The sequence below is a fragment of the Ruegeria arenilitoris genome (assembly GCF_013035425.1).
Lineage (GTDB): Bacteria > Pseudomonadota > Alphaproteobacteria > Rhodobacterales > Rhodobacteraceae > Ruegeria > Ruegeria arenilitoris_A.
Map to the genome: position 1 here is coordinate 1 of NZ_WQHX01000005.1, position 57,671 is coordinate 57,671.

Annotated in this window: 53 protein-coding genes, 1 other RNA gene, 1 pseudogene and 1 riboswitch (1 of these 56 running past the window's edge); of the genes and pseudogenes, 18 read left to right on the plus strand and 37 right to left on the minus strand. The window is 53.9% G+C overall.

The annotated features are described in order from the left end of the window. Positions 1–114: 114 nt before the first annotated feature. Genes fusA through rpsL form a run of 3 tightly spaced genes read right to left on the minus strand, consistent with a single transcriptional unit; the run spans position 115 to position 3,108 of the window. A complete protein-coding gene (fusA, locus tag GOV45_RS14450) occupies positions 115–2,232 on the minus strand; it encodes an elongation factor G (protein WP_170479057.1) in 2,118 nt (705 codons plus the stop codon). Between the two features lie 18 nt (positions 2,233–2,250). Beyond that, a complete protein-coding gene (gene rpsG / locus GOV45_RS14455; protein ID WP_010441203.1) occupies positions 2,251–2,721 on the minus strand; it encodes a 30S ribosomal protein S7 in 471 nt (156 codons plus the stop codon). Positions 2,722–2,736: 15 nt separating this feature from the next. Continuing rightward, entirely contained in the window at positions 2,737–3,108 is a 372-nt protein-coding gene (rpsL, locus tag GOV45_RS14460; protein WP_005621086.1) for a 30S ribosomal protein S12, read from the minus strand. Between the two features lie 329 nt (positions 3,109–3,437). Here rpsL and GOV45_RS14465 point away from each other — a divergent pair, with 329 nt between their 5' ends. Next, positions 3,438–3,827, plus strand: coding sequence for a glycosyltransferase (locus GOV45_RS14465; RefSeq protein ID WP_170479059.1), 390 nt, complete (start codon positions 3,438–3,440; stop codon positions 3,825–3,827). Here the strand turns inward: GOV45_RS14465 and GOV45_RS14470 are convergent. From GOV45_RS14470 to GOV45_RS14555, 17 genes and pseudogenes are all read right to left on the minus strand, one after another. Further along, positions 3,824–4,693 carry a DMT family transporter gene (locus GOV45_RS14470; RefSeq protein WP_170479061.1) on the minus strand — a complete coding sequence of 290 codons (870 nt, stop codon included), beginning with the start codon at positions 4,691–4,693 and terminating at the stop codon, positions 3,824–3,826. The genes GOV45_RS14465 and GOV45_RS14470 overlap by 4 nt on opposite strands. A 140-nt stretch (positions 4,694–4,833) precedes the next feature. After that, positions 4,834–5,379, minus strand: a pseudogene (locus tag GOV45_RS23350) (NAD(P)H-dependent oxidoreductase). Between the two features lie 274 nt (positions 5,380–5,653). Next, positions 5,654–9,895, minus strand: a complete 4,242-nt coding sequence (gene rpoC, locus GOV45_RS14485; RefSeq protein WP_170479067.1) for a DNA-directed RNA polymerase subunit beta' — start codon at positions 9,893–9,895, stop codon at positions 5,654–5,656. A gap of 50 nt (positions 9,896–9,945) precedes the next feature. Beyond that, entirely contained in the window at positions 9,946–14,082 is a 4,137-nt protein-coding gene (gene rpoB / locus GOV45_RS14490; protein ID WP_170479069.1) for a DNA-directed RNA polymerase subunit beta, read from the minus strand. Positions 14,083–14,331: 249 nt separating this feature from the next. Beyond that, positions 14,332–14,709, minus strand: coding sequence for a 50S ribosomal protein L7/L12 (rplL, locus tag GOV45_RS14495; RefSeq protein WP_093964343.1), 378 nt, complete (start codon positions 14,707–14,709; stop codon positions 14,332–14,334). Positions 14,710–14,789: 80 nt separating this feature from the next. Then, positions 14,790–15,308 carry a 50S ribosomal protein L10 gene (gene rplJ, locus GOV45_RS14500; protein ID WP_170479071.1) on the minus strand — a complete coding sequence of 173 codons (519 nt, stop codon included), beginning with the start codon at positions 15,306–15,308 and terminating at the stop codon, positions 14,790–14,792. A 379-nt stretch (positions 15,309–15,687) separates the two neighbouring features. Next, positions 15,688–16,875, minus strand: a complete 1,188-nt coding sequence (locus GOV45_RS14505) for a glycosyltransferase (protein ID WP_170479072.1) — start codon at positions 16,873–16,875, stop codon at positions 15,688–15,690. Between the two features lie 223 nt (positions 16,876–17,098). Further along, positions 17,099–17,797 (minus strand): 50S ribosomal protein L1, encoded by a 699-nt coding sequence (rplA, locus tag GOV45_RS14510; RefSeq protein WP_170479074.1) that lies wholly within the window; start codon positions 17,795–17,797, stop codon positions 17,099–17,101. 1 nt (position 17,798) lies between these two features. Then, entirely contained in the window at positions 17,799–18,248 is a 450-nt protein-coding gene (gene rplK, locus GOV45_RS14515; RefSeq protein WP_010440985.1) for a 50S ribosomal protein L11, read from the minus strand. A gap of 176 nt (positions 18,249–18,424) precedes the next feature. After that, a complete protein-coding gene (locus GOV45_RS14520) occupies positions 18,425–19,618 on the minus strand; it encodes a glycosyltransferase family 4 protein (protein WP_170479075.1) in 1,194 nt (397 codons plus the stop codon). A 91-nt stretch (positions 19,619–19,709) separates the two neighbouring features. Beyond that, a complete protein-coding gene (gene nusG / locus GOV45_RS14525) occupies positions 19,710–20,243 on the minus strand; it encodes a transcription termination/antitermination protein NusG (protein ID WP_170479666.1) in 534 nt (177 codons plus the stop codon). Positions 20,244–20,444: 201 nt separating this feature from the next. Continuing rightward, positions 20,445–20,642 carry a preprotein translocase subunit SecE gene (secE, locus tag GOV45_RS14530; RefSeq protein WP_170460241.1) on the minus strand — a complete coding sequence of 66 codons (198 nt, stop codon included), beginning with the start codon at positions 20,640–20,642 and terminating at the stop codon, positions 20,445–20,447. A gap of 80 nt (positions 20,643–20,722) precedes the next feature. Continuing rightward, positions 20,723–20,881 carry a cbb3-type cytochrome oxidase assembly protein CcoS gene (ccoS, locus tag GOV45_RS14535; RefSeq protein WP_170479077.1) on the minus strand — a complete coding sequence of 53 codons (159 nt, stop codon included), beginning with the start codon at positions 20,879–20,881 and terminating at the stop codon, positions 20,723–20,725. Positions 20,882–20,886: 5 nt separating this feature from the next. Then, positions 20,887–23,064: a heavy metal translocating P-type ATPase gene (locus tag GOV45_RS14540; protein WP_170479079.1), complete on the minus strand. Its 2,178-nt coding sequence runs from the start codon at positions 23,062–23,064 to the stop codon at positions 20,887–20,889. Between the two features lie 4 nt (positions 23,065–23,068). Then, positions 23,069–23,527, minus strand: a complete 459-nt coding sequence (locus tag GOV45_RS14545) for a FixH family protein (RefSeq protein WP_170479081.1) — start codon at positions 23,525–23,527, stop codon at positions 23,069–23,071. A gap of 2 nt (positions 23,528–23,529) precedes the next feature. Then, on the minus strand, positions 23,530–24,957 hold the full coding sequence (ccoG, locus tag GOV45_RS14550) for a cytochrome c oxidase accessory protein CcoG (RefSeq protein WP_170479083.1): 1,428 nt from the start codon (positions 24,955–24,957) through the stop codon (positions 23,530–23,532). A 99-nt stretch (positions 24,958–25,056) separates the two neighbouring features. Further along, positions 25,057–25,932 (minus strand): LysR family transcriptional regulator, encoded by an 876-nt coding sequence (locus GOV45_RS14555; protein ID WP_170479085.1) that lies wholly within the window; start codon positions 25,930–25,932, stop codon positions 25,057–25,059. Positions 25,933–26,033: 101 nt separating this feature from the next. On the opposite strand from GOV45_RS14555, the gene GOV45_RS14560 reads away from it, so the two are divergent. Beyond that, positions 26,034–26,192 carry a hypothetical protein gene (locus tag GOV45_RS14560; protein ID WP_170479087.1) on the plus strand — a complete coding sequence of 53 codons (159 nt, stop codon included), beginning with the start codon at positions 26,034–26,036 and terminating at the stop codon, positions 26,190–26,192. Positions 26,193–26,342: 150 nt separating this feature from the next. Here GOV45_RS14560 and ccoP read toward each other — a convergent pair whose 3' ends face one another. The 4 genes from ccoP to ccoN are packed head-to-tail and all read right to left on the minus strand — an operon-like array spanning position 26,343 to position 29,749. Beyond that, complete coding sequence (ccoP, locus tag GOV45_RS14565) at positions 26,343–27,206, minus strand: cytochrome-c oxidase, cbb3-type subunit III (protein ID WP_170479089.1); 864 nt, start codon at positions 27,204–27,206, stop codon at positions 26,343–26,345. Further along, positions 27,203–27,388 (minus strand): cbb3-type cytochrome oxidase subunit 3, encoded by a 186-nt coding sequence (locus GOV45_RS14570; RefSeq protein WP_170479091.1) that lies wholly within the window; start codon positions 27,386–27,388, stop codon positions 27,203–27,205. The genes ccoP and GOV45_RS14570 overlap by 4 nt, the downstream gene beginning before the upstream one ends. Before the next feature lie 10 nt (positions 27,389–27,398). Next, positions 27,399–28,127, minus strand: coding sequence for a cytochrome-c oxidase, cbb3-type subunit II (gene ccoO, locus GOV45_RS14575; protein WP_170479092.1), 729 nt, complete (start codon positions 28,125–28,127; stop codon positions 27,399–27,401). 14 nt (positions 28,128–28,141) lie between these two features. Then, positions 28,142–29,749 (minus strand): cytochrome-c oxidase, cbb3-type subunit I, encoded by a 1,608-nt coding sequence (ccoN, locus tag GOV45_RS14580; RefSeq protein ID WP_170479094.1) that lies wholly within the window; start codon positions 29,747–29,749, stop codon positions 28,142–28,144. 196 nt (positions 29,750–29,945) lie between these two features. Here ccoN and GOV45_RS14585 point away from each other — a divergent pair, with 196 nt between their 5' ends. After that, complete coding sequence (locus GOV45_RS14585; protein ID WP_170479096.1) at positions 29,946–30,785, plus strand: universal stress protein; 840 nt, start codon at positions 29,946–29,948, stop codon at positions 30,783–30,785. Positions 30,786–30,837: 52 nt separating this feature from the next. Here the strand turns inward: GOV45_RS14585 and GOV45_RS14590 are convergent, their stop codons facing one another. Continuing rightward, positions 30,838–31,092 (minus strand): GlsB/YeaQ/YmgE family stress response membrane protein, encoded by a 255-nt coding sequence (locus GOV45_RS14590; protein WP_170479098.1) that lies wholly within the window; start codon positions 31,090–31,092, stop codon positions 30,838–30,840. A gap of 46 nt (positions 31,093–31,138) precedes the next feature. Then, positions 31,139–31,882, minus strand: coding sequence for a transcriptional regulator FnrL (gene fnrL, locus GOV45_RS14595; protein WP_170479100.1), 744 nt, complete (start codon positions 31,880–31,882; stop codon positions 31,139–31,141). Positions 31,883–31,943: 61 nt separating this feature from the next. On the opposite strand from fnrL, the gene hemN reads away from it, so the two are divergent. Together hemN and GOV45_RS14605 are read left to right on the plus strand one after the other, a co-directional pair. After that, complete coding sequence (hemN, locus tag GOV45_RS14600; protein WP_170479102.1) at positions 31,944–33,299, plus strand: oxygen-independent coproporphyrinogen III oxidase; 1,356 nt, start codon at positions 31,944–31,946, stop codon at positions 33,297–33,299. Between the two features lie 187 nt (positions 33,300–33,486). Further along, entirely contained in the window at positions 33,487–35,418 is a 1,932-nt protein-coding gene (locus tag GOV45_RS14605) for an elongation factor G (protein WP_170479104.1), read from the plus strand. A gap of 21 nt (positions 35,419–35,439) precedes the next feature. Here GOV45_RS14605 and GOV45_RS14610 read toward each other — a convergent pair whose 3' ends face one another. From GOV45_RS14610 to GOV45_RS14630, 5 genes are all read right to left on the minus strand, one after another. Next, a complete protein-coding gene (locus GOV45_RS14610) occupies positions 35,440–37,017 on the minus strand; it encodes an ABC transporter ATP-binding protein (protein ID WP_170479106.1) in 1,578 nt (525 codons plus the stop codon). Next, on the minus strand, positions 37,014–38,120 hold the full coding sequence (locus GOV45_RS14615) for an ABC transporter permease (protein WP_170479108.1): 1,107 nt from the start codon (positions 38,118–38,120) through the stop codon (positions 37,014–37,016). Before GOV45_RS14615 ends, GOV45_RS14610 begins: the two co-directional genes overlap by 4 nt. Then, entirely contained in the window at positions 38,121–39,215 is a 1,095-nt protein-coding gene (locus GOV45_RS14620) for a microcin C ABC transporter permease YejB (RefSeq protein WP_170479109.1), read from the minus strand. A gap of 1 nt (position 39,216) precedes the next feature. After that, the gene (locus tag GOV45_RS14625; protein ID WP_170479111.1) at positions 39,217–41,121 is read right to left on the minus strand and encodes an extracellular solute-binding protein; all 1,905 of its coding nucleotides are present in this window, start codon (positions 41,119–41,121) and stop codon (positions 39,217–39,219) included. Positions 41,122–41,294: 173 nt separating this feature from the next. Then, on the minus strand, positions 41,295–41,804 hold the full coding sequence (locus GOV45_RS14630; RefSeq protein ID WP_170479668.1) for a c-type cytochrome: 510 nt from the start codon (positions 41,802–41,804) through the stop codon (positions 41,295–41,297). A gap of 119 nt (positions 41,805–41,923) precedes the next feature. Between GOV45_RS14630 and GOV45_RS14635 the strand changes: the two genes are divergently transcribed. Next, positions 41,924–42,757 (plus strand): prephenate dehydratase, encoded by an 834-nt coding sequence (locus GOV45_RS14635; RefSeq protein WP_170479113.1) that lies wholly within the window; start codon positions 41,924–41,926, stop codon positions 42,755–42,757. A 139-nt stretch (positions 42,758–42,896) separates the two neighbouring features. On the opposite strand, the gene GOV45_RS14640 is transcribed toward GOV45_RS14635, so the two are convergent. Beyond that, positions 42,897–43,364, minus strand: coding sequence for an SRPBCC family protein (locus GOV45_RS14640; protein WP_170479114.1), 468 nt, complete (start codon positions 43,362–43,364; stop codon positions 42,897–42,899). 38 nt (positions 43,365–43,402) lie between these two features. Next, complete coding sequence (gene nudC / locus GOV45_RS14645; protein ID WP_170479116.1) at positions 43,403–44,386, minus strand: NAD(+) diphosphatase; 984 nt, start codon at positions 44,384–44,386, stop codon at positions 43,403–43,405. Positions 44,387–44,563: 177 nt separating this feature from the next. Between nudC and GOV45_RS14650 the strand changes: the two genes are divergently transcribed. The 4 genes from GOV45_RS14650 (at position 44,564) to GOV45_RS14665 (ending at position 48,753) form a co-directional block, all read left to right on the plus strand. Then, positions 44,564–46,450 carry a bifunctional 2',3'-cyclic-nucleotide 2'-phosphodiesterase/3'-nucleotidase gene (locus GOV45_RS14650; RefSeq protein ID WP_254448014.1) on the plus strand — a complete coding sequence of 629 codons (1,887 nt, stop codon included), beginning with the start codon at positions 44,564–44,566 and terminating at the stop codon, positions 46,448–46,450. A gap of 39 nt (positions 46,451–46,489) precedes the next feature. Further along, positions 46,490–46,588, plus strand: an RNA gene (gene ffs, locus GOV45_RS14655) — signal recognition particle sRNA small type. 176 nt (positions 46,589–46,764) lie between these two features. Beyond that, positions 46,765–47,793, plus strand: coding sequence for a ribosome small subunit-dependent GTPase A (gene rsgA, locus GOV45_RS14660; protein ID WP_170479118.1), 1,029 nt, complete (start codon positions 46,765–46,767; stop codon positions 47,791–47,793). Positions 47,794–48,035: 242 nt separating this feature from the next. Further along, a riboswitch (cobalamin riboswitch) is annotated at positions 48,036–48,255 on the plus strand. A 90-nt stretch (positions 48,256–48,345) separates the two neighbouring features. After that, positions 48,346–48,753 carry a hypothetical protein gene (locus GOV45_RS14665; RefSeq protein WP_170479120.1) on the plus strand — a complete coding sequence of 136 codons (408 nt, stop codon included), beginning with the start codon at positions 48,346–48,348 and terminating at the stop codon, positions 48,751–48,753. 2 nt (positions 48,754–48,755) lie between these two features. Here the strand turns inward: GOV45_RS14665 and GOV45_RS14670 are convergent, their stop codons facing one another. Continuing rightward, the gene (locus tag GOV45_RS14670) at positions 48,756–49,259 is read right to left on the minus strand and encodes a protein-tyrosine phosphatase family protein (RefSeq protein ID WP_170479122.1); all 504 of its coding nucleotides are present in this window, start codon (positions 49,257–49,259) and stop codon (positions 48,756–48,758) included. 170 nt (positions 49,260–49,429) lie between these two features. Here GOV45_RS14670 and GOV45_RS14675 point away from each other — a divergent pair, with 170 nt between their 5' ends. The 6 genes from GOV45_RS14675 (at position 49,430) to GOV45_RS14700 (ending at position 54,445) form a co-directional block, all read left to right on the plus strand. After that, a complete protein-coding gene (locus GOV45_RS14675) occupies positions 49,430–51,187 on the plus strand; it encodes a DNA polymerase III subunit gamma/tau (RefSeq protein WP_170479124.1) in 1,758 nt (585 codons plus the stop codon). 75 nt (positions 51,188–51,262) lie between these two features. After that, positions 51,263–52,132, plus strand: coding sequence for a TauD/TfdA dioxygenase family protein (locus GOV45_RS14680; RefSeq protein WP_170479126.1), 870 nt, complete (start codon positions 51,263–51,265; stop codon positions 52,130–52,132). 140 nt (positions 52,133–52,272) lie between these two features. Next, entirely contained in the window at positions 52,273–52,617 is a 345-nt protein-coding gene (locus tag GOV45_RS14685) for a YbaB/EbfC family nucleoid-associated protein (RefSeq protein ID WP_170479128.1), read from the plus strand. A gap of 55 nt (positions 52,618–52,672) precedes the next feature. Then, positions 52,673–53,266, plus strand: coding sequence for a recombination mediator RecR (recR, locus tag GOV45_RS14690; protein WP_170479130.1), 594 nt, complete (start codon positions 52,673–52,675; stop codon positions 53,264–53,266). Positions 53,267–53,500: 234 nt separating this feature from the next. Next, positions 53,501–53,896 carry a DUF805 domain-containing protein gene (locus GOV45_RS14695; RefSeq protein ID WP_170479672.1) on the plus strand — a complete coding sequence of 132 codons (396 nt, stop codon included), beginning with the start codon at positions 53,501–53,503 and terminating at the stop codon, positions 53,894–53,896. Positions 53,897–53,956: 60 nt separating this feature from the next. Continuing rightward, the gene (locus tag GOV45_RS14700; RefSeq protein ID WP_170479132.1) at positions 53,957–54,445 is read left to right on the plus strand and encodes a hypothetical protein; all 489 of its coding nucleotides are present in this window, start codon (positions 53,957–53,959) and stop codon (positions 54,443–54,445) included. Here the strand turns inward: GOV45_RS14700 and GOV45_RS14705 are convergent. Continuing rightward, the gene (locus tag GOV45_RS14705; RefSeq protein ID WP_170479134.1) at positions 54,442–55,071 is read right to left on the minus strand and encodes a ribonuclease T2 family protein; all 630 of its coding nucleotides are present in this window, start codon (positions 55,069–55,071) and stop codon (positions 54,442–54,444) included. The genes GOV45_RS14700 and GOV45_RS14705 overlap by 4 nt on opposite strands. Before the next feature lie 130 nt (positions 55,072–55,201). Here GOV45_RS14705 and GOV45_RS14710 point away from each other — a divergent pair, with 130 nt between their 5' ends. Both GOV45_RS14710 and GOV45_RS14715 read left to right on the plus strand, forming a co-directional pair. Then, on the plus strand, positions 55,202–55,963 hold the full coding sequence (locus tag GOV45_RS14710; protein WP_170479136.1) for a DUF1013 domain-containing protein: 762 nt from the start codon (positions 55,202–55,204) through the stop codon (positions 55,961–55,963). A 52-nt stretch (positions 55,964–56,015) separates the two neighbouring features. Beyond that, on the plus strand, positions 56,016–56,405 hold the full coding sequence (locus tag GOV45_RS14715) for a hypothetical protein (protein ID WP_170479138.1): 390 nt from the start codon (positions 56,016–56,018) through the stop codon (positions 56,403–56,405). A gap of 38 nt (positions 56,406–56,443) precedes the next feature. Here GOV45_RS14715 and GOV45_RS14720 read toward each other — a convergent pair whose 3' ends face one another. Continuing rightward, entirely contained in the window at positions 56,444–57,475 is a 1,032-nt protein-coding gene (locus tag GOV45_RS14720) for a permease (protein WP_170479140.1), read from the minus strand. Then, positions 57,468–57,671: the 3' portion of an ArsR/SmtB family transcription factor gene (locus GOV45_RS14725; protein WP_170479142.1), read on the minus strand. 105 nt of this gene lie beyond the right edge of the window; 204 of the gene's 309 nt are visible here — the last part of the coding sequence; its start codon lies off the right edge, out of view — the gene reads right to left on this strand; the stop codon is at positions 57,468–57,470. The genes GOV45_RS14720 and GOV45_RS14725 overlap by 8 nt, the downstream gene beginning before the upstream one ends.

Below are 57,671 nucleotides of genomic sequence, written 5' to 3' on the forward strand. Positions count from 1 at the left end.
CAACCGTGCCAATGTTGACATGCGGTTTCGTACGCTCAAACTTTTCCTTTGCCATGATGGCCTCCTTTTTCGGTAATGAAGGGAGCCCGCGGCGCGAGCTCCCTCAAATTTTCGCTATGCGTATTTCGCCTGGATCTCGTCCGAGATGTTCTGCGGAACAGGATCATAGTGGTCGAACTGCATGGTGAACTGGGCACGGCCCGAAGACATCGAACGCAAAGTGTTGATGTAGCCGAACATGTTGGCCAGCGGAACAAAAGCATCAATAGCGATGGCATTCCCGCGGGGCTCTTGACCAGATACCTGTCCCCGACGCGATGTCAGATCACCAATGATGCCACCGGTATATTCTTCCGGGGTAATCACTTCGACCTTCATGATCGGTTCCAACAATTTCGCGCCGGCTTTGCGCATACCTTCACGCATGCACATACGGCCCGCAATCTCGAACGCCAGAACACTTGAGTCAACGTCGTGGAACTTACCGTCCAAAAGCGCAACTTTGAAGTCGATAACAGGGAAGCCGGCCAACGGGCCGCTGTCCATAACCGACTGGATGCCTTTTTCGACGCCCGGGATGTATTCCTTCGGAACAGCACCGCCGACGATACGGCTTTCGAACGAGTACCCTTCGCCTGGCTCCGTCGGCTGGATCTCCAGCTTGACTTCCGCGAACTGACCCGAACCACCCGACTGTTTCTTGTGGGTATAGGTGTGTTCAACCGGCATCGAGATGGTTTCACGATAGGCCACCTGTGGTGCACCAATGTTCGCTTCAACCTTGAACTCGCGCTTGAGACGGTCAACCAGGATGTCCAGGTGAAGTTCGCCCATACCCTTCATGATGGTCTGACCCGATTCCAGGTCGGTTTCCACGCGGAAGGACGGATCTTCGGCGGCCAGACGGGCCAGACCCTGAGACATCTTTTCCTGATCGCCCTTGGTTTTGGGTTCGACCGCAATCTCGATCACCGGATCGGGGAAGGTCATGGTTTCCAGAACCACCGGATCCTTGGCGTCGCACAAAGTGTCACCGGTGGTAGTGTCTTTCAGACCTGCCAATGCGATGATATCGCCTGCAAACGCCTCCTCGATCTCTTCCCGGTTGTTGGAGTGCATCATCATCATACGGCCGATGCGCTCTTTCTTACCTTTGGTCGAGTTCAGGATTGAGTCGCCTTTGTTCATGACGCCCGAATAGATGCGGGTGAAAGTCAGCGAACCGACAAACGGGTCGTTCATGATTTTGAACGCCAGACCTGAGAAAGCCATGTTGTCGTCGGCGCGACGTGCGATGTCACGAACTTCGTCCTCGTCGCCAGGCTTGAAGCCCATGTAATCGACAACGTCCAGCGGGCTGGGCAGATAGTCGATCACAGCGTTAAGCAGCGGCTGAACACCTTTGTTCTTGAACGCCGAGCCGCCCAATACAGGAACAAATGCAATTTCCAGCGTACCTTTGCGCAGTAGCGCGCGCAGTGTCGGAATATCCGGCTCATTGCCTTCCAGATACTCCATCATCGCGTCGTCATCCATTTCGACGGCCGCTTCGATCATCTTGCCACGCCATTCTTCAGCCATGTCTTTCAGGCTGTCGCGAATCGGAGCTTTGACCCAGCTTGCGCCTAGATCTTCGCCCTGCCACAGCCACTCTTCCATGGTGACCAGGTCGATCAGGCCTTCCAGCTCAGACTCGGCGCCAATCGGAATACCAACTGGAACGGCGCGCGCGCCAGTGCGGTCTTCAATCATGTTGACGCAGTTGAAGAAGTCGGCGCCGATCTTGTCCATCTTGTTGACGAAAACCATACGCGGAACTTTGTAGCGGTCAGCCTGACGCCACACGGTTTCGGTTTGTGGTTCCACACCAGCGTTTGCGTCCAGAACACAGACTGCCCCGTCGAGAACCGCCAGCGAGCGTTCAACTTCGATGGTGAAGTCAACGTGGCCGGGGGTGTCGATGATGTTCAGGCGGTGCTTAGGGGTATCGGCGGTCTGACCGTCCTCGGTGCGTTCCCAAAAGGTGGTTGTCGCAGCCGAAGTGATGGTTATGCCGCGTTCCTGCTCCTGCTCCATCCAGTCCATGGTGGCTGCACCATCGTGCACCTCACCGATGTTGTGGGATTTGCCAGTGTAATACAGGATACGCTCCGAGCAGGTGGTTTTGCCTGCATCGATGTGCGCCATGATACCGAAGTTACGGTATAGTTCGAGCGGATATTCGCGTGCCATTGGTCTAAGCCTCTAGGATTACCAACGATAGTGACTGAAGGCTTTGTTCGCCTCAGCCATCTTGTGGGTGTCTTCGCGCTTCTTCACGGCTGTACCACGGGACTGTACAGCGTCCAGCAGTTCACCGGCGAGGCGTTCTTCCATCGTGTTTTCGTTACGGCCACGCGCAGCAGTGATCAGCCAGCGGATGGCCAGTGCTTCGCGGCGCTCGGGGCGCACTTCGACCGGAACCTGATAGGTTGCACCACCAACCCGGCGCGAGCGAACCTCGACCGACGGCTTGATGTTGTCGAGTGCTTCGTGGAATACTTCGACAGGAGCGCGCTTTACCTTGTTCTCAACGCGGTCAAACGCGTTGTAAACGATGCGCTCTGCGACCGACTTCTTGCCGTCGATCATCAGGTTGTTCATGAATTTTGTAAGGACCTTGTCGCCAAATTTGGCGTCAGGCAGGACTTCGCGTTTTTCGGCGGCGTGACGACGGGACATCTCGGCCTCTCCTTCTTACTTGGGACGCTTCGCGCCGTATTTCGAACGACGCTGTTTACGGTCTTTGACGCCCTGGGTATCCAGAACACCGCGCAGGATGTGGTAACGCACACCGGGAAGGTCTTTTACACGGCCGCCACGGATCAGAACAACCGAGTGTTCCTGCAGGTTGTGGCTTTCACCAGGGATGTAAGAGATGACCTCGAATCCGTTGGTCAGGCGCACCTTGGCAACTTTACGCATAGCCGAGTTCGGCTTCTTCGGTGTAGTTGTATACACACGGGTGCAAACGCCGCGTTTTTGCGGGCACTGCTCCAGATGCATAGACTTCGAGCGTTTTACTTTTGGCTGCCGCGGTTTGCGGATCAGCTGTTGAATAGTTGGCATTCCGGTTTCTTCCCCGTTTTGCAACACACATGACATGCACGCGCGTTGCGTGCGGTTAAACTTGCTGCACTTATGCGTCCACAAGCGCAAAACCCGCGAGCGTTCCCATTCCGAGGTGAACGTCGCGGTTGATTATCAGAGGGCGCGAACTGCAAAATTGTTCGGGCCTTGACCAGTTCATTACTGAAATCGGTTGCGGGGCGGCCCCCGGTTCCGAGATGACGGGCGTATAGGGGGAGTCGGCCTAAGTGTCAACAGCACCTAAGCAAGCGGTCGTTTGTAAGACAAATCATGCCGTCTGGCAGTTGCCGGGTTTACGTTGCATCGGCATGATCTCAGCATATCCCCCAGAACACGATTCAACTGAGACCCGGCTGCTCTACCTTTATAACCCTGACCGACTGAACAAGCGGTTTCGGCTGTTTGGAAGAGTTACTTTACCCAGTTTGCGCGCACAAACTATCAATGTCTTCGACCTTGTAATAGTGGGCGGTGGTTGCGAGCTGACAGTCATGAATTTTGCCCATCAAAATGTGAGTCGGTTAATGCCTGTCGTTAGTTACCCCGATGGGCCTATGTGGTTACGCACCCTGAACGGTTCCAACAATTCAAAAAACGCATGCCGGGAAAGACAGGAGTTAGAGACGCGAGCCAACAATCACCGGACCACCTTCGCAAAGCGTTTTGCCATCGATATTGGCGTTTTAGAACAGGCTTAGTCTGATGTCTGAACCGCTCTTTGCCGGAACAAAGTGAAAAGCCCCGCCCCTACCACCAATGCAGCGCCGATTAAGGTGACACTGTCTGGCCAGTCGCCAAAAACGATCCAGCCGAGGCCCAAAGCCCACAGAAGGCTTGAATATCGAAATGGGGCGATAAAACCAACTTCTCCCACGCGCATTACCATAACACTGAACAAATATCCCATAAGAACGAACACAGCAGCCGAGCCGACCATGACACCCGCCGTTCGAGAAACTGGCACCCAGCCTTCGAATGCTGAAACCCCTGCTGCAGTCAGAGTGATTACCAGAGACGTTGCAAGCGTAACTATCATCGTAGGCACTTCGGGAGACATTCTTCGGGTGACCAAATCGCGAACCGTGACGGAAGCGACCGCAAGCAAAGCATAAATGGAATATATGCTAAATCCTTCGGGACCGGGCCGCACAATAAGCAACATTCCCGCAAAACCCAGACAAATGGCTAGGATACGTCGCCAGCCAACGGTCTCACCAAAAAACACTGCAGCCCCTAACGTAACGGTCAGCGGCAGTACCTGCAGTACGGCAGTGACATTAGCCAGCGGCATATGCATCAGAGCCGTCAAGAAAAAGAAAGTAGCCAGCAATTCTGACAAACAGCGACAGGCGACAAGCCATTTGTCGTGACGCGAAAAATTTAGATGCAGGGCACCCAAATTCCGCGCCAACAGGTAGACTAGGATAGTGGCGACTGCACCTCGCATCGCTATCAACTGGAACAAAGGAAGATCCTGCCCCGCCGATTTCACAAGCGTGTCGTTTACAGTGAAAGCTGCCATGCTGCCCATCATCAGCAAAGCGCCTCTGGCGTTTGGTGTCATTTCTTAAAAGCCCGTTCACAGTCGAGTCATCGCATAGGCCCCGTCCGTGAATACAATGTCAACTCATGTCATGACCCCGCCTAATCTGTTTGGCTCACATGGCGCGGCGGCGGAAGGGTGTAGCCAATCTGATGGCTTCTCTATAAAATTTCCTGTCGCCGTTTCTTAGAACCTGTAGCGCCACAAAGCAGTTCCAGTCTGCGAGGAGAGAAACCAAAATAGCCAAACGTCTCCTTCATCCAAACAGTTTCCAGAGCAGCCAGATACCCTTTGCGTACTATTTCGTCGGAACGCGCACCTGCCGGGACTAAAAGCAACCCGGACCGTGGCCGTTGAAGTGACAGCTCGGGGTCGTGTAGCTGATCATAGGCCCATCCCCAACTCCAAACCCGATCGACCCAGCCTTTGATCATCGAAGGCATACCCCACCAGAACAAAGGAAATACCATGCAAATCGCATCCGCTCAGGCGATCCTTGCTTGTTCCGCGACGATATCAGGCAAGGATTGTTCTTGGTTGTTCGCCTCAATCTCGGCCATGGACCAGCGTGGGTCGAAACCTTCGGCGTGCAAATCCGCCAGCTTAACCGAATGACCCGCCAAAATGGCTCCGTCCATAAAATTTCGGGCGACCACCGCACTGAATGAAGCAGGGTTGGGGTGATCCAGAATTGTCAAAACGTGCATTGGTCGGCTCTAAGCGTTTTGTTTGTTTCACGAGCAATCGCCGGATTTCGAAAGCCGCCGGTAGCGCGTGCTTTGACCAAATCAGGACAACGCTGTCCTGTCCGGTTTGCTGTGCGATACTATCGAAGCTCAAGGTACCTTCAGATTAAGAAGATTCGTTCTCTTCGTTCGATCAAAACCCTGATTGTGATGGCACCGACTAGTTTTACATAACCCAAACGTAAAAGGCCCCGCGAAACCGCAGGGCCTTTTCAGATTTTTGTTTTGCTTAGCCTTACTCGCGGCTTTCAGGCGTTTCCACCAGAACATCCAGTTCGCCACCAACCAGATCGTCGTCCATAATCGGTGCAGCAAGTGCAGCTGCGGCTTCAGCCTCTTCCCGGCGTGCCTCGATCACGACGTTATCGCGTGACTGAGCAACTTGACGCACGGCCTGGGTCGCTCCACCAGTACCTGCTGGTATCAGGCGACCAACGATGACGTTTTCCTTCAGGCCAACCAGCTTGTCTTTCTTGCCCTGAACCGAGGCTTCGGTCAGCACACGAGTGGTTTCCTGGAACGACGCCGCTGAGATGAACGAACGCGTCTGTAGCGAGGCTTTGGTAATCCCCAAGAGGATCGGCTCGCCCTGTGCCGGACGACCGCCGCGCGCGAGGGTCTTCTCGTTGGCAGCGTCGAACTCCTGCTTGTCGACATGTTCGCCTTTCAGCAGGGTGGTGTCGCCTGAATCCAGGATCTCCCACTTCTGCAGCATCTGGCGCACGATGACCTCGATGTGCTTGTCGTTGATCTTCACGCCCTGCAGACGATAGACGTCCTGCACCTCGTCGATCATGTAATCCGCCAGGGCTTCGACGCCCATGATAGACAGGATGTCGTGCGGAGCCGGGTTACCGTCCATCAGGTATTCACCCTTCTGGATAAAGTCGCCTTCCGCGACCGGGATATGTTTGCCCTTGGGCACCATATACTCGATCGTTTCCATCGACTCGTCCGCCGGCTCGATGCTAATGCGGCGCTTGTTCTTGTAGTCGCGACCAAAGCGCACGTAACCATCAGCTTCAGCGATGATCGCGTGATCTTTAGGACGGCGAGCTTCGAACAGTTCGGCCACACGCGGCAAACCACCGGTGATATCTTTGGTCTTGGCCCCCTCACGCGGGATACGCGCGACAACATCACCGGCCTCGATCTTTTGACCGTCTTCGACTGATAAGATCGCATCCACCGACATCGGATAGTGCACTGGGTTACCCGCATCGTTGCGGACCGGCTCACCATCTTCGCCGACCAGAATGATCTCAGGCTTGAGGTCGCTGCCTTTGGGGGCCGCACGCCAGTCGATCACGATCTTCTGGGTCATACCGGTAGCTTCGTCCGTTTCATCCCGGACAGCAAGGCCTGAAACAAGGTCGACGTATTTCGCGGTACCGGCTTTCTCGGCAATGATCGGCAGGGTGTACGGATCCCATTCGAACAGCTTGTCGCCACGCGCAACCTTGGCGCCTTCTTTGACGAACAGTTTAGAACCGTAACCCAGCTTGAAGCTGGCACGCTCTTCGCCATGTTCGTCGTTGATAACAACCTTCATGTTCCGGCCCATGACCAGGCTTTCGCCTGCGGCATTTACCAGAATCTGCGGGTTCTCGAACGCGATGATGCCTTCCTGGTTTGCTTCTTGGAAAGACTGCTGACCACCCTGCGCAACGCCACCGATGTGGAATGTCCGCATGGTCAGCTGCGTACCCGGTTCACCGATAGACTGGGCGGCAATGATGCCAACAGCTTCACCGGTGTTCACCATAGTACCGCGAGCCAGGTCACGGCCGTAGCAGGTGGCACAAACGCCTTCCTCGGACTCGCAGGTCAAAGGCGAACGGATACGGGTCGACTGAACGCCAGCTTCATCAATAGCGTCCGCCATACGCTCGTCGATCAACTGTCCTGCGGCCACGATCACCTCATCCGTGCCCGGACGCAGGATGTCATCTGCAGCCACACGACCCAGCACACGTTCGGCCAACGAGGCAACAACTTCACCGTCGTTAACTGCTGCTTCTGCCGTGATCGCACGCTCTGTACCACAGTCGATTTCGCGAACAATGCAGTCTTGCGCAACGTCCACCAAACGACGTGTCAGGTAACCCGAGTTCGCCGTCTTCAGAGCGGTATCCGACAGACCCTTACGGGCACCGTGGGTCGAGTTGAAGTATTCAAGAACGGTAAGACCTTCCTTGAAGTTTGAGATAATAGGCGTTTCGATGATGTCGCCGTTCGGCTTGGCCATCAAACCACGCATACCGCCCAACTGCTTCATCTGCGTAACCGAGCCACGCGCGCCTGAGTGGGCCATCATGTAGACCGAGTTCGGCTCCATATCAGCCCCAGAGTCGTCTTTAGCGACGTCCGAGATTGTGCTCATCATCGCTTCGGTGACACGGTCGTTACACTTTGACCACGCATCGACAACCTTGTTGTACTTTTCGCCCTGGGTGATCAGGCCATCCATGTACTGCTGTTCAAAGTCTTTCACCTGATCGCGAGTGTCATCTACGATGCCCCACTTGTCGCCGGGGATAACCATGTCGTCTTTGCCGAACGAGATGCCCGCCTTGAACGCTTCTTTGAAGCCCATCGACATGATCTGGTCGCAGAAAATAACCGACTCTTTCTGACCGCAGTAACGGTAGACAGTGTCGATGACTTGTTGAACTTCTTTCTTCCGCAGCAGGCGGTTGACCAGTTCGAACGGCGCCTTGTTGTTCATCGGCAGCAACGCACCCAGACGCAGACGGCCCGGAGTGGTCTCGTAACGCTTTTGAACTTCGTTACCTTCGTCGTCGATCTGCGTGATCCGCGCGGTGATTTTCGAGTGCAGATGCACCTCACCCGCGTCCAGCGCGTGCTGAACTTCCTCGATCGAACCAAAGACCTTACCTTCGCCCGGCATGCCTTCGCGTTCCAAGGTCACGTAGTACAGACCTAGGATCATATCCTGCGACGGAACGATGATCGGCGCGCCGTTTGCAGGGGACAGAACGTTGTTCGTCGACATCATCAGAACACGCGCTTCCAGCTGTGCCTCAAGGCTCAGCGGGACGTGAACCGCCATCTGGTCGCCGTCAAAGTCGGCGTTAAAGGCAGAACAGACCAGCGGGTGCAGCTGGATCGCCTTACCTTCGATCAGGACCGGCTCGAACGCCTGAATGCCAAGACGGTGCAGTGTTGGCGCACGGTTCAGCATGACAGGGTGTTCGCGGATCACCTCGTCGAGGATATCCCACACTTCGGGACGCTCTTTCTCGACCAGTTTCTTCGCCTGTTTCACAGTTGAAGACAGACCCTTGGCTTCAAGGCGCGAGTAGATAAACGGCTTGAACAGCTCCAACGCCATCTTCTTGGGCAGACCACATTGGTGCAGCTTGAGTTCCGGACCGGTCACAATGACCGAACGGCCCGAGAAGTCGACGCGCTTACCCAAAAGGTTCTGACGGAAGCGGCCTTGCTTACCTTTCAGCATGTCGCTGAGCGATTTCAGCGGACGCTTGTTCGCACCGGTGATGACGCGGCCGCGGCGACCGTTGTCAAACAGCGCGTCAACGGATTCCTGCAACATCCGCTTTTCATTGCGGACGATGATGTCAGGTGCGCGCAGCTCGATCAGACGCTTCAGACGGTTGTTCCGGTTGATGACGCGGCGATACAGATCGTTCAGATCCGACGTCGCAAAACGGCCACCATCCAGCGGAACCAGCGGACGCAATTCCGGCGGAATGACCGGGATCACGGTCATAACCATCCACTCGGGCCGGTTGCCCGACTCGAGGAAGGATTCAACAACCTTCAGACGCTTGATGATCTTCTTGGGCTTCAGTTCGCCGGTTGCTTCGGCCAGATCAGCGCGCAGCTGCTCGGCTTCGGCTTCCAGATCGATCTGGGCCAGCATCTCACGGATAGCTTCGGCACCGATATTGGCGGTGAACGCGTCCATGCCATAGGCATCCTGCGCATCCATGTACTCTTCTTCGGTGAGCATCTGGCCATAGGTAAGGTCGGTCAGACCGGGCTCGATGACGACGTAGTTTTCAAAGTACAGAACGCGTTCCAGATCGCGCAGCGTCATGTCAAGCATCAGACCGATGCGGGATGGCAGCGACTTAAGGAACCAGATGTGTGCGACAGGAGCGGCCAGTTCGATGTGGCCCATACGCTCACGGCGGACTTTCTGCAGGGTGACTTCCACACCGCATTTCTCGCAGACAACGCCGCGATACTTCATCCGCTTATATTTGCCGCACAGACATTCGTAATCTTTGATCGGGCCAAAGATACGCGCGCAGAACAGACCGTCGCGTTCGGGCTTGAACGTACGGTAGTTGATGGTTTCGGGTTTCTTGATCTCGCCATAAGACCAAGACAGGATCCGCTCGGGCGACGCCAGCGAGACCTTGATCTCGTCGAAGACCTTCGGGGGCGTCAGCGGGTTGAACGGGTTGTTGGTGATTTCCTGGTTCATTTGTTACCTCAAATCTTGCGGAAGGGGGGACGGGAGAAAGGGCAGCGCCCTCACTCCTCAACCTCCGCATCCAGGAGTTCCATATTCAGGCCGAGGCCACGGACTTCTTTCACCAGAACGTTGAACGATTCCGGTACGCCCGCTTCAAAGTTATCCTCGCCCTTGACGATCGACTCATAGACCTTGGTCCGGCCTGCAACGTCATCCGATTTAACGGTCAACATTTCTTGCAGGGTGTAGGCGGCGCCGTAAGCTTCCAAAGCCCAGACCTCCATCTCACCAAAGCGCTGTCCACCGAACTGCGCCTTACCACCCAGCGGCTGCTGGGTCACCAGGCTGTACGGCCCGGTCGAACGCGCGTGGATCTTGTCGTCCACCAAGTGGTGCAGTTTCAGAAGGTATTTGATGCCTACGGTGACCGGCCTTGCAAATTGCTCACCGGTGCGACCGTCGAACAATATCGACTGACCACTTTCCGAGAAACCAGCGCGGACCAGAGCGTCGTTAACGTCTGCTTCCTTGGCGCCGTCAAAGACCGGGGTCGCAATCGGGACACCGCGGGTTACGTTGCCAGCGGCCTCGACCAGATCTTCCTCGTCCAGACCGGTGATGCCTTCGTCATAGACATCCTCGCCGTAAGCCAGCTTCATCGCTTCGCGAACGGGGGTCAGGTCGCCGGAGCGGCGGTATTCACCCAAGGCATCGTCGATGTTCAGGCCAAGACCACGCGCAGCCCAACCCATATGGGTTTCCAGGATTTGGCCAACGTTCATCCGCGAAGGCACACCTAGCGGGTTCAGACAGAAGTCGACCGGGGTACCATCGGCTAGGAACGGCATGTCTTCCATCGGAACAACCTTGGAGATCACACCTTTGTTCCCGTGACGACCGGCCATCTTGTCGCCCGGTTGCAGCTTACGCTTCACCGCGATGAAGACTTTGACCATCTTCATCACACCTGGCGGCAAGTCGTCGCCACGGCGAACCTTTTCGACCTTGTCCTCAAAACGGGCGTCCAGAGCGCGTTTCTGCACTTCGTACTGCTCGTTCAGAGCTTCTACGACCTGCGCATCCTTCTCGTCTTCCAGTGCCAACTGCCACCACTGTCCTCGGGTCAGCATTTCCAGCAGGTCCTCGGTGATTACCGAAGCCGGCTTAACGCCTTTCGGGCCTTTTACAGCGGTTTTGCCAAGGATCAGACCTTTCAAACGGGCATAGATATTGCGATCAAGGATCGCCAGCTCGTCGTCCCTGTCACGGGCGAGACGTTCGACTTCCTCACGCTCGATCTGCAGTGCACGCTCGTCTTTCTCGACGCCATGACGGTTGAAAACGCGGACTTCCACCACAGTGCCATAATCGCCGGGCTTCACGCGCAGCGAGGTATCGCGGACGTCAGATGCCTTTTCACCAAATATGGCGCGCAAAAGCTTTTCTTCCGGGGTCATCGGGCTTTCGCCCTTCGGAGTGATCTTGCCGACCAGAATATCGCCCGGCTCAACATCCGCACCGATGTAAACGATGCCAGCCTCGTCGAGGTTACGCAGCGCTTCTTCACCAACGTTCGGAATATCGCGAGTGATCTCTTCAGGGCCCAGTTTCGTGTCCCGAGCAGCAACTTCGAATTCCTCGATATGTACCGACGTAAAGACGTCGTCACGCGCGATACGTTCGGAAATCAGTATCGAGTCTTCATAATTGTAACCGTTCCACGGCATGAACGCGACGACCACGTTCTTGCCAAGCGCCAGTTCACCCATATCGGTCGATGGACCATCGGCGATGACCTCGCCCTTTTGGACGGTGTCACCCACCTTTATCAGCGGACGCTGGTTAATGCAGGTGTTCTGGTTCGAGCGCTGGAACTTACGCAAGCGATAGATGTCAACGCCCGCGTCACCCAATTCCAAATCCTCGGTGGCACGGATAACGATACGCTGGGCATCGACCTGGTCGATGATACCGGCGCGTTTCGCCTGAATCGCAGCGCCCGAGTCGATCGCAACCTTACCTTCGATCCCGGTACCGACCAGCGGCGCCTCAGCCCGTAACAAGGGAACTGCCTGACGTTGCATGTTCGAACCCATCAGAGCACGGTTGGCGTCATCGTTTTCAAGGAACGGGATCAGCGATGCAGCGACTGATACCAACTGCTTCGGTGACACGTCGATCAGGTCCACATTCTCACGCGGGGCAAGAGTGTAGTCACCGGCCTGACGGGTTGACACCAGATCGTTGATGAACTTGCCATCAGCATCCAGCGTTGCGTTCGCCTGCGCCACCGTGTGGCGCATTTCCTCGGTCGCGGACATGTAGTGAACCTCATCGGTCACCTCGGCATCTTTAACGACACGATAAGGTGTTTCGATGAAGCCATACTTGTTGACGCGGGCAAATGTAGCCAGCGAGTTGATCAAACCGATGTTCGGACCTTCCGGCGTTTCAATCGGGCACATCCGGCCATAGTGAGTCGGGTGCACGTCGCGCACCTCGAAACCAGCGCGCTCACGTGTCAGGCCACCGGGGCCAAGCGCCGACAAGCGGCGTTTGTGGGTGACTTCCGACAGCGGGTTGGTCTGGTCCATGAACTGCGACAACTGCGACGACCCGAAGAATTCGCGAACAGCGGCAGCAGCTGGCTTCGCGTTGATCAGGTCTTGCGGCATCACGGTGTCGATCTCGACCGAAGACATACGCTCTTTGATTGCACGTTCCATGCGTAGCAGACCAACACGGTACTGGTTCTCCATAAGTTCGCCGACCGAACGAACGCGACGGTTACCCAGATGGTCGATATCGTCCACATCGCCCTTGCCGTCACGAAGCTCAACCAGAGCTTTGATACAGGCCACAATGTCTTCGCGGTCCAGTGTTCTCTGCGTGTCCGGCTTATCAAGCGCCAGGCGCATGTTCATTTTCACACGACCAACGGCCGACAGATCATAACGCTCGCTGTCGAAAAACAGAGTATCAAACAGTGCCGAAGCCGCTTCGACGGTGGGCGGCTCACCCGGACGCATGACACGATAAATATCCATGAGCGCGCTCTCGCGGTTCATGTTTTTGTCCTGGGCCATAGTGTTGCGCATGTAGGGGCCGACATTGACGTTGTCGATGTCCAGAACCGGAATATCGGTGATGCCGGCGTCGATCAGGTCCTTCGCCGTTCCTCCGATCAGTTCGCCATCTTTATCGTATTCCAGTGTCAGCTCGTCACCGGCTTCAACATAGATGGCACCGGTTTCTTCGTTGATAATGTCCTTGGCGACGAATTTGCCAACGATATGATCAAACGGAACGAGGAGTTCTGTAACACTGCCCTCGTCTATCAACTTTTTGACGGCGCGTGGAGTAACTTTCTTGCCCGCTTCGGCGATCACTTCGCCAGATTTGGCATCAACCAAATCATAGGATGGGCGGGTGCCTCGCACACGTTCGGGGAAGAAGGGTGCAACCCACCCCTTCTTTTTGTCCAGCTTGTACGAGACCGTCTCGTAATACGCATCCATGATCGCTTCCTGATCCAGTCCCAATGCGTACAGCAGTGTTGTGACAGGCAGCTTGCGGCGACGGTCGATACGGGCGAACACGATGTCCTTGGCGTCGAACTCAAAGTCCAGCCAACTGCCGCGATACGGGATGATGCGGCACGCAAACAACAATTTACCCGAAGAGTGGGTTTTTCCCTTGTCATGGTCGAAGAACACACCCGGCGAACGATGCATCTGCGACACAATAACGCGTTCGGTACCGTTCACGATGAACGTCCCGTTTGGCGTCATCAAAGGCATGTCACCCATGAACACGTCCTGTTCCTTGATGTCCTTCACAGATTTGGCGCCAGTATCCTCGTCGACATCGAACACGATTAATCGCAGGGTGACTTTGAGCGGCGCGCTGTAAGTCATGTCGCGCTGCATACACTCTTCGACATCGTATTTGGGTTTTTCCAGATCGTATTTCACGAACTCCAAAACAGAGGTTTCGTTGAAGTCTTTGATCGGGAAAACCGACTGGAAAACACCTTTGATTCCTTCGCCATCAGTGGGCTGTTCGGCATCGCCGGATCTAAGGAATAGGTCATAAGAAGATTTCTGGACCTCAATGAGGTTTGGCATTTCCAAAACTTCGCGGATTTTGCCGTAATATTTACGAAGACGTTTCTGGCCAAGGAACGTTTGAGCCATGTCAGATGTCACCTTTCGATGTTCTCAGCGGGCAAAGACACCGTCGGGCCCCGGCGCCTTGCACATTCGAGACGACACGTCCGGATCAATTCATGGCCACCGTCCCGAGTGGCGGCCTCCCGATCCGCGAACCGTATCTTAGAAAACTCCTCAGGGATTGAGGCCCTTTCTAAGACAGGTTCGGCTGGACCCGAATTTCTTCGAGCCCAGCCAAATTTCGACGCATCATTAATGCGCCAATGGACTGACTTAGGCCAGTTCGACCTCGGCGCCAGCTGCTTCCAGCTTGCCTTTGATCTCTTCTGCTTCTGCCTTGTCCACGCCTTCTTTGATCTTGCCGCCAGCTTCGACCAGTTCTTTGGCTTCTTTCAGGCCCAGGCCTGTGATGCCGCGAACTTCTTTGATGACGTTGATTTTTGAAGCGCCAGCGTTCTTCAGAACGACGTCGAATTCGGTCTTTTCTTCCTCGGCTGCACCGCCGGCATCGCCAGCTGCGCCTGCGACCATTACAGCGCCGCCAGCTGCGGGCTCAATGCCGTACTCGTCCTTGAGGATTGTTTTCAGTTCTTGTGCTTCCAGCAGGGTCAGACCAACGATCTCTTCTGCCAGTTTCTTCAGATCAGCCATTGTATCAGCTCTTTCCGTTTACAATCATGTGTTCCAACGTCTGGGTATTCACCCCACGCAGATCATTCAGTGCCAACCGCTTACGCAGCTTCCGCCTTCTCTTCGATGGTGGAAAGGATGCTTGCGATATTGCTTGCAGGTGCGCCAATCGCGCCGGCAATGTTCGAGGCAGGTGCGCCAATGCAGCCAACGATCGAAGCAATAAGCTCTTCACGAGACGGCATTTTCGAAACTGCTGTAACACCAGCACGGTCCAGAGCGTTCTCGCCCATTGCACCGCCAAGGATTTCGAACTTCTGGTTCTCCTTGGCGTAGTCCTCGGCCACCTTGGCTGCTGCCACCGGGTCCTCGGAATAGGTCAGAACGGTCATCCCTGTCAGCAGGTCGGCCATGCTTTCACAAGGCTTACCCTCAAGGGCGATTTTGGCGAGCCTGTTCTTGGCAACACGCACAGAACCACCCGCTTCACGAGCACGCGCGCGAAGGTCCTGCATCTCAGCAACTGTCAGACCGGCGTAGTGCGAAACCACTACGACGCCAGAGCTTTCAAAGATCTGGCCGAGTTCCTCGACCACTTTCTCTTTCTGGGCTCTATCCACAGTTCTCTCCAAGTTAGGGGCGATATTTCACCCCGGCTCATATTTGCCAAAGCCAAAGCTCCGGCGTTCAGGTCCGTTGTTACGGGATTAGCCAAAATGCGCCCAAGGGTCAGGACCCTCAGAAATCTTTGGTCTTACCCGTCTCAGGCAGGAAATTAAGGGACCGGTCGGGCCCACCCACCGTCTTGGACGAAACGAAATAAAGCGCACGACGAATCGCACGCTTTATTCCGCAGCTCTACTTAGGCCACTTAGGCGAGGTTTCCAAGGGGTAAATTCGGGCTTTCTGCGGCTAGAAAGAACGACGCTTTGTATCCGTCGCTGTTTGCCCAACCCAGTTCCAAGAAATCTAAAACTCAATTTTCTTTGCAGCAGGCAATCAATTGGTATCGCTGCGGGCTAAGTCTTCAAGATGTTGCATCCGGGCCCGGCTCAGCGCTTCAAAACTGTTCTGCTTGGAAAATGCTGCCGCAAGCTCGCATCTGTGCGCAATATCTGATCTGGACTTTTCAATTTGAGCGATGACTGCAGCCAGCTTTTTTACCTGACCTATCGGTGAGACCCATCCGGCCCGAGAGTCCTTTTGCAGGTCCGACCACATTTCATTTCCATAGCCGACCACCGAGAGCCCACATCCCATGTTCTCGATATACGTGCATGACGGGTCTGATTGCCGGTGACAGCATACATAGATGTCACAATTTGATCTGAGATACGGAACCAACTCTGAACTAAAGTCCAATGGTTCCAGGCGTTGAACATTTTCTGAAAGATTATTTTGCGCGATGTCATTGTCGATTTGACCCTCCAAGCTGCCAGTGCCGAAGATCTTCAACATGAAAGGTACGCCCAACGACCGTAGTTCCAACGCCAGTGGAACTAAGTCGTGGGCACCCTTCATCTTTTCCAATCGCCCCGTGTAGACCAATTGCAAGGGGTCGCCTGCCAACAACCTGTTGCGCCTATGTTGCATTTCCTCGGGTGTCGCATAAAGGTCTGCGGTCATACGATTGTCGAGGAACAAAAGTGTGTTCGGATCGAACTTCTTGCATACTTCAAAAGCTGGATACCCGTTAGCCTGAATGGCATCCATTTTCCCAAGGAATTTTCGCCTCCGAAACTCCTGCAGCACCAGTTTTGCCGCGGTATATATCCTTCGAATAGCGTTGCGGTCTTGGTCGAGAAAAGCAATCCGCAGTCGCGTATTGAGGTTATACTCCAGTGTCGTTGCTACTTTGGCTCCGACAGAGCGGGCTAGATCAGGAACACTAAAATTTCTTTTGTCATCAGCGCTGCAGAAAATCAAATCATAGCCGCTCAAATGTTCCGGTCTTACCTCTTCGTGTTCAGATATGAGGTGCAGTTGGAAACCCGCGGTTTCTGGTTGATACGGACGCGCCCCGAACGGGATTTCTGTCGCGCCTTCTCTCATTAGGCAATCAAAAGAACCGGGCCACATACTGCTTTGAAGCTTCATGCCTTCTAGGAACTTCGAATCCAGTTCATAGCCCTGACTTGTCTCAACCACGGGCGCCGGCGTAAGCATCAGCATTCGAAGTTCCGGCATAATTGCGAACCTAACACCCATTTGTGAAAACGAACATTGCCCTGACCAATCTCGTCTTAACTATCTCAATCATTTTTTTCGATTGAGAAAAAGGTTCAGGGTACGTCTATCTTCACAGTTAAAAACACACTAGACGAGGGTAACTTTCGATAAATTTTATGCAAGAAAAATCCCGGATGGCTTTCACCATCCGGGACCAAAACTCAAATTTTATGCGCAGAGCTTATTCGCCCGACGCGGCTGCCACATCCAGTGTCACGCCAGGGCCCATTGTCGAGCTAAGCGCGATTTTCTTCATATATGTGCCTTTGGCTCCCGACGGCTTGGCCTTCGCAACAGCCGAGATAAAGGCGCGGACGTTTTCAACCAGCTTGGCTTCGTCGAACGACGCTTTGCCAACGCCAGCGTGCACAACGCCGCCTTTTTCCGCCTTGAATTGAACTTCGCCGCCTTTAGCCGCCTCTACAGCCGCTTTTACGTCCATGGTCACAGTGCCAACTTTGGGGTTCGGCATAAGGTTACGTGGACCCAAGACTTTACCCAAACGGCCAACGATTGGCATCATGTCAGGGGTTGCAATGCAGCGGTCAAATTCAATGGTGCCGCCCTGAATGGTCTCCATCAGATCCTCTGCACCCACGATATCTGCGCCAGCTTCCTTTGCTTCGTCGGCTTTGGGTCCACGTGCAAATACAGCGACGCGCATTGCCTTACCGGTCCCGTTAGGCAGGCCGACAACGCCACGAACCATTTGATCCGCGTGACGCGTGTCGACACCCAGGTTCAGCGCTATCTCGATGGTTTCGTCGAACTTAGAAGTCGCGTTGCCCTTGACCAGTGAAACAGCTTCTTCAACCGACAGGTTTTCCTTGCCGGCGATAGCTTCGCGCGCTGCGCGCGTACGTTTGCCAAGTTTTGCCATCTTACTTCACCTCTATGCCCATAGAGCGGGCCGAGCCCAGGATGATCTGCATTGCGCCTTCGACGTCATTGGCATTCAGATCTTTCATTTTGGCTTCTGCTATTTCGCGTACCTGCTTAGAGGTAACTGTCGCCACCGTTTCGCGACCGGGATTTTCTGCACCGCGTGGGCGATTGCGCTTACCCACCGGCTTCAGTCCAGCCGCTTTTTTCAGGTAGTAAGACGCGGGCGGCGTCTTGATGTCCATAGTGAAGGACTTGTCCTGATAGTAGGTAATCACAGTCGGGCAAGGTGCACCCGGCTCCATATCAGCGGTCTTGGCATTGAACGCCTTACAGAATTCCATAATGTTGATACCGCGCTGACCCAACGCCGGACCAACTGGTGGCGATGGGTTCGCCTGACCTGCAGGAACCTGCAGCTTCATTGTACCAGCAAGCTTCTTAGCCATCTGGTTTCTCCTTTTCCAACACCCCGCAAACGCGTCTTTGGGGTTTTAAGTTGTGTGGTCCGGTTTGCACATCGCGTTGCGCGCGCCTCCCACGCTTTATTATCCGCTTATCGATTGGATTCGCGAACGACGATGCGGGTTATATCGAAACTTCTCTGATATCAAGCCTTGTCTTCTCAATCAGTGTTCAGAAGATCTTCGTAAGCAGACATCCAAGACGAAGCGACAGTCGGCCAAGCGTAGTCCCGCAAAGCGCGAGAGCGTGCCTTCTGAGAAATTTTTTGCGCGAAACTAGCGTCAGAGGAGAGTTGATCCATCGCGCGTGCGACGCCGCGGACCACAGTATCCGGGTCACTTGCCTCAACAAATATAGCCTCTTCATCCGTAGCCAACTGTACCGGCCCACCCCATCGAAGTGTGACAACCGGCAATCCAAGACCCATCGCCTCTTGCATAACAATACCGTTCGCTTCTGCCAGAGTTGGAAAAATAAACCCGCGAAATCGAGACATGTCCTTCACATAACTGGAATGATCCAACCAGCCGGGAAAAGTCACGCGATCTGCGATTCCCAGGCTTTCAGCCAGCTCCACCAATTTGGCGCGTTCGGAACCTTCACCGTAAATCGTCAATTTGACTGGTTGTTCGGACACGGCAACAGCTCGAATTGCAAGGTCCGCTCCCTTGTAGTTCACCATCCGTCCGATCCAGACAAACTCGCCATTCCACCCTTCATGAGTAATTGGCGGCGCGGACAATATTTCTTCCGAGATCCCGGCATCTGCGACTGAGATCATTTTCCCCCGATCGCAACCTGCCCATCCAAGAGCTCTGCGGGTACGTTCGCCTCCCGATACCAGCAGTTTATCGGCCTTCTTCATTATTCCCAACGTCGACCCTAAAAAGTTCTGGATTGGTTTGTAAAAACGTTGCTGAACACGCTTTCCTTTACTCTGACGATCACTGAACCCGGAGGGAAAGAAAATGTTACCCGAGAGCGGCCCGACAACGTGACGATACCCCGCGGGTGGAAAACGTTGCGTCGTAGGTGAGATCGGGCAGAGGTAATGCAAAATCGTTATGGTTGGGTCGAAATCTCGGCAAATCTTCTTGATTTCAAGATGAAACAGGGTGTCGACTAAAGAGCCCAAAATTCGACTGCGCCAGCACAGAACCATTAATGCAGAATCCCGGACGAAAATCACTCGGTCATCAGCAAAGTGTCCCTCAAGCGAGGCTTTACATCTTTCATGTGTCAGAAGATATGCGTCGTAGTCGTTTTCAAGAAGGAACCGAAAGAACTGAAAGGCTTTTATCGCCTCTCCTCCCATATCCGTTCCAGCATTGGTCGAAATCACCACAATTTTCATAAAAACCGCGCGGGTACACTAAATACTCCGCGCAGCTTATGACCCGGGTCGCGCTTTGCCAAGCGCGATCACTCCCGGCGAACAAACAAACCTAGGATTGTTTCGTGACCTGAGTGAAATCCAGTTCCACCGGCGTTTCCCGGCCAAAGATCGAAACAGAGACTTTCAATTTCTGATTCTCGTCGTCGACACCTTCGACCATGCCGTCGAAATCTTCGAAAGGGCCATCGTTGACCTTTACCTTCTCGCCAACTTCGAAGGTAATCATCAACTTTGGCGCTTCTTCGCCTTCCTGAACGCGGTTGAGGATTTGGTTAACCTCGGCATCTCGCATAGGCATTGGGCGGCCTTGCGGCCCAAGGAATCCAGTGACACGGTTTATCGAGTTAATCAGGTGATAACCCTGATCAGACATTTCCATGTGAACCAACACATAGCCTGGCATAAAGCGGCGTTCCGTCGTGACCTTTTTGCCCCTGCGAACTTCGATCACTTCTTCGGTGGGAACTAGAACCTCGTCTATGTCCTCTTCAAGGCCATGCTCTGCGACGGAGGTACGGATTTGTTCTGCGATCTTCTTTTCGAAATTCGAAAGAACGCTGACCGAGTACCACCGTTTCGCCATGAACCTGTCGCCCTTGTTTGCCTTCGGCATATCCTAATTCTTGGACATGCCCATCGTTGAAATTATATCACCGTCTCCGGAATAAAAAGCGGCGCACAGCCCGAATCGCCGCACGCCCATTCCGAATAGTTCCGCGTCAACTACTCTGACACGACGCTCTGTGCAAGGGGGCAGTAGCGATTGGTTTCAACCCGACCCGTCTTAGCTGAAGGCGCCAAGAACCAGCTGCAGGCCACCGCGGATACCCAGATCGACCAACGCAAAGAAAACAGCCGTCAAAGCTGCCATGATAAAGACCATCACCGTGGTCAACAGTACTTCGCGCCGTGTAGGCCAAACGACTTTGGACACTTCGGCGCGAACCTGCTGAATGAACTGTATTGGGTTTGTGGTTGCCATCAGGCTTTCGTCTCTTTGCTTGCGGATGGGTCGGACATAACCGGGCAATGCGGCAATTTCAAGGGCCGCCACGATGCTAGTTAAGGCTTAGGGTGGTCATCCCATTCATTATTAAGAATGCGCTGAGCATCGCCTTCGGGGTCATCGTATTGATTTGACCGGACTGTGTAGAGGAAAGCAACCAGACCGATACCGCCCAGAAACAGGGAAATAGGGATCAGATAGGCCAGGACTTCCATTCAGTTCACCTCAACCTCAGTGCGTTCAGTGATACTGTAATCGAAGATGCCGACATAGCCAAAGCGGCGATCAAAGGGGTTGCCAATCCTGCCACAGCCAACGGGACAGCAATAACGTTATAAACCGTGGCGATCCGAAAATTCTCACGAATACGTCGTGTTGCCGCATTCGCTGTTTGGCAAGCCTCCGAAATCGGGGAAAGATCGTTTCCAAGCAACACAATGTCAGATGCCACCCGAGCGGCATCCAACGCCGACGCAGGTGAAATCGACACATGTGCGGCAGCCAATGCTGCTGTATCGTTCAAGCCATCACCGACCATGAGAACGCGGCGGCCCTGATCGCCCATCTCCTGAACTCTTGCTGCTTTGTCCTGTGGCAATGCTTCCGCTTCCCACGCATGAATTCCCAGCCAGTTAGCGAGATTTTCCACCGCACCCTGTGTGTCGCCCGATATCAGCATGACATCTTTTCCCGCCAATTGGAAAGCTGACACGGCCTCTGCCGCACCTTTGCGCAAACTATCGGAAAAATAAAACGCCACCGGCTTTTGATCTCCAATTGCCAACCAAGCCGCCGTCACATTTTCAGCCTCCCCGCCAGTCCAAGCCGCACGACCAAAGCGGGCCCTCTGACCATTGTATGCGGCCTCGGTTCCGAAACCCGGCACCTCTTTGATGTCTTGCAAATTGGCTGGCTCAATTCCTGCCTCGCGTGCGGCTCGGGCCAATGCCACAGACAAAGGATGCGCAGATGCTTCAGCCAAAGCCAGCGCAACCTGCAGATCATCTTCAGAGTGCGAACTCAGATCGGTGACCTCCGGCTTGCCGTCTGTAAGTGTACCGGTTTTGTCAAACACGACAGTATCCACTTCGGCCAACCTCTCCAAAGCGGTGGCATGCTTGATCAACATGCCATTTCGAAACAAACGACCTGATGCGGCAGTTGTCACGGCAGGAACAGCGAGGCCCAATGCACACGGGCAGGTAATAATCAGTACTGCTGCCGCGACATTCAGTGCTGTTCGAATATCGCCTGAGTACACATACCAACCTAGAAAGCTGAAAGCGGCGAGTATATGCACGCCCGGCGCGTAAAGTTTGGCGGCCTTGTCCGCCAATGAGGTATAGCGTGAACGCCCTGACTCGGCGATGGCTACCAAATCCGCCATCTGATGCAGTGACGTATCCTCGCCTACGGCAGTTGCGCGAATAGTAAGAGGGCCGGTCAAATTGACCTCGCCGGCGCTTACCTTCAGCCCTTCTTGGGCAAAAACCGGGGTGGTTTCTCCTGTCAGAAGCGATCGATCCAGCTCTGACCGACCTGAGACAATCTCGCCGTCAACAGGCATTCGCCCACCGGGGCGGACAAGTACAAGGTCGTCAAGTTTCAAATCTGCTACAGCGACTTCCTCCTCGATCCCCCCAACAAGCCGAGTTGCTCTGGGCACTTCAAGCGCTGTGAGTTCTTCTGCCGCAGATCGTGCGATCGCGCGCGTGCGGTAGTCCAGATAGCGACCGGCAAGCAAAAAGAAGGTCAACGTCAGTGCAGCGTCGAAATACGCATGCTTTCCGCTTAACGCGGTTTCCGAAAGTGAGGTCGCCAAAGCCAGCAGAATAGCAAGAACAATAGGCACGTCCATGTTCAATCTTCGAACACGCAGTGCACCCCATGCATTTGCAAAAAATGGCTGGGCAGAAAACGCGATTGCAGGCAGGGCAATTGCAGCCGAAATCCAGTGGAACATATCGCGTGTCGCGTCGGTCGCTCCCGACCAGACCGAGACAGACAACAACATAACGTTCATCGAAGCAAACCCGGCGACCGCCAGACGCATCAGCAATTCCCGCCCGGTCTTATCCGTCTGCGTGGCGGAAAGAGCGCCCGGATCCAATTCGTGTGCCTCATATCCCGCACGTTCCAAAACCGGTATCAAATCTCTAGCGTTCAGATCCGGCGCAGCCTTAACCATGGCCCTTTTCAGTGTCAGGTTTACCCTGGCGTCTTCGACACCAGGAAATGCGTTCAGTTCGCGTTCAACTGTTGCGATACACGCCGAGCAGTGAATTCCGGGCAGCGAAAGTGCGATTTGTGCATCCCGAGGAGTAACTCGCGCAGGCTCAGCAGGTGACGCTATACAACCCGGACAAGCTGCCGCGCTACTGGAAGTCTGCCCCGTCAACGACCTACCCTTTCACATACAGCGGAATGCGCTGCGTGAATTCTGTTCCGTCATGGTTTGTGGCCAAAAGACGAATATTCCAGTTTCCCTCTCCCAGAATGGCAGGCGCTGCATACGCTAATCCATCAAATGTGAAATCGGGCGAGAAATCTTCCTTCACATGTGTGGCTCGTCCCACAACCGCTTGCAAATCGGATACCTTTACCGGAGATCCTGTTTGGTCCGTGATATGGAGGATCAAAAGCCCGCCTTTGAACTCCGCCCGAACATCCCAACCCAAGGCTTGGTGATTCTGTAAGCGCTCATTGAATTCCTGACTAGCAACATAGGAATTCTTCACCTCGAGTCCCGGAAAGGTCTTGACCGCATTATAGGCCAATACAAGGTTAACCGTAATAATCACGCCAAAGGCCGCTACAAACATAGCCAGAGCGTGTTTTCCGGTGAACTGCCGTTCCGACATACCTAGTCCCCCCGACCTATGAACGTTGTGTCTTTGTATGCACGTTCGCCGCTTTCAAGATCTTCAACCCAAATACGTACCGAGGTTGTATCAGCTCCCGCAGGGTCGGTGTCTTTGGACGCAGCAATGTAGACCCGCGTTAACTGCGCGGTGTCCGCTGCGACGATCACGGTGTCACCTTCAACACCTTCGACTTCGATCTGCATTGCCGGATCGCCGACCAGCGACAACCTGAAAGAACGCTCTTCGCCATGTTTGTTGCGCAAACGGACATCGTAGGTATTTCGGATTGTGCCATCAGACAATGTAACGAAAGTGGGATTGCGCACGGGCGCGACCGTCAAATCGATATCCGACCGGATGAATAGAGCAAACAATAGAGCGAACCCAACGAGCGACCAAAGTGCTGTGTACATGATAGTTCTTGGTCGAAAGATATGCTTCCAGACATTCTTTGGCTTTTCGCCTGCACGTTCGCGCGTTTCGTCGCTCAGTGCCATGTAGTCTATCAGTCCGCGCGGCTTCCCGATCTTGGCCATCATGTCATCGCAGGCATCGATACAGAGTGCGCAGGTGATACACTCCAACTGTTGTCCATCTCTGATATCAATCCCGACCGGACACACGTTCACGCAGGCCATGCAGTCAATGCAGTCGCCCAATTCAGAATCAGCAGTTCTCTTACCCTTGCCGCGAGGTTCGCCCCGCCATTCACGATATCCGACCACAAGCGTGTCTTCGTCCATCATCGCAGCCTGAATCCTGGGCCATGGACACGCATAGATACAAATCTGTTCTCGGGCGAACCCCCCGAACAAAAAGGTGGTGCCAGTTAGGATGAGTACGGTCGTATATGCGATCGGGTGCGCGTTTCCGGTGATCAGATCGCGCGCCAAGGTAGGCGCGTCAGCGAAATAGAAAACCCAGGCTCCGCCTGTCGCCAGACCGATCAGCAACCAGACTACCCATTTCGTCAATCGCAATCGTGCTTTTCTAAGATCCAGTTTCTTTTGCCGATGCAATCGCAATCGCGCGTTCCGATCGCCTTCGATCCAGCGCTCAACCAGAATATACAGATCCGTCCAAACAGTTTGAGGGCAAGCATATCCGCACCACACCCGGCCCAGTGCCGAAGTGAACAGAAACAGCCCCAACCCCGCCATGATTAAAAGCCCTGCAACGAAGTAGAATTCATGCGGCCAAATCTCGATCCAGAAGAAATAAAAGCGACGGTTCGCCAAATCCAGCAACACTGCTTGATCTGGCAGGCTTGGCCCACGATCCCACCTGATCCACGGCGTCAGATAGTAAATCCCCAAAGTGACCGCCATGATGATCCATTTCAGGTTGCGAAATGGCCCGGATACGCGCCGGGGGAAGATCGGCTCCCTGGCCGCGTAAAGGCTCGGGGCTGGGTTGGAATCGCTCACAAGGTGGCTCCGGTTCTGGCTTTTTCAGGCGACTTCTTCCAGATCATACAACCAAGAACTTTGATTTGGGTCAAAAGCACATCACAAAGACACCTTTTGTCACACCTGCCGAGCTTGCCGTTTTAGCCAGCCTACGAATGTTTTGACCTCTGCCCGCATCGGAGATCGGGCCGTAACAATATGGTATCCGGCTGCGTCTGGCTCTGAGTATAGCTCAACAATTCGACCATTCAGAATGTCCTGTTCGACAAAGTGTCGCACAGTGATAGTGACGCCCTGCCCTGCCCTTAGGCCGTCTAACACCAAATTTCCGGGAACTTCGATACGGCCTGCACCCGGCCCAATTTCCGCACCGCGGCCAGCAAGCCACATCGACGCTTCGGTTGTACCAACCTCTTGCAGCCAGGGCAGCTCGGCCAAATCGGCAGGGGTCCAGTCGGACTTGTCTTCCAAAAGCTCCGGCGCAGCCACTATCACCATCGGAGACCTGAGCAGCATTTGCGAGTCGACACCTGACCAACCGCCTTCACCGTAACGGATCGCAATATCAACTCCGCCCGGGCGCAGTTCAACCAGCTCTGGGGAAGGATCCAGAATTAGGCCAATTTCGGGATGGACTGCGCGAAACGCAGGAAGCCGAGGCATTAGCCAAGATGCGGCGAATGAAGATGTCAGGGAAACATGCACCGGTCGGTCTGAACCTGATCGGACGAGCTCTTCGACCGCTGCCCCTATCGCCCCAAACCCCAGATGCAAAGCGCGGGCGAGGTGTTCGCCTTCAGCGGTCAACGACATGGTCTTACCGCTTCGATCCAACAGCGCGACTCCCATGTGCTCTTCCAGAACTCGCAATTGCTGGCTTATTGCAGCGTGACTAACATTTAGCGCGGCTCCGGCCTGAACAACATTTTTCTTTTCTGCGAATGCAGAGAATGCTCTCAACGATGTCAAAGGCGGAAGTGATTTCCAATTCATATGTAACCCAGACTTACATATCGAAATAGTAATTGAGTCGCATTTCTACCGTCAAAGGTCAATCTTGAAAGCAGTTGTCAAACACATGCAGGAGAGTTTCTATGCTATCGATCTACGCAAAATCGTTCATGACCGCCACGCGCATTAACGCACCGACCATCGTGGATGCGCCGCGACGCAAGAGTGCGAAACGACATTGGCTACCCAATGGCCACTGGTGGCTGCAAAGAAAACGCGATATCGACTTGCGCCACCTGTGATTGCCGAACCAAACCAGTTTCTGGACCCAATCGGTTCTAGGTTATATTCTTGAAAAATCGGCACCGGCTGTTCAGGAAACGCGCGAACAGATGATACAACCGGTGCCGAGACCTTCGGGCGAAAAGCCGTCCGAAGGTATCCCCATATCGTTACTGGCCGCCGCCCAGCTGATGCACATAGGCGGTAACTGCTCGGATTTGTGCTTCGGTCAGGCGGTTTTCCCATGCGGGCATCACACCGTAGCGACTGTAAGTAACCGTTTCAGTCAGTTCCTGCTCACTTCCGCCGAACAACCAGATCGCGTCTGTCAGGTTCGGCGCGCCTTGAGTAACATCGCCTTTACCGTCTTCACCGTGACAAACCGCGCAATTGTCCGCATAGACGACTTCGCCGGCTTGCGCTGCACCGTCATCTGTCTGCGCATTTGTCAAAGACATTACGTATTGAACAACTTGTGTTATCTCATCTTGCTCAAGGATTTCGCCAAATGCAGGCATTTCAGAGTACCGCGCATCGTCGCTTTCTTCGTTGCGGATGCCGTAGGCTACCGAGTATTCGATGTCTTCCATCGTACCACCCCACAGCCAGGCATCATCCAACAAGTTGGGGAAACCCGAAGCACCCTCCGCGCCTGACCCGTGGCATTGCGCGCACCACGTACGGAAAACCGCGCCGCCCGCATTTACGGCGTATTGCTGAAGCTCTGCATCGCTTGCGATACTATCCAACGGGGTTTCTACAAGCTTCGCGTTCAAGGGCGCGTTCGCCTCTTGGAAAGCGATCATCTCCTCTTGTACCAAAGCACGTGAAGACCACCCCAGGACACCAGCTGTAGCCGACTGAACCAAAGGCCACGCGGGATACATGATCGTGTAAATCACGCCCCAAAAAATAGTCGCGTAGAACGTCCAAAGCCACCAACGCGGCATCGGGTTGTCAAACTCTTCCAGACCGTCCCAGCTGTGACCGGTTGTCTGCGGATCACCCGGTTGTTTTTCAGGTGTCTTGCTCATTTCCGCGCCTCCTTGGATGTGGCGGGTTTGTCTTCATGGCGGAATGGAATGTTCGCCGTGTCTTTGTACTCTTTGCTGGCACCTGGGCGAAAAACCCAGATGACGATGCCTATGAAAAAGGCAAAGAGCAGCAGCAACATCCAACTATCCGCAAACTGCCTTAGGATTGTGTATTCTTCCATTGCACCCTCCCTAGCGGCTCGGGTCCGGGGTGAAAGTCGAGAAATCGACCAAAGTACCCAGCATCTGCAAATACGCGATCAGCGCGTCCGCTTCGGTCAACTCGGGTTGGCCATCAAAGTTTCGCACGTTCACCTTATCGCCGTATCTTTCAAGCAGACCGTCGTAATCGCTGTCCGGGTCAGCCTGGGCGCGGAAGTCGGCCTGAGCATTCGCGATCATTTCTTCTGTATAAGGCGTTCCAACAACCGCATTTGCAGCCATAATGTCGCCGATATACTCACCGTCCAGCTTTCGGTTTTCGAGGAAGCCGTATTTTGGCATCACCGACTCCGGCACCACAGATTGGGCATCTCGCAGGTGCCGAACGTGCCAATCGTCCGAATATCTGCCGCCAACGCGGGCCAGATCTGGCCCCGTCCGTTTTGACCCCCATTGAAATGGATGGTCATACATCGATTCAGCGGCCAGCGAATAATGTCCGTAACGTTCGACCTCATCCCGCATCGGACGGATCATCTGACTGTGACAGACGTAGCAGCCCTCGCGCAGATAAATTTCCCGGCCAGCCATCTCTAACGGGGTGTAAGGACGCATGCCCTCAACCTTTTCGATGGTGTTTTCAAGATAGAAAAGCGGGGTAATTTGAACGATGCCACCAATGGTAACGACCAAAAAGCTGAAGATCAGCAGGAGGGTCGCATTGGTCTCGAGGATTTTATGTTTGTCGAGAATTGCCATTGCTCCGGCCCTCCTTATTCAGCCGGGACCGCGACGGTCAGGCTGGCCTCTTTGGCCGGTGCCTTTCGGACGGTCATCCACAGGTTGTAGCACATGATTACCGAGCCAGCGAGGAACAGTACTCCTCCCAAACCGCGCACCACGTACATTGGGAACTTGGCTGCAACTGTGTCAGCAAATGAATTCACCAAGAAACCATTGGCGTCCACTTCGCGCCACATCAGGCCTTCCATGATGCCGGTAACCCACATCGACGCGGCGTAGAGCACAATGCCGATGGTGGCGAGCCAGAAGTGCCAGCTGACCATTTGCAGCGAATAAAGGCGCTCGCGCTTCCACAGGACAGGCACCAGGAAGTACAGCGCACCAAAGGTTATCATACCATTCCAACCCAGCGCGCCCGAATGCACGTGGCCAATGGTCCAGTCGGTGTAGTGGCTGAGGCTGTTCACCGCACGGATCGACATCATCGGACCTTCGAAGGTGGACATGCCATAAAAGCCCACGGAAATAACCATCATTCGGATGATCGGATCGGTACGTAGCTTATCCCAAGCACCTGACAACGTCATCAGTCCGTTGATCATACCGCCCCAAGACGGCATCCAAAGCACGACTGAGAACACCATACCAAGCGTCGAGGCCCAGTCCGGCAACGCAGTGTAATGCAGATGGTGTGGACCTGCCCAGATATACAGGAAGATCAACGCCCAGAAGTGGATGATGGACAATTTATATGAAAACACCGGACGTTCGGCTTGTTTCGGAATGAAGTAGTACATCATCCCCAGGAAACCGGCGGTCAGGAAAAAGCCGACAGCATTGTGACCATACCACCACTGGATCATAGCATCCTGCACACCGGACCAAACGATGACCGATTTCGATCCCCAGATGCTGACCGGAATTGTCATGTTGTTCACCAGATGCAACATTGCAACCGTAACGATGAAGGCCAGGTAAAACCAGTTGGCCACATAGATATGAGGCTCTTTCCGTTTTACGATCGTGCCAAGATATACGGCCAGATATGCGACCCAGACGACTGTCAGCCACAAATCAATATACCATTCAGGCTCTGCGTATTCCTTGGACTGTGTGCCGCCAAGCACATAGCCTGTCGCGGCCAGAACAATGAATAACTGGTAACCCCAAAACACAAACCATGCCAGGTTACCGCCCCACAACCTGGCGGCACTGGTACGTTGCACCACATAGAAAGATGTCGCAATCAGTGCATTTCCGCCGAATGCGAAAATTACCGCCGACGTGTGCAGCGGGCGCAGACGGCCAAAATTCAGATAGCCCTGAGCCCATTCAAAGTTTAGCCCGGGAAAAGCCAACTGGAACGCAATGAACGTACCCGCCAAAAAACCAACGACGCCCCAAAACGCCGTCGCGATCACGCCATACCGGATGACGTCATCCATGTATTCCGCCGAGCGATCTACAATAATATCTGGTTCATCGGTGTTGCGAAGCGTCCAGATGAACAATCCTGCGGCGATTAGCATCACCAGAATCGCATGCACCTGATACGCCAAATCCCGTGCATAATTGGATCCTATGGCTGCAAATAGCACCACAAGACCAAGCACGATCAGCTTGATGTAATTCGACATGTTGCGTCCCTTTGCCGTGCCTCGCCCGGTTCTCGTGCCGTGCGAAACTTATTTGACTGGCTGCAGTTCTGTCGGACGGCAGCCAATACTGCTTTGATCTGTATCAAGACAATAACCTGAATTCTGTGACACGCATAAATAATTGAATGGGTTAACTGGTCTCGCGATCCAAGTTACCCAATTGAATGAGGTCAAGATGGCGTACAAATCTCTTCTCACGGTTATGACCGAAACGGAAAAAGCACGAGCGGCACTAGCCCAGATCGCCGTTTTGGCGGACGCGCAAGATGCACATGCCGAAGCTCTCTGTCTGGGCGTCGACCGAACGCAGACCGGATATTACTACGCAGGAGCAAACGCTCTGATTCTTCAGGAATCACTGACCCGGGCAAATGCCGAGGCAGACAGCTTGCTGGCTTTTGCAAAGGACTATCTTGGCAAAACCGGAGTTAGATGGTCGGCCGAAAATGGCGTTGCGCAGATCGCAGATATTGGCCGCCACGTCGCCCACCGCTCCCGGTTTTCTGATCTTGTCGTACTGCCGAAACCGTATGGACAGGATTGTGGGACCGAAGCAGAACCTATTGTCGAATCCGCCTTGTTCGAAGGACATGCACCGGTACTGATCGTACCGGAAGACATTGAGCCTGTTGTAACGCCCAGCACGGTTCTTGTCGGTTGGAACGAAAGCGTCGAAGCCATGCGAGCCATTCGCCGCGCGTTGCCCTTTCTGCAACAGGCGGAACTAACGCGGATTGTCGTGATCGACCCACCACGTCACGGACCAGATCGGTCTGATCCTGGTGGGATGCTGTCACAGATGCTTTCGCGGCACGGTGTTAAATGCGAGATTGACGTGCTCAGCAAGACGATGACCCGGGTTTCGGACATTCTTAACCGACATGCCGCCGATACAGAAGCCGACATGATCGTAATGGGAGCTTATGGTCATTCTCGGTTTCGCGAAGCCATTCTGGGTGGTGCAACCCGCAACATGTTAGAACAATCGGCTGTCCCGATCTTTATGGCTCACTGATGCAGGTGCCGATCTCGTTCGATGGCCGCCAGATTGAGCGGCCATTTCGCGTTTAAACCTTTCGGACCAACCCGATTAGGAACAGTAAAATCACGGCTCCTATCGTTGCAAAAAAGATCGATGAAAATAGTCCGCCACCAACAGAAAATCCAAGCGCAGGAAAGACGGTGCCGGCAAGAAACGCGCCAACGATACCAACAATAATATTACCTATAAGGCCGAAACCGCGTCCTTCCATAATCTTTCCGGATAGCCAACCAGCAATAGCGCCGATGAAAAGCATCGCCAAAACGCTAGAAAATTCCATGAAACTCTCCTGAAGCAATTGAACTCTGCAGCGCCCATCTGCGCCCTTAGACTAGAAAACCTCCGTCGGCATCGTCGCCCGCTTCCTCCATCAAGCGGCCCATATCGGGTATGGTGACGTGGCGCTTACCTTCAAGGGTGATAACCGTATCTTTCTTCAGGGCCGATATCTGGCGACTTACGGTTTCAAGCGTCAAGCCCAGGTAATCGGCCATCGCCTCGCGCGTTAGCGGAAGGTCAAAGACGATTGGTCCAGTAATGCCGGTCTTGTTAACCGATGCATCCCTGCGCGCAATGATCGACAAAAGGCTGGCGATTTTTTCACGCGCGGTCTTGCGTCCCAATACCAGCATCCATTCTCGCGCTGCATCCAACTCATCCAATGTCATCTGCAACAGGCGATGGGCAATATGGGGAGTGCTGGCCATCATCTCCTCGAACGGCTTTTTTCTGAAACAACACATCACAACATCAGTAGTTGCCTGTACATCGTACGGGGCTGTTTCGCGGCCCGGACGACCTACAAAATCGCTTGGCAGCAACAGGCCGACCATCTGCGTGCGTCCGTCTTCCATGGTTTGTGTCAGAGAGGCGATCCCAGATACGACCGAACCAACAAAGTTCATTGGATCACCTGACCAAATAATCGTCTGACCGGCTTCAAAACTGCGATAGTATTTGATCTTTTCCAGAGCTTCGAGTTCGTCTTTTTCGCAATGCGCGCATACGGCCCGATGCCTTATGGGGCACTCTTCGCAATTTGTATGCTCATACAGGGCCTTGAGTGTCATTCACATTCCCAATTGATCTCGGTCAAAGTACCAGAGCGACTTCCGGTATACCGGGATTGCCATGATAGTAAAACCGCAATTGGCAAAGCTTGGACTTTTTGACGCTAAAGTACCGCGTTATACAAGTTACCCGACAGCCCCACATTTCAGCAATGACGTGGATTCCGACAAATTTGGCGCGTGGATATCGGGCATAAGACCGAACAGCGCCATATCACTTTATATTCACGTGCCTTTTTGCCGCAGGCTTTGCTGGTTTTGCGCCTGCCGAACGCAGGGAACCCAAACGGACAATCCAGTAATTGCCTATGTGGATGTTCTGAAAGCCGAGCTGGATTTGCTCGCTGCACGGCTGCCAAAGGGTGTGACACTGTCGCGGCTGCACTGGGGTGGCGGAACGCCAACCTTGTTGAAGCCTGAGCTAATGCGAGATCTGGCGGCGCGCATTCAAGAAACGGTTCCTTTGGGACGCGGCGCTGAGTTCTCAGTTGAGATCGACCCAAACGAGATTGATGAGGCCCGCTTGGATACACTGGCCGAAGCGGGCATGAACCGCGCTTCGATAGGAATTCAGGACTTTGATGAAGAGATTCAGAAGACAATCGGTCGTATTCAGGGTTATGACACCACTCGCCGTGCAGTAGACATGATCCGAGCGAGGGGGATTTCGAGCCTGAACGCCGACATTCTCTTTGGTTTACCGAACCAATCCAAGTCACGGATGACCGAAAGCGTCCAAAAACTTCTGTCACTGTCACCAGACCGGGTAGCCTTGTATGGATATGCTCACGTTCCTTGGATGGCAAAACGCCAACAGATGATACCTTCGGACGCATTACCGACGCCCGAGCAAAGGCTGGATTTATTCGAAACCGCGCGGCGCCTGTTTTTATGGGATGGCTATGCTGAAATTGGGATAGATCACTTCGCGACAAAAGACGACGGCCTGACCCGTGCGCAACGCGCCGGGCGCCTGAAACGGAATTTTCAGGGTTATACGGACGACGATGCCCCGGTTCTAATCGGGTTGGGTGCCAGCTCGATTTCACGCTTTCCACAAGGATACGCACAGAATGCCGCTGCCACGTCAGCCTATATCAAAGCCATCCGTGCTGAACGCTTTTCGACAGCGCGTGGGCATGTATTCAAGGGTCGTGACATTCTTCGGGCCCGCATGATCGAAGCATTAATGTGCGATTTCCAAATCGATTCAACCGAGATTTTGCGGGATCATGATGTTACCAGCTCTGAATTGATCCAGATGTACGATGCGGTGAACGCTGAATTTGATGGGTTGCTAAATGTTAGTGACGCAGGACTTGTCATTCCGCCCGAAGCTCGCGCACTGACCCGCATGATCGCCCGTAAATTTGACGCATATGACCTAAGCAAAGCTGGCCATAGTTCTGCAATTTAAAGCTGTTTTACCGCCTAATCTGCAGGGGCTTGACGTGTACCTCTGATTTTCTCCACACTCAGAACGTGGGAAATCCAACATTCCACGGCCTGAGGCAGGCAAATCTGCAGACAGTTCCGCCCGACGCACAGTGTCGGACCGCCTTTTTCGTGCAGCTATGATGCAACTTGAAAGAGGGACAGCACTCATGCGCGTTTTCACCGTCCTCGGCCCCAGCCAATCGGGCAAATCCACTCTGGTCGAGGCTATCAGCCGCCTCGACGGGCGGCCCACCACATTCGATGTTTCCGGAACCGTGCACTTGCACGGTTTTTCTTACTTGAACGAGCCCTGGTGCGCGATTGATGTGGACGGTGGCGGCGACGCGCTGGCCTACGTTGGTCCTGCAATGGCCATTTCAGACGCCGCTGTAGTGGTCGTTCCACCTGACCCGGATGCCGCAGTTCTATGCGCTCCTTACCTACGGTTGGTGGAAGAGGCAGGTATACCGTGCTTCCTCTTTATTAACCGGATGGACAATCCGAACGGCCGCATTCGTGACATTATCGCGGCGCTCCAAACATACTGCACGCACCATATCGCCTTGCGGCAAGTTCCAATCCGCGAAGGCGACACGATCGTTGGCGCTGTTGACCTGATCTCGGAACGCGCTTGGAAGTATCAAGAGGGCCAGCCTTCGGCTTTGATCGAGCTGCCCAAATCAGTCGAGGATCGCGAGCAGGAAGCCCGCACAGAATTACTAGAGACTTTGTCCGATTTCGACGATCATTTACTGGAACAGCTGATCGAGGACAAACAACCGCCCAGCGCCGAAGTCTACGATTTGGCTGCGCAGGTATTGCAAAGGCACCAGCTGATCCCAGCGTGCCTTGGTGCCGCAAGCCATGGCAATGGTCTGACGCGACTGATGAAAGCATTGCGTCACGAGGCGCCTGAGTTCGACATCGCCGCAGGGCGCGACGAAGCGGAAGAAAACGCACGCGCTATCGCTGGTTTTGCCGACGTGAAGAAACATATCGGAAAAATCATCGTTCTTCGGGCATTGGGTGATGGTGTCAAGGCACACGAGTCTTTGGGCGGTGAAACAGTCGGTAACCTGACGACACTTGATGCCAAAACTCAAATCGGCTCGCTTGAGGCAGGTCAGATCGGGTTGGCCGTAAAGTCGGACCACCTGAACCCTGGCAATCTTTATGACAGTAAATCGGCGACACCGTTGCCGGAATGGGCGTCGTCGCATCCGGTTGCGCACCGTCAGGTCGTTTCGCCCGCGCACGAGCGTGACGACGTTCGCCTTTCAAACGCGCTCAGCCGTATGGCAGAAATCGATCCTGGGCTGTATCTTGAGCAAGACGAGTTAAGCGGTCACGCGGTTCTAGGTTCTCAGGGACCTCAGCATATGCGCCGGGTTACCGCAAAACTGTCAGAGGATTTCGGTATAGAAATTGCCGCAGATCCAGTCGAAACCGCCTACCGCGAAACGATCCGCGCGCCGATTGAACATCGCCATCGCCACCGCAAGCAGTCAGGAGGTGCGGGTCAATTTGCCGATGTCGTGATCTCAATTGCTCCACTACCCCGCGGATCTGGCTTTCAGTTCGAAGAAATAGTCAAAGGCGGCGCGGTGCCGAAAAACTACATTCCATCAGTCGAACATGGCGCCAAGGACGCTCTGGTACAAGGTCCCGAAGGCTTCCCAGTGGTGGATGTAAAAGTAACGTTGAGTGACGGTAAACACCACAATGTCGACAGCTCTGACTATGCGTTTCGGACTGCTGGTAAAAACGCAGTACGCGAGGCTTTGCCGCAGGCCAAGCCTGTTGTGTTGCAACCAATTCTGAATGCAGAAATCCATTTGCCGTCCGATTTTGTTGGCGATCTCGTGCCCACCATCAGTTCGTTGCAAGGGCAGGTATTGGGATTCGAAGGAAATCCGAACGCTTCCGGTTGGGAGATCTTCAACGCGCAACTTCCTGCTGTCGCCGAAGATGAATTGCATCGAACTCTAGCCAGCGCAACCCGCGGAACCGGTTGGGTTAAATTGCAATTCGATCATTACGAAGAATTGCGCGGCCCTGTTCCCAAATCGGCGGAAAAGGAAAAGATGGCCAGCGCTTGATCCCAGTTTGGCGGGCCGTGTTCAGCCCGCCGCTGAAATCAATTCGCGAGTATATTCAGTCTGAGCATTCTCGAACAATGCGTCGGCAGTGCCCATTTCAATTACGTCGCCATTCCGCATTACAATGACATTGTGTGACATCGCCCGGACAACCTTAAGGTCATGGCTGATAAACAAATAAGCCAGACCATATTTGCGTTGCAGATCACGCAGCAGATCAACAATCTGCACCTGAACGGTCATGTCCAACGCGCTTGTTGGCTCATCAAGAACCAACAATTTCGGGCGTAGCACCATCGCGCGGGCTATTGCAATGCGCTGACGCTGCCCACCGGAAAACTCATGTGGATAACGATCCATTGTTGCTGGATCCAAACCAACCTCGGTCATCACGTCCGCAACCAACTCACGGGGTTGGCGGCCCGGATCTACCTTATGGATTGCCAAACCTTCCGCAATGATCTGCATACATGTCATGCGCGGGCTCAAGCTCCCAAAAGGGTCTTGGAACACTATCTGCATATCCTTGCGTAGGCGGCGCAACTCACGCGTGGACCAGCTACGAACATCCTGATCGCGAAAGGTAATTCCGCCCTCAGAGGCGATTAAACGCATGATTGCCAATGCCAAAGTTGTCTTGCCAGACCCGCTTTCCCCAACTATGCCCAGCGTTTCACCGGCGCGCACGCTCAGCGTCGCGTCGTTGACCGCTTTCACATATCCAACGGTCCGTTTCAGGAATCCGCGCTGAATTGGGAACCAAACCTTAAGGTGATCTGTCCGGGTCACCTCCTCTGCGTCTGCGTTTACTGGTTCGGGGCTGCCCGAAGGCTCCGCTGCCAGTAACTTACGCGTGTACGGATGCTGCGGATTATCAAATATGTCGGTGGTTTGGCCAGTTTCGACAATTTCACCATCCTTCATTACGCACACCCGATCCGCAATCCGACGCACAATGCCTAGGTCGTGGGTAATGAACAGCATCCCCATACTCTCGGATTTCTGTAATTCGGCTAACAGGTCGAGAATTTGCGCTTGAATTGTCACGTCCAATGCAGTCGTTGGTTCATCTGCAATCAGAATGTCCGGCTTGTTGGCCAAGGCCATTGCAATCATGACACGCTGCCGTTGCCCACCTGACAACTGATGTGGATAGCTGTCCAGCCGTTCTTCGGGATCGCGGATACCGACCTTGGTCAAGAGCTCGACAATCCGTTCACGCGCGGTATCTCCCGAAACGCCCTGATGCAAGGCCAGAGACTCGGCCATCTGCTTTTGGATTGTGTGCAATGGGTTCAACGACGTCATCGGTTCCTGAAAAATGAAACTGATGTCGTTGCCTCGTACCTGCATGAGGCGGTCTTCAGATGCACCTATCATCTCTTGGCCATCGTACTTGACCGAACCTTCGACAACCGCGCTATCGCCTAGAAGCGAGACGGTGCTCAGAGCGGTCACAGATTTCCCCGAGCCTGATTCCCCAACCAGCGCAACGGTTTCGCCACGATCCACAGTGAACGAGACACCTTTGACCGCGGCCGAGATCTGTCCGTCCTGCCGAAACGAGACGTTGAGATTATTCACTTCCAGCAAGCTCATGAAAAAGTCTTTCTGGGATCAAACGCATCGCGGACGCCCTCAAATATGAAGACCAGTAAGGACAGCATAATGGCAAAGGTGAAAAAGGCGGTGAAAGCCAGCCATGGGGCCTGAAGGTTTTGTTTAGCCTGCAAGGTCAATTCACCCAACGAAGGGGCCGATGACGGCAGGCCAAAACCAAGAAAGTCCAGCGAGGCAAGCCCGCCGATGGTCCCTGTCACGATAAAAGGCATGAAGGTCAAAGTCGCAACCATCGCGTTGGGCAACATGTGCCGGAACATGATTGTCATGTTCCCCACGCCCAGCGCCCGTGCGGCCCGCACGTATTCAAGGTTTCTTGCTCGTAGGAATTCCGCTCGGACCACGCCGACCAACCCAGTCCACGAGAACAGGATCATTAGGATCACCAGTAGCCAGAAACTTCGCCCAAGAACCGCGAACATAATGATGATTACATAAAGAGACGGTGTCGCCGACCATATCTCGATAATCCGTTGAAAAATCAGATCCAGCCAACCACCAAAAAATCCTTGGATTGCGCCTGCGAAAACTCCTATCAGGCTGGCTGCGCCCGTGACTATCAATGTGAATAAGATCGACAGGCGAAAACCATAGATAACACGCGCCAGGACATCCCTTTTAGTGTCATCGGTCCCTAGCAGGTTTTGTCCGTTGGGCGGCAAAGGAGCGGCCCCAGGGCGGTCCACACTGGTGTTGAAGGAATAAGGAATAGGCGGCCAAATGGCCCAGCCTCGCTCAAATCCTTCGGCCTGGAACGTGCCTTGCTGGATTTCTTCAATGATCCCCTCCGGGTCATCGAAACATTGGTCCAACCCACCGCTGTCAATAAGGCACTGAACCTCGGGGTCTCTGTAAATCGCTTCGGTCTGGAAATCGCCGCCGAATTCTGTTTCCGCATAAAAATTGAAAACCGGCGTGTAGAACTCACCCCTGTACTTCACCAAAATTGGCTTATCGTTAGCGATGAATTCCGCGAAGAGTGACACGCCAAACAAAACTGAGAAAATGATCAACGACCAGAAAGCCCGTCCATTGCGGCGAAAGTTGCGCCAACGGCGTTGATTGAGAGGGGAAAGAGCCATCTACCCCTCCCGCTTTTCGAAATCGATACGCGGATCAACCAGCACATACATCAGATCGCTGATAATCCCCACAACCAGCCCCATAAGACCGAATATGAAAAGCGTACCAAAGATCACCGGGTAGTCACGCGCAACCGCGGCTTCGAACCCAAGCCGCCCCAAGCCATCAAGCGAGAAGATGGTTTCGATTATGATCGAACCGCCAAAGAAAACACCGATAAATACCGCTGGGAAACCGGCGATTACGATCAGCATAGCGTTGCGAAAAACATGGCCATACAAAACTCTGCCCTCTGACAAACCTTTCGCACGCGCGGTCATAACGTACTGTTTCTTAATCTCATCAAGAAACGAGTTCTTGGTCAGCAAGGTCAGTGTAGCAAAGGCAGAGATTGTCAGAGCGAAAATAGGCAGCGCAATGTGCCAGAAGTAATCCGCTATTTTGCCCAAAAGGCTAAGGCTGTCCCAATTGTCGGATGTCAGCCCACGCAGCGGGAAAATCTGCCAATAAGATCCGCCTGCAAACAACACCAGCAGCAAAATGGCGAACAGGAAGCCGGGAATTGCATAAGCAACGATGATCGTGCCACTGGTCCAGGTGTCAAACCGCGATCCATCCCTAACGGCTTTGCGGATACCCAGAGGAATCGAAACCAGATACGCAATTAAGGTTGACCAAAGACCCAGCGAGATCGAAACCGGCATCTTCTCCAAAACCAAGTCGATCACGCTGATCGACCTGAAATAACTCTCACCAAAATCGAGCGTTAGATAATTGCCCATCATGCTTAGAAACCGCGCAAGGGGCGGTTTGTCGAAACCAAACTCCTTTTCAAGCTCCGCTATGAACTCGGGCGGCAGCCCCCTTGCCCCGACATATTTGTCGTCAAAGACGCCACCTCCGGGTTCGGCGCTTGCACCGGCATCGCCACCGCCGGCAAACCCGGCGAACACATCCCCCTGACCCTCAATCTGCGCAATAATCTGTTCGATTGGCCCACCGGGAACGAACTGCACCAACGTGAAGTTCACGACCATAATGCCCAGCAGTGTCGGAATGACCAGCAGCAGACGTCTTAGGATATAGGCGCCCATGTTATCGAAGCGCGCCTTTGGCTTTCAGAGCGGCTTCTTTTTCTGGGTTGATCCACCACAGATCCAGATACCCAAGGCTGAAAGGGGGCAAGTTTTCCGGATACTCGTACATGTCGTAATAAGACGTCCAATAGTCAGCGATGTACCCCACTGGGATTACGAAGAATTCGTATCGCAATGCTCGGTCCAATGCCATCAGGGCCGCATCTTGATCAGCTTGATTGTCGGTTTCGAAGGATGCTTCGATAATTGCATCGACCAATGGGCTTGCCAGACCAGCCGGATTGAAAAGGCTGAATGCCGCCTCCTCTGATCCATACATTTGGCTCAGGCCTCCACCCGTGGACAAAAACGATCCATAGCGGGTTGAGTAAACCATGTCGTAGTCCCGCTCACGGCTACGCAAGGTGTATTGGGCCGGGTCGACTTTTTCTGCCGAGGCATCCACGCCCAGAGCTTGAAGGTTCTGAACATAGGTCTCGATCATCGTCGCGGTCGAGGTCGGGAGGTTGGACGGGTATGGTATGTTGACTTTTAGTGTCTGCCCCTCGGCATTGCGACGCAGATTACCTTCGCCAACAGGCCAACCTGCCTCGTCCAATGCTTTAGACGCCTTGCGCAGGTTCCGGCGATCGTTCAAGCGCGCCGGGTTCGATTCATGAACGACTACTGCTTCTTCTGCTAGGAAATCCGCCGGAACAACATCACCCAGACCTTCCAGGAAAGCCAATTCGGCCCCTTGCGGAATACCTGTGGCCTCAAGCGGAGTACCTTGGATAAAGGAGTTCCGAGGAGAATTCAGCCCAAACAAAAGAGACTCGTTTGTCCACTCAAAATTAAATGCCAAAGCCAAAGCCTCGCGGACGTTCTTGTCGGTAAATTGAGGTTTACCAAGATTGAACACAAACCCAGAAGGCGTCGGTGGGCTGCCGTCAGGAATTTCGTCTCGAACCACTGATCCTTCGTTCAGCTTCGGGAAATTATATCCGGTGGCCCAAAGTTTTGGGTCACTCTCGATGCGCATAGTGTATTCTCCGGCCTTGAAACCTTCGAAGGCAGCCGTTTGATCCGCGAAGTATTCTACCCGGATAATGTCAAAATTGTTTCGCCCGCGATTGAAAGGAACATCATTGCCCCAATAGTCGTCCCGTCGCTTGTAAACGATGCGTCGGTTAATGTCGTAACTATCCAGCTGGTAAGGCCCGGAGCCAACGGCAACCTCGAGCCGAGGTTCGTCCAACCTGCGAGATTCGTCAGCTTCGAACCAAGCTTTCGAGAAAACAGGAGTAGCACCCACCGTTTCGATCAGGCTTCGTCGTGTAACTTCTGGGTTAAATGTGAACTTGACGGTGTGATCGTCCAAAGCTTCGGCACCGGTGACCATCCGACCAACAGCCTGCGCGTAAGAAGGGAGGCCCTGTTCAATAAACAGTTTATGACTGTAAACAACATCTTCGGCGGTGACCGGTGTTCCGTCCCAGAATTTTGCCTCCGGGCGCATGTGAAAGATGACGTAGTTGCGCCCCTCATCATATTCCAGGCTTTCTGCAAGAACCCCATAGTACTGCCCTACGCTGTCGTCAGAACTTTCGATCAGACGATCGTATTGCAATGTCGTCAACGCACCAGAGCGGCCCTTGCGGGAATAGGGGTTGAGCGAATCGAACGTGCCCGAAGCCGCCAAAGACAACTCCCCGCCTTTGGGCGCATCTGGGTTAACATAGTTCAGATGAGTGTAATCCGCCGGGTAGTCCAGATTCCCGAAATAGGAATATCCGTGACTGCTTGTAACCTTGTCTTCTGACGCCAGCGCTGGGTCACCTGACAGAACGGTTGCAGACAAACCCAAAACCGCCACCCATGGCCGGAATTTTGAAACGCGCGTTGATGGCGAAAGGGAGATCATAGTGCTCATCCTCTGGTGTCTATCACGGTTTTTATGTCGTTCATGTTAGGTAAAAGTCCAACACTGCCTGTTGCAAGTTTAGACTGCGTGAACGCTTTGTGAAGATTTCATCAGACAAAAAAAGGCCGCTGCGGTTTGCGGCGGCCTTGAATCTTTGCGATGGGATAGCAGGATCAATTTCCGATGGTTTGCAAATATGCAATTAAATCGGCGCGTTCTTGCGGCTTTTTCAGGCCGGCAAAGCTCATCGAAGTGCCCGAGATATAGCCGCTTGGACGTTCAAGGAACGCATCAAGCGCTTCGGGTGTCCAATTGCCGCCATGTGCCTGCATGGCCGCCGAATATCCGGTAAAGCCCTTGGCCGACGCAACCGGCCGGTCAACGATAGCGTACAGGTATGGACCTGTGCCATTTGCGCCGTCTTCCAGCTTGTGACAAGCCGTGCATTTGCGGAACACACGGGCACCTTTCTCCGGGTCTGCAGCTGCTAAAAGCTCTTCGAACACAACCTCTTCACCATCAGCACTTTCACCGGCGCTTTCCGTCTCAATCACGTAAGCAGCCTCCGCGCTGTGGCCACCCACATGATACAGGATATCTCCGCCCCATTTGGCCAGAAGAAGCGCAAGGAAGGTTCCGAACAGGCCGGCTGCGGCCTTGGTAACTGTCATCGTGTCGAACATTGATCGCGAGTCCATTTCAGCTGTCTTCGGGGTGTCTAAGGCTTCCCCTCGCAAGAGGCAAGGTATAGACACCGCGACGAAACGCCCAATGTGGGAACTTGTTGCACGGAATCGATCAAATGACCAAACGCATCGCTTTTCAAGGGGAACCCGGCGCTTACAGCCACGAAGCCTGCCGCAATGCAAGGCCAGAAATGGATGCTTTACCCTGCCGAACTTTTGAAGATGTTATCGAATCGGTCCGTTCCGGCGAGGCGGATTTGGCGATGCTGCCGGTGGAGAATTCCACTTATGGCCGTGTTGCCGACATTCACCGACTGCTTCCTCATAGTGGGCTGCATATTATCGAAGAAGCCTTTGTTAGGGTTCATATCAACCTTTTGGGAGTGCCCGGCGCGAAGTTAGAAGATATTACCGAAGCTCACTCCCACTTAGTGTTGCTTCCACAATGCGAAGGTTTCCTTAAAGAACACGGTATTCGTGGCCGGGTCAGCCCTGACAATGCGCGCGCCGCCCGCGAGATCGCCGAACTGGGTGACAAGCATTCGGCCGCCCTGGCCAGCGAATTGGCTGGTAAGATTTATGGTCTGAATGTTTTGGCCCGGCACGTTGAAGACCGCGGCGACAACACCACCCGTTTTCTTGTTATGTCACCGCAAGCCGACACGACGCGACGCGGCGAACATGAAATGATCACGAGTTTCGTTTTCCAGGTGCGCAATATCCCCGCGGCTTTATACAAGGCTATGGGCGGTTTCGCCACCAACGGCGTTAACATGACAAAGCTGGAAAGTTACATGATCGATGGATCTTTCACCGCGACGCAATTCTACGCGGATATTGTCGGCCACCCAGAAGACCGAAATGTACAACTTGCCCTCGACGAACTTGAACACTTCACAACGAATGTCGAAATTTTGGGCGTGTACCCTGCGGCCCGGCCAAGAGGCTAGAACTTTTATACCAACGAATCTCGGACCCCCGCTAAGCGCTGCACCAGTACTGTCTTACAGCCGAACGAAACTCCTTGAAGAACGATTTAACGATCAGCGCCACCTAAACACTGAGCACCCAAACCCACCTGTGGACGGGCTACATGCTGTGACGGTAACGTTCCTCCGCATCGCGGGCGAAGTCACTCAGTCGCGATTGAAACTGGCGCCGAACACGTGACTGCCCAAGTTTAAGGGATTGCAACAACAAACGCGCCGTAAGGGTCTTGGCCGCCAGCGACATTGAGATTTTCAAGCGTGTGCGACCCTTGGAAAGTGCTAGAAGCTCGATCGAAGTTTCACCCTTCATTCCTTTGCTGTTGGCCCTAAATTTTATCGCAGAAGGCCGATCAAATTCAGTCATTTCAACCATGATCTGGCGAGGTTTGCTTCGCACTTTGACTACGGTCTCCCATTTGGCTCCAACGATTGCAGAGTGTTGCGCAGAAATTCGTCGCACGTCAGCGCCTCGCCGAACGGCCAAACGCTCGAATCTATCGAAATCCGACACAAAGGCGAATACCTCATCGATTGGAGCTTCGATGTCTTCCTGCGCTGAAAACTTCATTTTTGCCTTTTTAGTCTTTGTTACGAACCAAGCTTTCGTCAATCCAGCGTGTCTGACAGCCAGTTTTGCAAAAGAAAGTGTGCAATCGCTCCTTTTCGAGCAGGCAGCAGCTTTGGATGCTCACCTGCGTAAGCCTGCATCATTTCTGTTCTGGTGACCCAAATGGCGTCTTCAATTTCGACCGGATCAATTTGAATGTCGCGCGACAGAGCCTGACCCGAACACCCCATCATAAGCGACGCCGGGAAAGGCCAAGGCTGGCTCGCCAAATACTGCACAGCGCCGACGGGAACTCCAGCTTCTTCCATCACTTCACGACGGACGGCGGCCTCTAGCGTTTCACCAGGTTCCACAAATCCGGCCAACAGAGAATACATCCCCTCCGGCCATCCGGGCGACCGTCCCATCAGCACAGAATTTCCATGGGTTATCAGCATGATCACCACGGGGTCGGTTCGCGGAAAATGCTGCGCCCCGCACGCAGGACAACTGCGCTGCCACCCTCCTTGCGAGATTTCGCTGCCCGCGCCACAACGGGCGCAGAAGCGATGCGTTTCGTGCCACCCCACGACCGCCTTTGCCGAGGCGGCCAATTCCGCATCCCGCGGTGACAGCCTTGTCATGATTCGACGCAGCTCAGCAAAAACATGGCCTGTTGGCAAATCTGGATGCTGCTGTTCACTTCCATCTACAAATGCGCCGACACCGGAAATGTCCAACCCTTCTGCGTCCCAACCTGAAATATCCATTGCAAAATGCGGCACATCTTGATCGCCAAGACCCAGAAAAACAGGTTGTTCAACCGCGCCGCCAGGCCCCTCTGTTATTATGTCATGATGCATTGGGACCGATGCAAGTGAATCCAACCCCTCTCCCTGCACAAGAACCTTACCGCGCCAAATCAAATGACATTTAGCGGCCCCACCAGACTTTACCTTGGCCAGCATTTTCGCGTCACCTCGAATATGCGCCGCGCGGTCCAAACCCGAACCGCCGAATGTTACCTGTTCCGCGCGTTTCACTATTTTGCTCCCTCAAGTCCGAACCAAGGGCTGCCACGTCTTGCCCTCTGGTGCAACGGGCGTTCATCGGGCAAAATGCAAATGTCGCGTTTGAAAAACCGCACAATCGCCGCGGAAGTCGCAATCGTCCCGAACATTATGAACAAACAAATATTTTGACCGCAAGAAGCACATAACTTGATCACCAAACCAAAACTGCCGTTAGGCCAGCGCAAAGACGACCGCGCCATGATTCGGATTCTGGCCACCTCCGATATCCATATGAACGTGACTGGCTACGACTATTACGCTGATTGCACGGACACACGGATCGGACTCACCCGAACCGCAACCTTGATCCGCGAAGCACGGCAACAAGCCGTTCAGAATGACGCCCTTGTTTTGATGTTTGACAACGGCGATTCCCTACAGGGCACACCCTACGGTCAGTGGGCAGCCCAAACCATTCAACACGCCCATCCACTACCACAGGCGTTTGCTGCATTGGGTTATGATGCCGTAGGCCTGGGCAATCATGACTTCGGGTTCGGAGTCGCATTTCTCGAACAAATCGCTGAAAAGGCCACGTATCCGATTTTGTGTTCGAATATGCGGTACAAGGCCCTGAAAAGCCCTTGGCATCCTTATGCAATCCTTCCTCGCTCGGTTGTTTTAAACGGCAATAACGAACCGATTTGCATCGGCGTTTTATCAGTGTTGCCACCGCAAACACTCCAATGGGAAGCCCACAAACTTAAAGGTAAGGCCGAGGTTGAGGATATTGTCACTTCTGCCCATCACACTGCCGCAAATTTGAAGCAATTGGGGTGCGATTTGGTTGTGGCCCTGGCCCATACCGGATTAGGAGCCGATACTTTTGAAAACGGTCAGGAAAACGCCGCAATACCTTTGGCGGAAATAGACGCCATTGATGCGATCATAGCAGGGCACACGCACCTGACACTGCCAGGTCCTGGGCACGCGGGGTTAAAACACGTCGACCACGCAAGAGGTCTTGTACACGACAAACCCGTCGTTATGCCCGGATGGGCAGGATCACATTTGGGGATCATTGACCTATCCCTGAAACGGGATCAGAACAAAAAATGGCGGGTCGAAAATAGCCAGGCCGAACTAAGATCAATCCAATCGGACGTTGATGCATCCACAGTGGCGGAGGACGCAGAAATCTCGGCTTTTTTCGCGGCCGGCCATGTAGAGACCAGGGCACAGTCTGCCGAGCCGGTTGGACGAATTACGAAACCCCTGCACAGCTATTTCTCTTATTGTGGGTCCGACAGGAGCCTGAGTCTTTTGGCCGAGGCACAGGCCGCAGCTGTGAAGCCGTTTCTAGCCAACACGCAATTTGCGGATATTCCGGTACTCTCAGCGGTCGCACCAGCCAAATTCGGTGGCAGGGCAGGACCGCGATACTACACCGATGTGCCTGCCGGTGAAATTTCGATGCGCCATGTTGCGGACATTCACGTTTTTCCAAACGAACTTCGCGCCGTCCTTGCAAACGGTACACAGATTCTGGACTGGCTTGAAATGTCTGCAGGCTTGTTCAGTCAGCTATCAAAAGACGGCCCCCATCTTTTGACTAATCCACATTGGACGGGTCATAACTTTGACATCCTTTACGGAGCGACCTGGCAAATCGACCTCTCAAAACATGCCCGTTTTCACTGTGACGGTAGCCTGGTAGACGCTGCTAATTCACGCATTCTCGACGCAAGCTTCAATGGCACGCCAATCACGGAGGATCAGATTTTTGTCGTCGTTTTAAACAACTATCGGGCAAATGGTGGTGGCGACTTTCCAGTTGCGAAAAACCCGCGACTGATTTCTTTGCCATCGCTTCGCATTCAGGATGCACTGCGTGATTATCTGGCCGGGAATTTGCAGCCAACCCTGTTGGCTGAAACAGTAAAACCGTTCTCTTTTGCCCCTATGGGCAGCAGAACTGCAATCCTCAAAACCGGGCCTAATGCGCGGAATTACATTGATGAACTTGCAGAGTACCGACCGATTGATTTGGGACTTGATGACGAAGGCTTTATGCAAATCCAACTCACGCTGTGATGGGTTGCCATTTTATGTCCTGACACTTATATCACACGGTGAGAGGTTGGCGCGGGCGAGCGCCTCGCCAACCTGGTCAGGTCCGGAAGGAAGCAGCCACAACGAGCCCCGCTTGGGTCGATGTCCAACCTCTCACTCTCGAACGTGTATCGCGCGTAAATTCTTTCAGCGGCAGGAGGGCCTTTATGATTGTAGCAATGACCCTTCGGGCTGATGGTTTCTGAGAACACACAAACTGATCATTGCCTGAACACACGACCTGAGGATGCGCGTTCGCCATCCCCAGGCCTTTTGACCTGAAAACAGGCAGAACAATGGTTTTTTCACTTTCGGACCTTGGATGGTCCTCTCATTTTGCCGCACAACACGCGGTTGATGCCTCACTGAATCCATATCGCATTTCAGCGGTTCATCGAGATCGCCTTAAAGCCCTATCGCCTGAGGGCGAGGTGCCTTTAACGACCCCAAATCAGTCGACCGGAGATTTTGCTGTCGGCGACTGGGTACTGGCCGATGAACATGGTCGCATTCAGCTTTTATTGGAACGTCGCAGCCTGCTTCAAAGACGTGCGGCTGGTACAAGTGCCGAGTCGCAGTTAATTGCAGCAAATGTCGACGTCTTGTTCATCGTCAGCTCTTGCAACGCTGATTTCAACTTGCCTCGGCTCGAACGATATCTGGCGCTGGCACATCAGGCGGGATGTTATCCTGTGATTGTCTTAACCAAGGCCGATACCTGCGAGGACGTAGTAGACTATAGTTCGCGTGCTGAAAGCCTGGCTCCATTCATAACTGTCTTGAGTGTAAATGCGCTGGATGCGGCTGATATCCAACATCTTCTGTCATGGTGCCCAACGGGTCAGACTGGCGCTCTGGTCGGGTCCTCGGGCGTTGGAAAGACGACGCTGGCAAACGGGATGACCGGTCAGTCCAACACAACGGCTGGTATCCGCGAAGATGATGCGCGAGGACGGCACACAACGACCTCGCGCGCCCTTATCAAGATGCGAAACGGCGGATGGCTTATCGATACACCTGGAATGCGGGCATTGCGGTTGCTCAATGCCGAAGAGGGTGTAGATGAAGTGTTTTCGGAGGTTATCGACCTCGCGAGAGCGTGCCGATTTTCTGATTGCCAACATTTGTCAGAACCCGGTTGCGCCATTCAGGCAGCTATCACCGCGGGAGAATTGGATGCCGCACGGCTTGATCGTTGGCGCAAGTTGCGACGTGAGGAATTGCACAATTCAGAAACCGTCGCGCAAGCCCGCGCTCGAGACAAGGCATTCGGCAAAATGGTAAGGTCCGTTATGCTGGACAAGAAGGCACAAAAGCGGATTTAAAATTTGGGCGCCGCGCAACCGGCGCCCAATATTCATGCCGGTATCATCCGGGGACAAACAGCTGCATTTCCATATGCAACGACCACTAGGTGTTCGATCTATCGTAATCCGAAGTCTAAAGGTTCCAACTGAGTGAACCGATAAAACCCTATGTTTGGATTTACCTTGCGTTTTTCTCCCTGAGTTTGAGCCTTAAGCTCACACTCGAGAATACAGCAAGCTTGACTTGGGTGTGGTTTGGCCATTAGCCGTTGGCTGATGGTTTCCCTGCCCTCGATTGAGGACGGGATTAAAAGGGAACACGGTGCGACCTTCCCGGGATACCGGAATGGTTCAAGTCCGAGACTGCCCCCGCAACTGTAAGCGGAAAGCGATGCCGAGATACCACTGGCCTACAGGCTGGGAAGGTCGGCAAAGCGACGACCCGCAAGTCAGGAGACCTGCCATCAAAAATTGAAACCGAAACTCGGGCGGGGCGTCCGGTTGGGGTCAGACCGTGATACGCGGGTCTTCCCGAACAAAGCCCATCGTCCAATGTGCGGAGGGCACATCATGATCTGGAACACGAAAACACATCAATTTACGGCCACGATTTGCCATCGCACGGGCACCTCGTGCCCTGCGATGGCACGCACGGGCCGTGAGCTGGCTAAATCCATCTTAGCCTCGGGACGGAGTGCAACGCGCGATATCGAAATCGAAGGCAGCGTTGAACTGGCGTATTGCAAAAACGGATGCACCGCAAAGTTTCGAGCACGGGTGGACGAAGTGCGCCTTTATTGCGGAGTGGAAACTGACGCCCAAATGGATCTGTTAGATACCTTTGCCGAGCTAATGTTTGGGACAGATTTTGGTATCCTGCCATCTAGTGCGACATACAATCCCCCATGCGCCATGCTCCAGGCGCTAACGATATCTGAAATAGATGTGGCTGAACCAGATTTCTGTGCGATCCTTTAGGGCTATTGCGCCGCGAAAACGACAGCCGGCGCTGTCGCCCAATGCATTTGGTCATCGGTCTCGACAGCACCAGGACGAAGGGCCCGCAAGCGTGTCAGCGCCGTATCGGGGTTTTCGCCGCATTCGACCATTAATCGGAGTACGACCATTCCCGAACGACCGCACCCGCCGCGGCAATGAACCAAGACGCGACCACCGCCTGAGAGCGCTTGCCGCGCTGATGCGCTGGTAACACCCCAGCGTTTGCGGATTTCCGCCGATGGTGCCCCAAAATCCTCGACAGGAAGGTGAACCCAACGGCTGGCGCGGCCTTGCACGTCACGTCCAAAGTCGCGGGCGCCGTCCATGATCATCTCAACTTCGGTCGCCATCGAGATCACAAGACCCGGACGCCAGCCGGAAATCATCTCAAGATCACCGGAATAATCACCATTCCGCCCAGGCATTGAGGTTAGCGCAAGTGTGCCACCGCCCACTTGCAACGCATGAATCACCATTTGAGACATCTTGCCGTTCCCCCCGAAACGTTACCCAGTAAGTCTTACGCGTGACATCAGACTCGGTGATTTTAACTCTGCCAGCGCAGTTTCCAAAACAAAATCCTGCTTACCCGCTGTGGACGCGGACGACAGGGGCCTCTACGCTGCGGTCTGAATACGAATCCGCGAAAGCAGACATGACCGACACGCCCAGCCCCGCCTATCAGGTTCTCGCCCGAAAATATCGTCCCGAAACCTTTGCCGATCTGGTGGGGCAGGACGCTATGGTTCGGACGCTAAAGAACGCGTTTGCAGCAGACAGGATCGCGCAGGCTTTTATCATGACCGGTATTCGAGGCACCGGTAAGACGACAACGGCCAGAATAATAGCCAAGGGCATGAACTGTATCGGCCCTGACGGCGAAGGCGGACCAACGACTGAACCATGCGGTCAATGCGAACATTGCATAGCGATAATGGAAGGCCGCCATGTTGACGTTATGGAGATGGATGCCGCCAGCCGCACGGGTGTGAACGATATCCGAGAAATCATCGACAGCGTACGTTACCGCGCAGCGAGCGCGCGCTATAAGATTTATATAATCGACGAAGTTCACATGCTGTCGACCAGCGCTTTTAACGCGCTGCTCAAGACTCTGGAAGAACCGCCCGAGCATGTGAAATTCATCTTTGCCACGACGGAAATCCGAAAGGTCCCGGTGACCGTCCTGTCGCGATGCCAACGGTTTGACCTACGCCGGATCGAGCCCGAGGATATGATCGCACTTCTCCGCCGGATCGCGGCGGCGGAAGACACTAAAATCGCAGATGACGCACTGGCGCTGATTACCCGCGCAGCCGAAGGATCAGCCCGCGATGCAACCTCTTTGCTGGATCAGGCAATTTCGCACGGTGCCGGCGAAACCACCGCAGACCAGGTTCGTGCCATGCTGGGCTTGGCTGACAGGGGTCGCGTGTTGGACCTGATGGATATGATCTTGCGGGGCGACGCCGCAGGTGCGTTAACGGAATTGAGCGCACAGTATGCTGAGGGCGCAGATCCATTGGCGGTACTGCGTGATTTAGCCGAAATAACACATTGGGTTTCTGTTGTGAAAATCACACCAGACGCGGCGGAGGACCCAACTGTTTCCCCGGATGAGCGGGCACGCGGTCAAGATATGGCCTCAACGCTGCCTATGCGCGTCCTGACCCGAATGTGGCAGATGTTGCTTAAAGCGTTGGAGGAAGTGTCCGCAGCGCCAAACAGTATGATGGCTGCGGAAATGGCAATCATTCGTCTTACGCACGTTGCCGATCTTCCCAGCCCGGAAGAGCTGGTGAAACGTCTGCAAGATGCGCCGACGCCGCCACCCGGCGGCCCGGGCGGCGGTATTCCGAATGGCGGCCAAAGTGTTACTACAACGCATGTGTCGGCCCCTGCGTCATATGCCGCCACGCCACGTGGAAGCGCCGGCGCACCGACGGCTGCTTTGGCCCAAGACACTCAAACCGCGCTGGCGCGGTATCCGACGTTCGACCATGTTGTCGAACTGATCCGTTCTAACCGCGACGTAAAGTTACTGGTCGAAGTCGAAAACGGCATACGCCTTGTTTCATACCAGCCTGGTCGGATCGAGTTCACACCGGCCGATAAAGCACCCTCTGACTTGGCTGCCCGGCTGGGTTCGGCTTTGCAGCGCTGGACTGGAAATCGATGGGCCGTCTCAATCGTATCGGAGGGAGAGGCCCCTACAATTGCGGAACTTCGCGACATTGCTGACTTAGCCTTGCGTAATCAGGCAGAGCAACACCCGATGGTTCAAGCGGTTCTGGCGCATTTCCCAAAGGCTCGGATCACCAATATTGAAACACCAGAACAAAAGGCAGCCCAAGTCGAGACCGAAGCTCTGCCAGAGGTGGAAGACGAATGGGACCCGTTCGAAGAAGACTAACTTTGGCTCGATCAAAGCGGAAAGCCCCACAACGTGTCGCTCATGCTGTGGTTAGGCATGTGACGGAGGAACCTAATGCACTCGACCCCGCTGCACCCTAAATTCGGACTCACTATCCATGACGTCGACCTCAGGGAAGTTGACAAGGGCAATCTTTATCCTGAAATCCGAAGAGCTTTCGAAACGAATTCCGCACTATTGTTTCCGGCGCAATCCCTGACCGATGACGATCATATTCGATTGGGAGAGCTGTTTGGTCCGCTGGAAAACCGCGAAGCAATGGCTGCCGGGCGCGACGTTTCGTTTCACGTTCCCGAGCTTACAAATCAAACCAAGTCTGGCGTACGGGCGAAGGATGATCTCAGATTGCTGGATTTGCAGGCCAACATGTTGTGGCATACCGACAGCACTTTTTTACCGGTGCCTGCCCTTATCAACATTCTGACGGCTCATGTCGTTCCACCCTCTGGCGGGGAAACCGAAATTGCATCGACTCGCGCCGCATGGTCTGAGATGCCCGAGCATTTGAAATCCGTTCTACAGGATGCTGTCATCTGGCACCGCCTGTCACACTCTCGCTCCAAGATATCGACCGATCTTGCCGCTTTACCGAACATGACACGTTGGCCCGATCGACCGTGGCGCGCTGTCTGGCCAAACCCAGTAACCGGTGAGGAAGCCTTGTTTATCGCATCGCACGCCTTTGCGATCGAAGGTATGGGCCATGAAGAAAGCCAAGAGATACTGAACGAGGCGATCGCCTTTTGTACGCAGCCTGATTACGTTTACTCGCACAAATGGAATGTGGGCGACGTGCTGATTTGGGACGAGCGCGCTACACTCCACCGAGGGCGCCCCTGGGATTACAGCTATCCACGAACTCTTCGCTCGATATGTTGTTCCGTCACCGATGACGATGGGTTAGACAGGGTGCGCATCGTCTGAGCCGCGCCATGGGATATTTCTGAAGCTGTTGGTGAGGACTTGACAATGATAGTGGCGCCCATCGCATGTAACTGTCCCCCCTTGTACCACGCGTGCACCCCTCGTATTTAGGCGGGAAACCAATTTTCTGGAGAAGTGCAATGCTCAAAGGACTCGGCGGCTTGGGCGATATGGCCAAGATGATGAAATCCGCACAGGACCTGCAAACCAAAATGACTGAAATGCAGGACGAGTTGAATAACATAATTGTCGTAGGTGAATCAGGTGCAGGGCTTGTCAAAGCAACTGCTTCCGCCAAGGGAGAACTGAAAAGCCTGGATATCGATCCGTCGATCTTCAATGGCGACGACAAAGAAGTGGTCGAGGACCTGATCCTTGCCGCAATCAAGGACGCCCAATCAAAAGCTGCCCAGCGATCACAGGAAGAAATGGGCAAGTTAACAGAAAGCATGGGCCTTCCGAAAGACATCAAACTGCCCTTTTAATAACCGAACCCATCTACCCAACGAGGCGCATTTCTAAAGAAGTGCAGGACAGGCCGTGAGCTCAAATAGCGATATCGATAACTTGATCGACCTGATGGCTAAGCTTCCTGGTCTTGGCCCTCGCTCGGCCCGACGCGCCGTTCTGCACCTGATCCGCAAACGCGCCCTTTTACTGACGCCACTTTCGGATGCCATGCAACAGGTGGCCGCTACAGCGCGCGAATGTTTAAACTGCGGCAATGTCGGCACGACGGACGTCTGTGAAATTTGCGACAGTGAGGCCCGAGCAACCGGAGAACTTTGCGTGGTCGAGGATGTGGCCGACCTTTGGGCGATGGAACGCGCCGGAGTTTTTAAGGGCCGTTACCACGTTCTAGGCGGCACCTTGTCTGCATTGGACGGTGTCGGCCCAGACGAGCTGCGGATTCCGCGCCTTAAGGATCGCGTCATCGCGGAAGGGATTCGCGAGGTCATCCTGGCGCTTAATGCAACTGTCGATGGGCAAACAACTGCCCACTACATTGCCGATCAGTTGGAAGGCCAGGTACGCCTGACGTCATTGGCGCAAGGTGTGCCAATTGGCGGTGAACTTGATTATCTGGATGACGGCACGATTACCGCCGCTCTGCGAGCGCGAAAAGAAATTTGAAAAACTTAATCCCTTTAGGATTGTGGCCAGCAATTTTGATGGTCTCTATTGCCGCGATCAAACAAGATTCTTTTTGATATTTGAATAAAAGACCTTAACCCAGATTCTGTGATATAGGGGGTCACACCTGTAACTAGATACGAATGAAAGCTAATTTGAGTTCGGCCATTCAGACGGGCAGCTGCATTAGTTGCCGTCCGGAAACAAATTTAGGGAGATTAGGCAGTGGAAAATATGGTGTCGGCGGTCCAGAAGGTTTTTTCCAACTACGCGACATTTTCCGGACGCGCATCTAGGTCGGAATATTGGTGGTGGTTCCTTGCACTACTTATTTTCATGCTGATCCTGGGCGTACTGGACGCATTCGTCATAGCCCCTCTTTTAGGCTTTCAGGCGGGCGACGAAAACGCCGGGCAGCCGCTCTCACTTTTGGCGAGCCTTGCGGTACTGCTACCAAATTTGGCAGTCGGCGCACGTCGATTACATGATACGGATCGTTCAGGCTGGTGGTTGCTTATTGGCCTGATTCCTTTGATTGGGTTTCTCATCCTCATCTACTTTTTTGTTCAACCCAGCGACGCTGAGGCAAACAGGTTTGGAGAAGCGCCCTCGTGGCCGCCGTCGATATAATCATGAACAAAAGGTCAACTTAAACCGGTAAGTTTCGCCAGAACCGACCCAGGAGTTCCAATGAACCGCATTCTAGCCCTCACTTTCGCCGCCTTCACGGCAACCGCGGCCTTTTCACAAGAATTGATAGACAAAGGTTTTGTCCAAGGCTGGAACATCATGATGGATCCAGCCTTGGGCAATGGATGTCTGATCCAGACCGTATATCAGGATCTATCGGTCGTTCGTTTGGGTTATGATGCTCTGGGCAATCGTGGGTATTTCACCGTTTACAATAAGGCGTGGGGCGAAATCGAACCCGGTAAAAGCTATCCGATCCGGTTCGAGCTGGATGGCAAAAGTTTTGACGCCACTGCAATAGGTTTTAGGCAAGACCGCGTACCGGGTGCGACTGTGTTCTTCACTGACCGGAATTTTGTCAACGCTATCGCGCAAAACAAAACCATGACCGTCTATAACCCTTTAGGTGAGGTGGTGATGGCCATCGATCTGAACGGAACAGCCAAAGCGCTGGAATACGCGCGGGATTGCCAGAACCGTAAACTTTAGCGAATCGGATCAAACAAAGCGTCTTCCGCTGAGCAATCTCTGATCACATCGCGTCCGCAAGGCACTGGTTCAAGCGCGCGCGAAAGACACAGGCGAACTTCTTCGATGTAACCCTGCTTGCAAGTGATTGTGATCATGTCCCGCGACAGATCTGGGTTTGCTTCAACGAACGCGTCTTCAACAACCGAGGCGGGCAATCTGACAGACTTGTCAAGTTTTCGAAACACCTCGGGACGTTTCACGCTGTCGTAGGCCCGTCTTGAAAGAGCAAAGTAATCAGGCGCACTAAGGCCCGAGCACGTGCCATGTTTTTTCCATTGATGCCACGCCAGCCCGGAACTTCCCTGTATATCAGACATCGCACGGGTCATTCGGCGCGAAGGTTGTGCTTCGGTGGTACGGCAGAAAGAAGGCCAACCTTGATTATACTGCGGCCAGAGGCCGTGCAGAATCCACCCATAATCGTGCCGGACATCACATTGGTCTGATCCCCGCGCATCGCCTTCGCGTGCGCACCAATTCGGTGACCAGCTGAGTGATAGTACGTAGTAGTCAAACTCACCCGCTGTTTCACTATCGGCATACGCGGTCATTGCGCTGAACACCCAAAGAACCAACCAACGCATTCGCCTCTTCCCTTCTTGCCTTGCGGCGACTATATACAGCCCAAGTTCCCCGACAACGGAAACCTGCCCCAAGACCACGGGGCCGCCGAATTCCGGCGACGGGATAGATGTATGTATAGGAGATGGGCTGATGGCAAAACCCCTGATGGCCAAGGCAACAGCAGTATGGCTGGTGGATAATACCACGATCAGCTTCAAGCAAATCGCGGATTTCGTGGGCATGCACGAGTTAGAGGTGCAGGGTATCGCCGATGGTGACGTTGCAGCAGGTGTCAAAGGTTTCGATCCGATCGCCAACAACCAGCTCACACAGGATGAGATCGAAGCGGCGCAGAGTGACCCTTTGCATAAACTGAAACTCAAGTTTAATCCGGCCGCAACTGGCGAAGAGAAACGGCGCGGACCCCGCTATACGCCATTGTCCAAGCGGCAGGATCGTCCGAACTCGATTCTTTGGTTGGTCAAGTTTCACCCCGAACTTAGCGACGGACAAATCGCCAAGCTCGTGGGAACCACGAAACCGACGATCCAGTCGATCCGCGAGCGGACGCACTGGAACATAACGAATATGCAGCCAATTGATCCCGTTGCACTGGGGCTATGTAAGCAGTCCGAGCTGGACGCAATCGTTCAAAAGGCCGCCGCCAAGAAGGCAGCCGAAGGCGGTGTAATGAGCGACGATGAGCGGCGCAAACTGGTTTCAACTGAACAGTCGCTCGAAATGGAAAATGCGCCCAAGATACCAACCGCGATCGAAGGTTTGGAGACCTTTTCGCTGTCTGAAGAGCCAGAAAGCAAGGAAGAAGAGGAACCCATCGTGGACGCGGACAGCTTCTTCAACCTTCCAAAAGGAAGTGGCGAAGAAGAAGATGAAGACGACTTGCGCCAATGATCTTAGTAGCCCCGACGCAGCATAGTCGGGGCGCTTGTTCCCGGGAAACACCATGCTGAATGCACTGTCCGCTATTTTTGGACCACACCGCGCAGTATCAATCTATGTATTTCTCAAGACAAAGGGTCTGGCCATTCTGGGCGGTTTGATCATGATCGCGCTGGTCACCAGTCTGTTTGTACTCGGTGACGATGGCGAACACGAGCACGACTCATTCCTGACGGTCGCGGTTCTGTCCGCAACCCCTATCAATGGCGATTTGAAAAACGGGGTAATCGCATCGGTTCGTTTGCCAGACGGTTCCGCGACTTCGATCACATCAACAGACGGGCTTATCTCGCAATCTGTCGGGACAAGTGCTTGTGTGGAAAAACGTGTCTTCGTGAAAAGTGGCGAGGCGCGCTATCGTTTGAAATTGCCACAGCTTTGCGAGGCAAGCTAACGGCAAACCGCCCGCTAAAGTCAGCGGGCGGTTTTCTTTTACAACGTTTGGAACAAAATACCTGTTACGATCGCGCCGGAAACGCCTAAGCCGAGATAGGTTGCGAATACCCGTGGTCTGACGAGCGACCAAACAGCCGCCATTGCTGGTATCGAGCTAACGGCACCAGCGACCATGAAGGACATCGCTGCGCCTGCGCTCATGCCTTGTTCCATCAGCCCGGCCAGTAGCGGCGGTGCGACGTACGAGTTCAGATATGCAGGCATTCCAACCAGTGCTGCGATCACGATGGGCACGACGCCTTCTCCACCTACAACACGCGCGATTAGGTCTGCTGGCACATAGCTGACAAGCAACGCCTCGAGTACATAGGCCAATGCCAACCATTTCAGCAGAAATACGCCGTTGTGCACAAACTCGGAACGGAATCGGGCGCGGCGCTCGGGCTGCTGCCAGAAACGCCAAACCGGCCTATCATCCTGCTTGGGTCCGCAACCGCAGCAACCTGCTGGTTTGTATTCACGCAGTGGTTGGGCAAATGCGCCATTGCGCATCAGGAACCGAACGGTAAAGCCGCCGAACAAGCCAAGCGCCACCGCTGCAATTGCCTTTCCGATTGCGAAAGGCCAACCCAATGCACCAGCCGTGATTAATAATGTCGGCGGATCTATCAGCGGAGAGCTGAGCCAAAACGCCATCACGGCCGAGAGCGGTGCCCCAAGCGCTAGAAGGCCGGCGATGAAGGGGATTACTTCGCAAGAACAAAACGGAGCCAACCCACCGAACAATGCAGCCAGCAGGATCATCCGGGTCTCGCGCCCTTCAAAAGCGCGCGCAACCATAACCTCGGCCCCGGTGGCCTTTAGGTAAGACAAGAGCAAAACGGCAAACAAAATGTATTGGCCCGTATGGGCCAGCGCCTTGGCGGCAAACGTGACCACGTCGACCCAGTTATCTGGGTCAAGTACGGCGACTGCCATCAAAAGCGCAACGATCAACGCCCATGGCGTTTTTATCATCTCAAGGATGGCTTTTGGTGCCATCTTTGGATTTTGAGTCAATTCAGCCATCGTTTGCAGCCTTCCCGATTTCGTCCGCACAACATTCGCTCAGGATAAATTGTGCCAGTTTTCTAAGTTCGTCGAAATTGGCGCGATTTATAGTACTCCGCCCTATTTTTTCTTGCTCGACAACACCGCCCGCGGACAGAAACCGCAGGTGATGTGCAAGGGTCGAAGGCGCAATATCAGTCCGGTTTTGGATTTC

Excerpts from the sequence above, each read along its gene's own strand:
- fusA (WP_170479057.1), bottom strand. The coding sequence starts at position 2,232 with ATGGCACGCGAATATCCGCTCGAACTATACCGTAACTTCGGTATCATG.
- rpsG (WP_010441203.1), bottom strand. The coding sequence starts at position 2,721 with ATGTCCCGTCGTCACGCCGCCGAAAAACGCGAAGTCCTGCCTGACGCC.
- rpsL (WP_005621086.1), bottom strand. The coding sequence starts at position 3,108 with ATGCCAACTATTCAACAGCTGATCCGCAAACCGCGGCAGCCAAAAGTA.
- GOV45_RS14465 (WP_170479059.1), top strand. The coding sequence starts at position 3,438 with ATGATCTCAGCATATCCCCCAGAACACGATTCAACTGAGACCCGGCTG.
- GOV45_RS14470 (WP_170479061.1), bottom strand. The coding sequence starts at position 4,693 with ATGACACCAAACGCCAGAGGCGCTTTGCTGATGATGGGCAGCATGGCA.
- rpoC (WP_170479067.1), bottom strand. The coding sequence starts at position 9,895 with ATGAACCAGGAAATCACCAACAACCCGTTCAACCCGCTGACGCCCCCG.
- rpoB (WP_170479069.1), bottom strand. The coding sequence starts at position 14,082 with ATGGCTCAAACGTTCCTTGGCCAGAAACGTCTTCGTAAATATTACGGC.
- rplL (WP_093964343.1), bottom strand. The coding sequence starts at position 14,709 with ATGGCTGATCTGAAGAAACTGGCAGAAGAGATCGTTGGTCTGACCCTG.
- GOV45_RS14505 (WP_170479072.1), bottom strand. The coding sequence starts at position 16,875 with ATGCCGGAACTTCGAATGCTGATGCTTACGCCGGCGCCCGTGGTTGAG.
- rplA (WP_170479074.1), bottom strand. The coding sequence starts at position 17,797 with ATGGCAAAACTTGGCAAACGTACGCGCGCAGCGCGCGAAGCTATCGCC.
- rplK (WP_010440985.1), bottom strand. The coding sequence starts at position 18,248 with ATGGCTAAGAAGCTTGCTGGTACAATGAAGCTGCAGGTTCCTGCAGGT.
- GOV45_RS14520 (WP_170479075.1), bottom strand. The coding sequence starts at position 19,618 with ATGAAAATTGTGGTGATTTCGACCAATGCTGGAACGGATATGGGAGGA.
- nusG (WP_170479666.1), bottom strand. The coding sequence starts at position 20,243 with ATGGCGAAACGGTGGTACTCGGTCAGCGTTCTTTCGAATTTCGAAAAG.
- secE (WP_170460241.1), bottom strand. The coding sequence starts at position 20,642 with ATGGCAACCACAAACCCAATACAGTTCATTCAGCAGGTTCGCGCCGAA.
- ccoS (WP_170479077.1), bottom strand. The coding sequence starts at position 20,881 with ATGGAAGTCCTGGCCTATCTGATCCCTATTTCCCTGTTTCTGGGCGGT.
- GOV45_RS14545 (WP_170479081.1), bottom strand. The coding sequence starts at position 23,527 with ATGTCGGAACGGCAGTTCACCGGAAAACACGCTCTGGCTATGTTTGTA.
- GOV45_RS14555 (WP_170479085.1), bottom strand. The coding sequence starts at position 25,932 with ATGAATTGGAAATCACTTCCGCCTTTGACATCGTTGAGAGCATTCTCT.
- GOV45_RS14560 (WP_170479087.1), top strand. The coding sequence starts at position 26,034 with ATGCTATCGATCTACGCAAAATCGTTCATGACCGCCACGCGCATTAAC.
- ccoP (WP_170479089.1), bottom strand. The coding sequence starts at position 27,206 with ATGAGCAAGACACCTGAAAAACAACCGGGTGATCCGCAGACAACCGGT.
- GOV45_RS14570 (WP_170479091.1), bottom strand. The coding sequence starts at position 27,388 with ATGGAAGAATACACAATCCTAAGGCAGTTTGCGGATAGTTGGATGTTG.
- ccoO (WP_170479092.1), bottom strand. The coding sequence starts at position 28,127 with ATGGCAATTCTCGACAAACATAAAATCCTCGAGACCAATGCGACCCTC.
- ccoN (WP_170479094.1), bottom strand. The coding sequence starts at position 29,749 with ATGTCGAATTACATCAAGCTGATCGTGCTTGGTCTTGTGGTGCTATTT.
- GOV45_RS14585 (WP_170479096.1), top strand. The coding sequence starts at position 29,946 with ATGGCGTACAAATCTCTTCTCACGGTTATGACCGAAACGGAAAAAGCA.
- GOV45_RS14590 (WP_170479098.1), bottom strand. The coding sequence starts at position 31,092 with ATGGAATTTTCTAGCGTTTTGGCGATGCTTTTCATCGGCGCTATTGCT.
- fnrL (WP_170479100.1), bottom strand. The coding sequence starts at position 31,882 with ATGACACTCAAGGCCCTGTATGAGCATACAAATTGCGAAGAGTGCCCC.
- hemN (WP_170479102.1), top strand. The coding sequence starts at position 31,944 with ATGATAGTAAAACCGCAATTGGCAAAGCTTGGACTTTTTGACGCTAAA.
- GOV45_RS14605 (WP_170479104.1), top strand. The coding sequence starts at position 33,487 with ATGCGCGTTTTCACCGTCCTCGGCCCCAGCCAATCGGGCAAATCCACT.
- GOV45_RS14610 (WP_170479106.1), bottom strand. The coding sequence starts at position 37,017 with ATGAGCTTGCTGGAAGTGAATAATCTCAACGTCTCGTTTCGGCAGGAC.
- GOV45_RS14615 (WP_170479108.1), bottom strand. The coding sequence starts at position 38,120 with ATGGCTCTTTCCCCTCTCAATCAACGCCGTTGGCGCAACTTTCGCCGC.
- GOV45_RS14620 (WP_170479109.1), bottom strand. The coding sequence starts at position 39,215 with ATGGGCGCCTATATCCTAAGACGTCTGCTGCTGGTCATTCCGACACTG.
- GOV45_RS14625 (WP_170479111.1), bottom strand. The coding sequence starts at position 41,121 with ATGATCTCCCTTTCGCCATCAACGCGCGTTTCAAAATTCCGGCCATGG.
- GOV45_RS14630 (WP_170479668.1), bottom strand. The coding sequence starts at position 41,804 with ATGTTCGACACGATGACAGTTACCAAGGCCGCAGCCGGCCTGTTCGGA.
- GOV45_RS14635 (WP_170479113.1), top strand. The coding sequence starts at position 41,924 with ATGACCAAACGCATCGCTTTTCAAGGGGAACCCGGCGCTTACAGCCAC.
- GOV45_RS14640 (WP_170479114.1), bottom strand. The coding sequence starts at position 43,364 with ATGAAGTTTTCAGCGCAGGAAGACATCGAAGCTCCAATCGATGAGGTA.
- rsgA (WP_170479118.1), top strand. The coding sequence starts at position 46,765 with ATGGTTTTTTCACTTTCGGACCTTGGATGGTCCTCTCATTTTGCCGCA.
- GOV45_RS14665 (WP_170479120.1), top strand. The coding sequence starts at position 48,346 with ATGATCTGGAACACGAAAACACATCAATTTACGGCCACGATTTGCCAT.
- GOV45_RS14670 (WP_170479122.1), bottom strand. The coding sequence starts at position 49,259 with ATGTCTCAAATGGTGATTCATGCGTTGCAAGTGGGCGGTGGCACACTT.
- GOV45_RS14675 (WP_170479124.1), top strand. The coding sequence starts at position 49,430 with ATGACCGACACGCCCAGCCCCGCCTATCAGGTTCTCGCCCGAAAATAT.
- GOV45_RS14680 (WP_170479126.1), top strand. The coding sequence starts at position 51,263 with ATGCACTCGACCCCGCTGCACCCTAAATTCGGACTCACTATCCATGAC.
- GOV45_RS14685 (WP_170479128.1), top strand. The coding sequence starts at position 52,273 with ATGCTCAAAGGACTCGGCGGCTTGGGCGATATGGCCAAGATGATGAAA.
- GOV45_RS14695 (WP_170479672.1), top strand. The coding sequence starts at position 53,501 with ATGGTGTCGGCGGTCCAGAAGGTTTTTTCCAACTACGCGACATTTTCC.
- GOV45_RS14700 (WP_170479132.1), top strand. The coding sequence starts at position 53,957 with ATGAACCGCATTCTAGCCCTCACTTTCGCCGCCTTCACGGCAACCGCG.
- GOV45_RS14705 (WP_170479134.1), bottom strand. The coding sequence starts at position 55,071 with ATGCGTTGGTTGGTTCTTTGGGTGTTCAGCGCAATGACCGCGTATGCC.
- GOV45_RS14710 (WP_170479136.1), top strand. The coding sequence starts at position 55,202 with ATGGCAAAACCCCTGATGGCCAAGGCAACAGCAGTATGGCTGGTGGAT.
- GOV45_RS14715 (WP_170479138.1), top strand. The coding sequence starts at position 56,016 with ATGCTGAATGCACTGTCCGCTATTTTTGGACCACACCGCGCAGTATCA.
- GOV45_RS14720 (WP_170479140.1), bottom strand. The coding sequence starts at position 57,475 with ATGGCTGAATTGACTCAAAATCCAAAGATGGCACCAAAAGCCATCCTT.